Origin of the sequence: Segatella copri, assembly GCF_019127135.1 — a bacterium.
Classification (GTDB): domain Bacteria; phylum Bacteroidota; class Bacteroidia; order Bacteroidales; family Bacteroidaceae; genus Prevotella.
Genome location: NZ_JAHOEA010000018.1, coordinates 1 through 57,671 on the forward strand (window position 1 = coordinate 1; position 57,671 = coordinate 57,671).

At 45.0% G+C, this 57,671-nt stretch carries 44 protein-coding genes and 1 pseudogene (1 of these 45 running past the window's edge); 18 read left to right on the forward strand and 27 right to left on the reverse strand.

The genetic code is table 11. The features are described from left to right. Positions 1-98: 98 nt before the first annotated feature. The 11 genes and pseudogenes from KSW37_RS06500 to KSW37_RS06545 form a co-directional block, all read right to left on the reverse strand. On the reverse strand, positions 99-1,655 hold the full coding sequence (locus KSW37_RS06500) for a hypothetical protein (RefSeq protein WP_217313757.1): 1,557 nt from the start codon (positions 1,653-1,655) through the stop codon (positions 99-101). Between the two features lie 2 nt (positions 1,656-1,657). After that, on the reverse strand, positions 1,658-2,326 hold the full coding sequence (locus tag KSW37_RS06505; RefSeq protein ID WP_217313758.1) for a hypothetical protein: 669 nt from the start codon (positions 2,324-2,326) through the stop codon (positions 1,658-1,660). Positions 2,327-2,756: 430 nt separating this feature from the next. Beyond that, positions 2,757-2,936: a hypothetical protein gene (locus KSW37_RS06510; protein WP_217313759.1), complete on the reverse strand. Its 180-nt coding sequence runs from the start codon at positions 2,934-2,936 to the stop codon at positions 2,757-2,759. A gap of 11 nt (positions 2,937-2,947) precedes the next feature. After that, the gene (locus KSW37_RS06515; RefSeq protein ID WP_217313760.1) at positions 2,948-3,373 is read right to left on the reverse strand and encodes an HTH domain-containing protein; all 426 of its coding nucleotides are present in this window, start codon (positions 3,371-3,373) and stop codon (positions 2,948-2,950) included. Between the two features lie 3 nt (positions 3,374-3,376). Then, positions 3,377-3,649, reverse strand: a complete 273-nt coding sequence (locus KSW37_RS15975; RefSeq protein ID WP_254368572.1) for a hypothetical protein — start codon at positions 3,647-3,649, stop codon at positions 3,377-3,379. Next, positions 3,638-4,104: pseudogene (locus tag KSW37_RS15980) on the reverse strand (AlbA family DNA-binding domain-containing protein); the annotation flags it as partial. The gene KSW37_RS15975 and the pseudogene KSW37_RS15980, both read right to left, overlap by 12 nt. Before the next feature lie 48 nt (positions 4,105-4,152). After that, positions 4,153-5,274, reverse strand: coding sequence for a DNA-processing protein DprA (locus tag KSW37_RS06525; protein ID WP_217313761.1), 1,122 nt, complete (start codon positions 5,272-5,274; stop codon positions 4,153-4,155). Continuing rightward, positions 5,271-7,502, reverse strand: coding sequence for a RecQ family ATP-dependent DNA helicase (locus KSW37_RS06530; RefSeq protein WP_217313762.1), 2,232 nt, complete (start codon positions 7,500-7,502; stop codon positions 5,271-5,273). The genes KSW37_RS06525 and KSW37_RS06530 overlap by 4 nt, the downstream gene beginning before the upstream one ends. Positions 7,503-7,987: 485 nt before the next feature. Next, positions 7,988-9,265 carry an ATP-binding protein gene (locus KSW37_RS06535; protein ID WP_217313763.1) on the reverse strand — a complete coding sequence of 426 codons (1,278 nt, stop codon included), beginning with the start codon at positions 9,263-9,265 and terminating at the stop codon, positions 7,988-7,990. Between the two features lie 261 nt (positions 9,266-9,526). Then, on the reverse strand, positions 9,527-10,795 hold the full coding sequence (locus tag KSW37_RS06540; protein WP_217313764.1) for an ammonium transporter: 1,269 nt from the start codon (positions 10,793-10,795) through the stop codon (positions 9,527-9,529). 112 nt (positions 10,796-10,907) lie between these two features. Beyond that, complete coding sequence (locus KSW37_RS06545) at positions 10,908-11,264, reverse strand: P-II family nitrogen regulator (protein WP_006849503.1); 357 nt, start codon at positions 11,262-11,264, stop codon at positions 10,908-10,910. A gap of 479 nt (positions 11,265-11,743) precedes the next feature. Here KSW37_RS06545 and dapF point away from each other — a divergent pair, with 479 nt between their 5' ends. The 3 genes from dapF (at position 11,744) to KSW37_RS06560 (ending at position 16,112) form a co-directional block, all read left to right on the forward strand. Then, positions 11,744-12,583 (forward strand): diaminopimelate epimerase, encoded by an 840-nt coding sequence (gene dapF / locus KSW37_RS06550; RefSeq protein ID WP_217313765.1) that lies wholly within the window; start codon positions 11,744-11,746, stop codon positions 12,581-12,583. Between the two features lie 62 nt (positions 12,584-12,645). After that, the gene (locus KSW37_RS06555) at positions 12,646-13,878 is read left to right on the forward strand and encodes an LL-diaminopimelate aminotransferase (protein WP_153073375.1); all 1,233 of its coding nucleotides are present in this window, start codon (positions 12,646-12,648) and stop codon (positions 13,876-13,878) included. A 44-nt stretch (positions 13,879-13,922) separates the two neighbouring features. Further along, entirely contained in the window at positions 13,923-16,112 is a 2,190-nt protein-coding gene (locus KSW37_RS06560; RefSeq protein ID WP_203069252.1) for a glutamine synthetase III family protein, read from the forward strand. Between the two features lie 244 nt (positions 16,113-16,356). Here KSW37_RS06560 and KSW37_RS06565 read toward each other — a convergent pair whose 3' ends face one another. From KSW37_RS06565 to KSW37_RS06580, 4 genes are all read right to left on the reverse strand, one after another. Continuing rightward, positions 16,357-17,103: a ZIP family metal transporter gene (locus KSW37_RS06565; RefSeq protein ID WP_217313766.1), complete on the reverse strand. Its 747-nt coding sequence runs from the start codon at positions 17,101-17,103 to the stop codon at positions 16,357-16,359. A 188-nt stretch (positions 17,104-17,291) separates the two neighbouring features. Further along, entirely contained in the window at positions 17,292-18,599 is a 1,308-nt protein-coding gene (eno, locus tag KSW37_RS06570) for a phosphopyruvate hydratase (protein ID WP_217313767.1), read from the reverse strand. Positions 18,600-18,764: 165 nt separating this feature from the next. Continuing rightward, positions 18,765-19,247: a thioredoxin gene (gene trxA, locus KSW37_RS06575; RefSeq protein WP_217313768.1), complete on the reverse strand. Its 483-nt coding sequence runs from the start codon at positions 19,245-19,247 to the stop codon at positions 18,765-18,767. A 106-nt stretch (positions 19,248-19,353) separates the two neighbouring features. Continuing rightward, positions 19,354-20,061, reverse strand: coding sequence for an SIMPL domain-containing protein (locus KSW37_RS06580; RefSeq protein WP_118154522.1), 708 nt, complete (start codon positions 20,059-20,061; stop codon positions 19,354-19,356). A 222-nt stretch (positions 20,062-20,283) separates the two neighbouring features. Between KSW37_RS06580 and KSW37_RS06585 the strand changes: the two genes are divergently transcribed. Beyond that, positions 20,284-21,912 carry a Na+/H+ antiporter NhaC family protein gene (locus KSW37_RS06585; protein WP_217313769.1) on the forward strand — a complete coding sequence of 543 codons (1,629 nt, stop codon included), beginning with the start codon at positions 20,284-20,286 and terminating at the stop codon, positions 21,910-21,912. A 91-nt stretch (positions 21,913-22,003) separates the two neighbouring features. Beyond that, the gene (rbr, locus tag KSW37_RS06590; protein WP_118154528.1) at positions 22,004-22,546 is read left to right on the forward strand and encodes a rubrerythrin; all 543 of its coding nucleotides are present in this window, start codon (positions 22,004-22,006) and stop codon (positions 22,544-22,546) included. Positions 22,547-22,628: 82 nt separating this feature from the next. Here the strand turns inward: rbr and mutY are convergent, their stop codons facing one another. Genes mutY through KSW37_RS06610 form a run of 4 tightly spaced genes read right to left on the reverse strand, consistent with a single transcriptional unit; the run spans position 22,629 to position 26,680 of the window. Continuing rightward, positions 22,629-23,636, reverse strand: coding sequence for an A/G-specific adenine glycosylase (gene mutY / locus KSW37_RS06595; protein WP_217313770.1), 1,008 nt, complete (start codon positions 23,634-23,636; stop codon positions 22,629-22,631). A 35-nt stretch (positions 23,637-23,671) separates the two neighbouring features. Then, complete coding sequence (locus KSW37_RS06600; protein WP_217313771.1) at positions 23,672-24,925, reverse strand: mechanosensitive ion channel family protein; 1,254 nt, start codon at positions 24,923-24,925, stop codon at positions 23,672-23,674. A gap of 39 nt (positions 24,926-24,964) precedes the next feature. Continuing rightward, positions 24,965-26,245, reverse strand: a complete 1,281-nt coding sequence (gene dacB / locus KSW37_RS06605; RefSeq protein ID WP_217313772.1) for a D-alanyl-D-alanine carboxypeptidase/D-alanyl-D-alanine endopeptidase — start codon at positions 26,243-26,245, stop codon at positions 24,965-24,967. A 30-nt stretch (positions 26,246-26,275) separates the two neighbouring features. Next, complete coding sequence (locus KSW37_RS06610) at positions 26,276-26,680, reverse strand: PH domain-containing protein (RefSeq protein ID WP_217313773.1); 405 nt, start codon at positions 26,678-26,680, stop codon at positions 26,276-26,278. A gap of 234 nt (positions 26,681-26,914) precedes the next feature. On the opposite strand from KSW37_RS06610, the gene nadB reads away from it, so the two are divergent. Next, positions 26,915-28,504 (forward strand): L-aspartate oxidase, encoded by a 1,590-nt coding sequence (gene nadB, locus KSW37_RS06615; protein WP_217313774.1) that lies wholly within the window; start codon positions 26,915-26,917, stop codon positions 28,502-28,504. A 123-nt stretch (positions 28,505-28,627) separates the two neighbouring features. Here the strand turns inward: nadB and sprA are convergent, their stop codons facing one another. Both sprA and ruvA read right to left on the reverse strand, forming a co-directional pair. Next, positions 28,628-36,166: a cell surface protein SprA gene (sprA, locus tag KSW37_RS06620; protein ID WP_217313775.1), complete on the reverse strand. Its 7,539-nt coding sequence runs from the start codon at positions 36,164-36,166 to the stop codon at positions 28,628-28,630. An 18-nt stretch (positions 36,167-36,184) separates the two neighbouring features. Then, positions 36,185-36,799 (reverse strand): Holliday junction branch migration protein RuvA, encoded by a 615-nt coding sequence (ruvA, locus tag KSW37_RS06625; RefSeq protein ID WP_118065823.1) that lies wholly within the window; start codon positions 36,797-36,799, stop codon positions 36,185-36,187. A 741-nt stretch (positions 36,800-37,540) separates the two neighbouring features. On the opposite strand from ruvA, the gene KSW37_RS06630 reads away from it, so the two are divergent. The 3 genes from KSW37_RS06630 to KSW37_RS06640 all read left to right on the forward strand — a co-directional run bounded on the left by KSW37_RS06630 (position 37,541) and on the right by KSW37_RS06640 (position 39,715). Next, positions 37,541-38,044 (forward strand): hypothetical protein, encoded by a 504-nt coding sequence (locus KSW37_RS06630; protein WP_147329669.1) that lies wholly within the window; start codon positions 37,541-37,543, stop codon positions 38,042-38,044. A 2-nt stretch (positions 38,045-38,046) separates the two neighbouring features. Beyond that, a complete protein-coding gene (locus KSW37_RS06635) occupies positions 38,047-38,388 on the forward strand; it encodes a HEAT repeat domain-containing protein (protein WP_118154813.1) in 342 nt (113 codons plus the stop codon). 427 nt (positions 38,389-38,815) lie between these two features. After that, positions 38,816-39,715, forward strand: a complete 900-nt coding sequence (locus KSW37_RS06640; RefSeq protein WP_006849374.1) for a diaminopimelate dehydrogenase — start codon at positions 38,816-38,818, stop codon at positions 39,713-39,715. Positions 39,716-39,829: 114 nt separating this feature from the next. Here KSW37_RS06640 and KSW37_RS06645 read toward each other — a convergent pair whose 3' ends face one another. The 3 genes from KSW37_RS06645 to KSW37_RS06655 all read right to left on the reverse strand — a co-directional run bounded on the left by KSW37_RS06645 (position 39,830) and on the right by KSW37_RS06655 (position 44,511). Continuing rightward, positions 39,830-41,182: an ATP-binding protein gene (locus KSW37_RS06645; RefSeq protein WP_217313776.1), complete on the reverse strand. Its 1,353-nt coding sequence runs from the start codon at positions 41,180-41,182 to the stop codon at positions 39,830-39,832. A gap of 513 nt (positions 41,183-41,695) precedes the next feature. Further along, positions 41,696-42,979: an L-cysteine desulfidase family protein gene (locus KSW37_RS06650; protein ID WP_217313777.1), complete on the reverse strand. Its 1,284-nt coding sequence runs from the start codon at positions 42,977-42,979 to the stop codon at positions 41,696-41,698. Between the two features lie 125 nt (positions 42,980-43,104). Further along, on the reverse strand, positions 43,105-44,511 hold the full coding sequence (locus KSW37_RS06655; RefSeq protein ID WP_217313778.1) for an aminopeptidase C: 1,407 nt from the start codon (positions 44,509-44,511) through the stop codon (positions 43,105-43,107). A gap of 178 nt (positions 44,512-44,689) precedes the next feature. Between KSW37_RS06655 and dxs the strand changes: the two genes are divergently transcribed. From dxs to KSW37_RS06675, 4 genes are all read left to right on the forward strand, one after another. Then, entirely contained in the window at positions 44,690-46,582 is a 1,893-nt protein-coding gene (gene dxs / locus KSW37_RS06660; protein WP_217313779.1) for a 1-deoxy-D-xylulose-5-phosphate synthase, read from the forward strand. Then, a complete protein-coding gene (gene trkA, locus KSW37_RS06665; protein ID WP_217313780.1) occupies positions 46,579-47,922 on the forward strand; it encodes a Trk system potassium transporter TrkA in 1,344 nt (447 codons plus the stop codon). Before dxs ends, trkA begins: the two co-directional genes overlap by 4 nt. 30 nt (positions 47,923-47,952) lie before the next feature. Beyond that, on the forward strand, positions 47,953-49,410 hold the full coding sequence (locus KSW37_RS06670; protein ID WP_217313781.1) for a TrkH family potassium uptake protein: 1,458 nt from the start codon (positions 47,953-47,955) through the stop codon (positions 49,408-49,410). Between the two features lie 186 nt (positions 49,411-49,596). Further along, positions 49,597-50,559 (forward strand): type I phosphomannose isomerase catalytic subunit, encoded by a 963-nt coding sequence (locus tag KSW37_RS06675; RefSeq protein WP_217313782.1) that lies wholly within the window; start codon positions 49,597-49,599, stop codon positions 50,557-50,559. A gap of 89 nt (positions 50,560-50,648) precedes the next feature. Here KSW37_RS06675 and KSW37_RS06680 read toward each other — a convergent pair whose 3' ends face one another. Both KSW37_RS06680 and KSW37_RS06685 read right to left on the reverse strand, forming a co-directional pair. Then, positions 50,649-51,647 carry a DUF4435 domain-containing protein gene (locus KSW37_RS06680; RefSeq protein WP_217313783.1) on the reverse strand — a complete coding sequence of 333 codons (999 nt, stop codon included), beginning with the start codon at positions 51,645-51,647 and terminating at the stop codon, positions 50,649-50,651. Between the two features lie 16 nt (positions 51,648-51,663). Continuing rightward, positions 51,664-52,479: an AAA family ATPase gene (locus KSW37_RS06685; protein ID WP_217313784.1), complete on the reverse strand. Its 816-nt coding sequence runs from the start codon at positions 52,477-52,479 to the stop codon at positions 51,664-51,666. Positions 52,480-52,598: 119 nt separating this feature from the next. Between KSW37_RS06685 and KSW37_RS06690 the strand changes: the two genes are divergently transcribed. After that, entirely contained in the window at positions 52,599-53,543 is a 945-nt protein-coding gene (locus KSW37_RS06690) for a DMT family transporter (RefSeq protein WP_217313785.1), read from the forward strand. An 85-nt stretch (positions 53,544-53,628) separates the two neighbouring features. Here the strand turns inward: KSW37_RS06690 and KSW37_RS06695 are convergent, their stop codons facing one another. After that, the gene (locus tag KSW37_RS06695) at positions 53,629-55,209 is read right to left on the reverse strand and encodes an L-lactate permease (protein ID WP_217313786.1); all 1,581 of its coding nucleotides are present in this window, start codon (positions 55,207-55,209) and stop codon (positions 53,629-53,631) included. Between the two features lie 155 nt (positions 55,210-55,364). On the opposite strand from KSW37_RS06695, the gene KSW37_RS06700 reads away from it, so the two are divergent. The 4 genes from KSW37_RS06700 to KSW37_RS06715 form a co-directional block, all read left to right on the forward strand. After that, positions 55,365-55,865, forward strand: a complete 501-nt coding sequence (locus KSW37_RS06700; protein ID WP_217313787.1) for an RNA polymerase sigma factor — start codon at positions 55,365-55,367, stop codon at positions 55,863-55,865. Between the two features lie 16 nt (positions 55,866-55,881). Then, positions 55,882-56,418: a hypothetical protein gene (locus tag KSW37_RS06705; RefSeq protein ID WP_118139645.1), complete on the forward strand. Its 537-nt coding sequence runs from the start codon at positions 55,882-55,884 to the stop codon at positions 56,416-56,418. A gap of 66 nt (positions 56,419-56,484) precedes the next feature. Beyond that, positions 56,485-56,931 carry a DUF6108 family protein gene (locus tag KSW37_RS06710; RefSeq protein ID WP_217313788.1) on the forward strand — a complete coding sequence of 149 codons (447 nt, stop codon included), beginning with the start codon at positions 56,485-56,487 and terminating at the stop codon, positions 56,929-56,931. A gap of 63 nt (positions 56,932-56,994) precedes the next feature. Next, positions 56,995-57,671 carry the 5' portion of a hypothetical protein gene (locus KSW37_RS06715; RefSeq protein ID WP_153089586.1) on the forward strand. It continues 217 nt past the right edge of the window, so only the first 677 of its 894 coding nucleotides appear in the window; the start codon lies at positions 56,995-56,997; its stop codon lies beyond the right edge, outside the window.

The following is a 57,671-nucleotide window of genomic DNA, read 5'->3' on the forward strand; positions in this document are numbered from 1 at the left end:
ACACTATTTCAAAGAACGTGGGTCTATTCCTTACGGACAAGACTCCTTTAAATGATTTGTTTAACAAAGCTGTTCCAACAGAAGAGACGGAGGATTGGCTATATCCTAGCCTTTTCAACCCCGACGATTTCTAAACGGGACAGCAGTGCTCTAAAATCAAATTTTTTACTCAATATTCTTTCCTGGATAAACTCAAATAAAGCATTAGCATAATAGTCTCTTTGTTGGGGAAGTCCTGAGTAAAAATGGTTCACGTCTCTATTTAGAAAATTTAATATTTTTTCGCACTCAAGTTCATTTTCTAATGAACTATTCCAAATTACCTGTTCCGCTTTAGAAAAATACATCATTTGCGAAGTGCATCCATTTGTAAACAAATAAAACAATTCAAAAACAGCAGTATCATTATTTTTAAAATTCCAAGAAGTATAGTTATATTCACTACCTATTTCTATATAGCATAACTGTTTTTTTACGAATTCCATAACATTTGAGAATGCAGGCATATTGTTTAGTAATGTAAACGCCAACAATGTATTTACAAAAGATAGTTCACCAGCATCACTGTTTTTTCTGATATTATAAAGGAGATAATACAACCAAAAACCTGTGGGATATTTTATTGTTGGCTGATTAGGATATTGCACATTTATAAAAAATAAAGCTAGTATCAAAGGGAGTTGGTATTTCTTACCCAGAGCCGTAATAGCGATTTGTTTATTATTAAAAACTTTTTTTCCAACAAGTTTAACAAGATAAAACATTTTTTCATCTTGCATAATAGACATAAAACGATATAGCCCATCAAAGCCATATTCTTTAATTAAATTTGACAGATTTACAACATGCTCAACAATTAAGTATTGCTGTGCAGAAACAGAATATGTTAATTTTTTATATAGTTCTGGATACAAAAATGTACACTCATCTTTTTGTTCGTTATCTAAATGCTCATAGTTATTCTCTACAAAAGAACTAAACCCAAAATATTCCTTTTTATTAATCATTATCCACTTTGATACTTGACTTGAATATTTTTTTAAATCATGAAGGAAGCTGTAAGCTAAAACTATAGTTCTATGATGCTTAAAATTGTTAGACTCAAAAGGCAACGTTATAAGCTCATTACTTTCTAGCGCTTTAAACAATCTATACGTCTTTGTTACACGAGGGCTTCGCAGTAAAAGTACAAAAATCGCCTCATGACTTATAGAAGTATTCATTTCGACACATGCCATTCCCAGAATTTCGCTCTTAGAACACAAAACTCCTCCATCTTTTGTTAATTCCATGCCGCCTACCCCTTCTCCTTCTTCGCTAAAATAGGAATATAATTTTACAAATGAAGATTTTGAATAAAAAGTGTAAACAAAACTACAATTTTTATCTTCAACATAAACATTATAAAACCTAGACGAATATTTCAAATACAAGTGTGGTTGCTGCTCTTTATTGGTCTGTCCGAGCGCAATTATTTTATCCCTTATAAGATAAAACCCACCATTAGAATAAAACATAGGATTAAGCTCCAAAATTTGAGAATAATTTTGGGTCACAAATATAGGATAAGTGAATATCGGATCATTAATGTTACGCTCTTCTAACAAAAAATCGATAGAGCTAATATCAGTATTTAAAAAATCATTATATTCCATAGTTATTCAAAGAATAATTGTTCTAAATTACTATACTTTAAAAACATATATATAGCATCCATTCCTTTCTTTCTATTTTCTTCAGAAAGTTTTTGAAAAGCACTACCTGTAATATTCTTACGGACAATTTTTAGACCAACCTTGCACATCTTTATGAGATAAGGTTCCAATAAAGGATTAGCAGATAAACTTATCGGAATTCTACCATACAAAGCTGTAATTATCTTTCCCATAATAAAATTCGGTTTCTTTTCAATTTCCTCATCATTAAGATTAGAATACTCTGAATCAAACCAAATGAGGAACTTTGTAAAACTATTAACATTCCACGTTTCTCTTTGACTAAATACTTCTTCTATTTTACAAAAGAGTTTGTCCCAATTTTCCGTAGTAGGAGGAACGGAGAAAAAAGGTAAACTGTTTTTACTACAACAGTCGGTTTCAAAATCAAATAATTGATTTGATTCATAAGTAGCTTTAAACAGCAAATAAGATGCATTTCCATAACCAAAATTGCTTTTAATAACAAAGGAAAAACCAGTACCTGCTACATTGATTTTTTCACTTTCCTTAAAACCTTTATCTTCATAGCTATTAAAAAGCACATCTGTAGCTGGGGCACTATTTGCATGATACAACTTACCGCTTTCTTTATTATAACATAACACCATAATCTATCAATTTACTAAAAACGAAGTGATTCCAAGCCTAAGGCTTCTCATCATTTTTATAATATCCAGAAATGACTTTCGACAAATCCGCAGCAAATATACAAAAAAAAATATGAAAACGCCATAACTTTTTCTGAAAAAGATGCTTTTTACAGCAAAGAAATCACTTATTTTTACAAAGAACTAAACTTGGCCAAACCATCACATTGAATCAGAAACTCTAGAGCTAACATTCCCTGCAAGAAAAGATTTATCTAGGCAGTACATACAAAGCTATATTAATAATATTGAAAGGCAATCCGCTTGCACAACCATCAATTTCTCAACGGAACTACAGCTATATCTTTATCATATAATAAGATTTATCACTACAAGGCAGTAATTGCTGTAGGGTAAAACCTATACTCCCGCTTCAGTGGGAGTATAGGTTTTATGTACCTCCCATTTTCTCCAGCAAGTTCTTCCTTGCATGATCAGCAATTCCCTTCGCCTCCTGATAGCACCCATCAATTTCTTCATAGGTGTATGCATTCCGAGCCTCAGCGATGCTTTCGGTTGCAACCTCTTCGAACATATCGAAGACGATTTGTTCATTATTATTCTGCTTCATATCTAACACTATTAAGAATAAGTATTTCCTTGTTCAAGTATCACCCAAACACCGGCATTATCTTTACCTTCGTGCCTTATGAAACCCGCTTTTTGCATTACCGCCAAATCTCTTTCTATCGTTCTCGAAGTCACCGACAAAGTCTCCGACATTTGTTTCGCAGAAACTGTTGGATTAGACCTTATTATTGAAACAATAATTTGCTGTCTATCAGACAGTTTAATCTCCGACACGTCTCCGACATTTACACCGACATCCCCGCCACGCTCTGCGATAACTTCGTCTATCGTCTTGCGCTGAACAATCGCCATCACGCCACCTCCATTTTCTTCTATCGTTGGCAATGGCAAGCTGGCCCGTTCAAACTCCTCGGCAATCTTCTTGAAACCACGTCCCCATGATTCCTTATATTCTATATTTTGACTTTCATTCTGCATATTCTATTCCTCCATGCTTTTGATGATTGAATTGACTCTCTTCTCCCTTCCCAATGTCTCAGGAAATGCATAGTGACCACTACCGATTTCTCGTGGATTAGGCTCCATATGTTCGACATACCATGCACGTTTATATTCCGTGGTAATAATGCCGTAATCCCTGGCGGCGATGATGGATGCGGCGAGAGATTCACCATATAGTTCCTTGATGTCTATCATATACCGACCATCTTTTGTGTAGGCTGTCAGCTTGCTTGATTCACGTAAAGAGATCATTTTTTCTTGCGTCAACTCAACCAAAGAATCCTCAATCCGTTGGCATACCTTCTTATGGACCAAGACGGTGCGGCGTAACAGATGCTTCGGAATATGGATAACCCACACCGTTTTATGGGTGTCATCCGTAACGAATTCTTCTATAGACAGCCCTTCTGACGACAGGTAAGTGCATTGTTCTGTAAGTTTGAACGTAGCCGACTGCGTATTGGAAGGCTGTCCATTGAATGTAAGCCTTGAAATGTCCGTCCCAACTATTTCAAGTGTCTTGTCCTTTACACCAGTCACCAAGTATCCACCCTCCATATTGGCAATGGCAGACACATACGAGATGACATCGTCTTTCTCGTCACGCAGAAAGAGTTCTTCAAGTTCTTAAACTCTTTCCATTCACATCGTGCATTCTCCTGCGGATATTCACGAAGGAGATATTGTTGTAGTTCGTGTTCCAGCATAATGTCCTTGCTCTATATGATATTCATGAAAAAGTCTATTAAGAGCCATCAAAACAGTTCTCGTTGCATATTACCTTTCAATTTGTAATAAATTCTATTTTTTATCTTCTTTTTTTCCACTTGAGACATTTTCTCAAGATAGCGTTTCATTTTGTCATCTCTCCAATCTATGTGTAATCTGCTGATTATTTCTTTTGCGGAAATCATTTCTACATTTTTTAGTACAGAAATTATATTTGAATCCAGTGCGTCTTTTTCTAACTGTTCAGGAGTTTTTTGATCATTATGGCTAAGGGTTAAAACCTTGCCAAATATATCCACAGCAGATGCTCCCCTTTGAATAATGAGCCGATTCGCATTTTTCTCTTTGCCGTCGGGATATCTGACATAGATGGGACGGTTCTTTCTTAGACCATCAAGCACACCAGCCCAAGTACCTCCTTTATCATCACTTTGAGCTACAAAAATCTCTGATGCCATACCATATATAATAGGATTACGTGCCATGGCAAATTCTACCGACCATGGTGCCTTAGGGGCAAAAGTGCTCATTACCAGTATGCGTCCTTGAATAATATATTTTAGATATTGTTTGAACCCAGAGTTAAAAGTCATGATACCCTGTGGAAGTACGATAATACTCTTTCCATTAGCATTAACTGCTGATTCTAAAGCTTGACGATCCACTCCTTTTGCAAAACCGCTAACAACAACCTTGTCCTCATCCACGGCTTTCCTTGCTATATTTTCTGTGAAAGCTAAAGATTTTTCACTGGCACTTCGTGAGCCTACAATAGCAATAGTCTCTTCCTTCAACAACGATTTGTTTCCCTTTGTATAAATGACTGTAGGAGCATTAAACTTTAGATTTTTTTTCAGCAGTTTAGGATACTCCTCGTGAGTTACTGGCAAAATGTCATACCCTTGAGACATCAGGTCTTCCACAAGGAAGGAATTATTTGCCAATTGAAGCCTCGCTTCTTCAAACTGAATTTTCTCAGTTTCATTCAGTCCAACAATGTCCCAATTTGAAGAATCTTCAAACAAATCTATTATAGATATTTGTGGAACGTGTTGAAAACAGTTTACATATATCTCATTTTTACGCTTTGTCCACATCTTAGGAATCAATGCAAGCGTTATCCAATATGTCAATTCTTGTTTGTTCATAATGTACCTCCTACAGTTTTTGCAATAACAATAGGAACAATATATTTTGCTCCTTTTTGTGTTAATATACTTCCTACTTCTTTTAATGTTGCGCCACTATCGTATATATCATCTATCAAAAGTATTGTTTTACCTTTGACTATATCATCTTCTATGTCAAATGCGCCCAATACATTTTCATGTTTGCTATATGAATTTTCAAACATTTTCTGTTCTTGTGTTACACGCACCTTTTTCAGAGCATGACTTATAGGCACATTTATTACACGTGCAAACTTCATTGCAAAGTTTTTTACAAGATCTCCAGATTTTGTTGGGGGCAAGTATAACACTAAATCGAATTTAATATCTCTGAATTTCTTTCCAAACATAGACAAAGTCTTATTTAATAGGAAATCAGGAAAATCTCCTCCATTTTCATATTTACTTCGATGTATAGCTGCTCCTATATTAGAAGTTCCATAATAAGATGCTGCATAACCATTCACCATATGTGATGCTTTTCTTAGATGCTCTTTTATTATTTCTACTTCTTCACTGGTATAATCAGATGTTCTAATACTATTTTTATATTCATTCACATATCGTTTTATAATCCCATTATTTGTGTCCTTTATCGTTTTCTCTATCAATATCTCGTAAGGAGAAGTAATACAGACCCTAAAACCGCATTTTTTCGTAGTCCACGAAGCAAGTTCCAAAATTGGGAAAAATGTATTTCTAAAATCCTCAAGTTTCTTCGTTAGCTCTGGTGACATAACTACGTGAATTTTCTCTAAATTTGTATTGTCGCAATTTTTATAATCCATTTGCTCGTTACTATCCAGAAATTTGCATAGGTATTTCATTCTTGGCATATCAGTGTATATATACTGTTCCATAGAACGAAGTTCCTTCAGCTTTGCTTCTCTTTGCTCCTCAAAGTATTCCGTATTTAGAACGGGGGCATTATATTGGTATTCATATTTCTTTGTTTTGCCATAGACAACCTCCTTGATGATTCCTTGTTCTATCAAATCTGCCTTAATCACTTTTGCTTGAGTTTGCTTGAGATTAGCCATTTTTAAGATTTCTTTCTCAGACAGTGGTTCTTCTTTTAATAATTCTATGACCTTTTGATATTTTTTTATTGACGGACGAGCACCATCTATGAATGAATTAGGAAGAATCATGTCTGTAGGCACATTTCTTCTATTATCTTTACTTTCATTGTAAAACAATATTATACGTGTAGGTTTTCCGTCACGTCCAGCACGCCCTATCTCTTGATAGTAGTGAATAGGTGATATTGGTATTTGAGTATGTATGATAAAACGAATGTCAGGTTTATCTATTCCCATACCTAAAGCATTGGTTGATACCACACACTTCCATTTGTTATGCATTAGACCACTTTCTATGGACTTTCTTGTATCTGCATCAAGACCTGCATTATAATCTATAGCTTTGACTCCGATGAATTGAAGCCATTTTGCATAATTTTCAGTATCTACACGTGTACCTGTATATATCAAACCTGTACCATCTAATTTGTCAATGTTCTGAGCCAGCCATATCATTTTTTCATCTTCAGACAGCACTTTTATTACTTGCAGTGCAAAGTTCGGTCGCACAAGGCTTCCTCTTATTGTTGTCAATTGCCCTCCTATCTGCTGTTCAATGTCATGTTGAACCCTTTCAGTTGCGGCAGCAGTAGTAGCAAGGACCGGCAAATTCTTCGGAAGAACCTGTACCAGGTTAATAATCCTACGGAACGATGGTCTAAAATCATGTCCCCAAACAGAAATAGTGTGTGCCTCATCAATTACAATCATTGAAAGTTTTATGTGGCGAGTTGCTTCTATCCATTCATCATTCTCCTGCCTTTCAGGGGCTATATATAATATCTTTATTTCATTGTTTTTAGCCCGTCGAATAGTTTCTTGATTTTCCTCATGTGACTGTTCAGAATTAATATAAGCTGCTGGAATGCCTTTTTTCACCAATCCTCTGACTTGGTCACGCATTAGAGCTATCAGAGGAGAAAATATAACCGTAACCCCATCAAATACTGTGGCAGGGAACTGGTAACACAAAGATTTACCGAATCCTGTACGTTCTATCATTAGGATTCGTTCTCCTCGAAGAATTCGCTCGACTGCCTTCCACTGTTCATCATAGAAATGCTCTATGTTAAATATTTTCTTCAGTTTTGCTTCTGCATCTTTTCTTGTAATAATCATCTGCATAATTGTTTTATTTTAGATATATTTACATCACAAAAATCCTCTTTTCTCTGACATTATCAGAAAAGGAAGACATTCAAGACTATGTCTATAGGCTGCCCATTATACAATGAAGCATCAGCCGTTATTGGCTGTGTGGTGTTATCTTCCAATGTTATTGTTCAGAGGTTAGATGAATACCAATAGACATTCTTTGGTAAGAACTGTCATATTTTGACCACAAAGATAACGAAACTTACCGAGACAAAAGAAGAAAGCACTGTAAATCTTTGATTTGCGACCGCTTTTTAACATTTGAGAGATGAGCGGTAACTTCTCAGCCCCCCAGAGCATGAGTAGTTACTTCTATAGGGGTGCTGAGTAGTTACAGGAGAAGAATCAGGAGATTACAGTAAAAAAACGGTTTACACCTTATTATATAAAGATAGCACCTCGACCGTACTAAACATACAGTCAAGGTGCTAGAGTACAAAGATTCTGTATTTTGATTAATCTTTCAAACAACCAATTGGCACAACATAGACGCCATCGTCCCTGCGAACTGCATAACGAGATGTACCTGTTAGAACCATAAGGAAAGATGGGTATTTCATTTTCGTATCATCGATTTTAGAAGCCAAGAGCTTTAGATTCTTTGCTCCTTCTTCGATGTTCTTCTCACCACCCAATTTAACTTCTATCAGTCCATAATTTCCATTACGCAAATGAACTACGGCATCACACTCTAAACCATTACCATCACGATAATGATACACTGTTCCATCAATAGCATCGGCATAAACACGCAAGTCTCTGATACACATTGATTCAAAGAACAAGCCCATCGTACTGAGGTCATTCACCAAATCATTTGGACCTATACCTAAAGCCGCAACACCAATAGAAGGATCAGCAAAATATCGGGTATCCGAAGTGCGAATAGCCGTTTTACTTCGCAAATTTGGATTCCATGCCAAGGAATCTTCCAATACGAAAATTTTCTTCAATGCTTCTATATAGGAAGCCACCGTATTGCGATTGGTGGCTACAACATCATTATTCTCCAAATCAGCACAGATAGTATTTACCGTTACCTGAGCACATTGGTTTCTTGCTAGAGAACGCAATATTCTTTTTGCTCTTTCCGGATCACGGCTCACATTATCTACACGAGAAATGTCAGAATGCACCACGGCTTCATAATATCTATATGCCATATCAAGTGCTACCTCCTTACTAACCATCGTTGCCTTTGGCCAACCACCCCGACATATCAACCATGCCAAAGAATCAATATTGAGAGGATTAGTTGCAAAAACATCTGCTACGGGATTGGCAAACAATTCTTCAAGACTGACTTCATTTGTAGAATCGCCAGATTCAGAAAGACTCATTGTTCTCATTGTCAACCATGCAAATCGACCAGTCCCTGAATGGTGAATTTTGCTTGTATCAACAGGGACTGCAGAACCAGTAAAGATGAATTGCCCTAGTTCATCTCTATGATCAACCTCAAAACGAGCAGCATCCCAAAGTTGTGGGGCTAATTGCCATTCATCAATAAGACGAGGCACTTCTCCTGAAAGCAACTTTTTGGGAGAAAGATTTGCAAGTTCCACATTCTGCTCCATGTATTCAGGATCATCCATATATACAACGCTCTTTGCTTGCTGTTCTGCAGTTGTCGTCTTTCCACACCACTTGGGACCTTGTATCAAAACGGCGCCACTCCCCAAAAGTCTCCGACTTAACATTTTATCTGCTATTCTTGCCTTATATTTCTTCATAATCATATTTTTTAAACATCGCTGCAAAGATAACCAAAAGTTACTGAATACTAGCATTTTAAACGTTAAATTATGCAAGTTGAGGCATTTTTATTGTGCAGATTGAGGCATTTTCATTGTGCAAGTTGAGGCATTTTCATTGTGCAAGTTGTGGCTATTTCATTGTGCAAGTTGAGGATTTATCGTAAAAAAAATGGTGTTTCATTCCTCAAAATGAAACACCATTGACCTAAATTTTATGCTGATAATCGAATTTCGCAATTAGTTGCTATAAGCACTCTCACCATGCTCGTAGATGTCGAGACCTTCCTCTTCTACTCGCTTGTCAACACGTACACCTACACTCTTATCTACTACCTTGAAGATAATATAGGTAACTACTACGCTGTAGATGATGCTTACTACGGTGGCTACAACCTGAACCCAGAGCTGATGCCAGTCGCCATAGAGGGCACCCTGTACACCTTCGGATCCTGTTACATACTGAGTGGCGAAGACACCGGTGAGGATAGACCCCAGAATACCACCCATACCATGAACACCAAAGGCATCGAGAGCATCATCATACTTGAACTTCTCCTTCACCACTGCTACCATGAAGAAGCAGACGATGGTGGAAATGATACCGATGCAGAAAGCTCCGAAAATATCGGTACTGCCGGCTGCAGGAGTGATGGCTACCAGTCCGGCAACAGCACCGGTACAAGCACCTACTGTGGTTGGCTTCTTGTTCACAATCCAGTCGATGAGCATCCAGGTGGTGGCTGCTGCAGCTGTGGCTACATGAGTTACCAGGAAGGCATTGGCTGCCAGACCATCAGCAGCCAGACCGCTACCGGCATTGAAACCGAACCATCCCAACCAGAGGAATGACATACCCATAAACACGAAGGTGATGTTGTGAGGTGTGATAGGATGACCCGCACGATAATCATCACGCTTGCCTACACAGAGTGCCATGACCAGAGCGGCTACACCGGCATTGATATGTACCACGGTACCACCCGCAAAGTCGATGGCTCCCATCTCCTGCAGGAAACCGCCACCCCATACCCAGTGGGCCATTGGAAGATAAGCGATGATAACCCAAAGGATGGTGAAAAGTACATAACCGCTGAACTTCACACGCTCGGCAAAGGCACCGAGAATCAAGGCTGGAGTAATCAGGGCGAACATGCACTGGAACATTGCAAAGGTGAGTTCCGGAATGCCTGTAGGCATGATGGCAGCCAAGCCGATGCCGTGGAGGAAACATTTATCGAAACCACCGATGACGCAAGCCAGAGGATTGCCCGAATCGGCATATTCTGTAGAGAATGCCCAGGAATAACCGAAGGCTACCCATATCAGACTGACTACTGCCACGATGAATACCGTCTGCATCAGGATGCTGAGAATATTCTTCTGGCGCACCAAACCACCATAAAAAAGTGCTATACCCGGGATTGACATCAAAAGCACCAAGATGGTTGCCATGATCATCCACGCTGTGTTACCCGTATCAAGTGTCGTCAATAATAAACTGCTCATAAAAATATCTTATAGTAAAATTAGAATACAATATTATAATATAGCCTCTCAAATATAAACTTCAATACTAATCATAAAGTTCAATGTTCAAACCTCAAAATTCAAAGTATCTTTATTCCTCTTTCTCAGCGTTATACAATGCAATGTCACCTCGCTCGCCGGTTCTGATTCTTACCGTATCGAGTACAGGAATCACGAAGATTCGGCCATCTCCTACTTCACCGGTCTGTGCAGCGCCCTGGATGGCAGCGATGGTAGGCTCCACGTTCTTGTCACGAACCACGATGTTCAGGAGCACACGCTCGATGCTGCTGGTATCATACATCACACCACGGTAAATGCGAGCCTGGCGCATTTTTCCCTCTCCTCTTACATTATAATAAGAGAACCACTCGATGTCTGCTGCTAAAAGTGCCTTCTTAACATCCTCGAATCTTGACTTGCGGATAATTGCCTCAATCTTCTTCATAATCCTTTAATAATTAATAATGTGTTAATACTTCTATTGATTGTCTCTTTTCGAAAACGGACTCTCATTGGTTGTTATCCAAACTAAGCATTTCTTTTGCATTATGTTCGTTTTCGGCTGCAAAATTAATACATTTTGTCAGTATTTTAAAGAATAACCAAACATTTCGCTTTTACTTTTTATCGAATATTTTAAATTTATCCGGGCTTATCGCATTCTCCTTACAATTTGTAAGGCAGAAAGCGTTTTTATAACACAAATTGTAAGAAAGTGAAAAATAATCAAGATTTCTGTATTTATTTCCTTGCATATCTCAACAAATCGTCGTACCTTTGCAACCGAAATCAAACAAATAGTCATCGAAATATTCGAAAGACTAGCAAAAAGTCAAATCTCAAAGACTAGCAAAAAGTCAAATCTCAAAAGAGATAAGACATGAGAGATAAAAGAAGAGTATTCAAACATAAAGAACAACGCAGATGAAAGAAACAGTTCATTTTACAAAGATGCAGGGAGCGGGTAACGATTATATATATGTAGATACCCAGATGTACAATATCCCTGACCCAGAGAAGGCGGCCATTGCCTGGAGTGCTTACCATACAGGCATAGGAAGCGATGGACTGGTTCTCATCGGAAAGCCGCAAGACGGCAGAAGAGCAGATTATTCGATGCGCATCTTCAATGCCGATGGTTCAGAAGCGATGATGTGCGGCAATGCAAGCCGATGCATCGGTAAGTATCTTTACGAAAAAGGATTGACCCGAAAGGACACCATCCGACTGGAAACACTTTCGGGTATCAAGATATTGAAACTTCATCTTCAGGATAATAAGAAAGTTGTGGAATCGGTAACAGTAGACATGCTGGAACCCAAACTTGAAAATCCCGAGCAATTCATAGGCCCTTCGGTGCTCGAAGCTGACGGCAGAAAATTTGAAGGCACCTATGTTTGCATGGGTAATCCGCATTTCGTTACCTTCGTGGATGACATCGACACCATCGACATCGCCCACTATGGTAAAATCCTGGAAAGAGACAAGGCATTTCCCCAGAGATGCAACATAGAATTTGCACAAGTAACTGACACAGACGCCATAAGAACACGAGTTTGGGAAAGGGGAAGCGGAATAACAATGGCTTGCGGAACAGGAGCCTGTGCCACAGCCGTAGCCGCAGCCCTTACCAAGCGTACTGGCAGAAAAAGCAGTATCGTGATGGATGGCGGAACGCTACAGATAGAATACAGCGAGGCTGATGATCATGTTTACATGACAGGGCCTGCAGCCTTCTCATTCGAAGGAGAAATTGAATTATAAATAAGAGCAAACTTAAATAACAAATGGTCGATAATGACCGTAAATAAAAGGAGAAACAAAATATGGCATTAGTTAATGAACATTTCCTGAAGTTGGCCAACAACTACTTGTTTGCCGACATCGCAAAGAAGGTGAACGCCTACAAGATTGCACATCCAAAGCAGCGTGTAATCAGTCTGGGCATCGGTGACGTAACCCAGCCTCTCTGCCCTGCCGTCATCAAGGCGATGCACAAGGCTGTAGACGAGATGGCTGAGCAGGCTTCTTTCAGAGGCTATGGTCCGGAGCGAGGCTACGACTTTCTCCGAGAGGCTATCATCAAGAACGACTTCCTGCCACGTGGCATTCATCTTGACGCCAACGAGGTATTCGTAAACGATGGAGCCAAGAGTGATACAGGAAATATCCAGGAGATTTTGAGATGGGATAACAACATCGGCGTTACCGACCCGATTTATCCGGTTTATATAGACTCTAACGTGATGATAGGTAGAGCCGGAGTCTTCGAGAACGGCAAGTGGAGCAATGTAACCTACATGCCTTGCGATGAGAGCGATGACTTCATCCCTCAGATTCCAGACCACCGTGTGGACATGATTTATCTCTGTTATCCAAATAACCCTACGGGTACGGTCATCTCGAAAGAAGAACTCAGAAAATGGGTAAACTATGCTATCAAGAACGAGAGCATCATCCTCTATGATGCAGCCTACGAGGCATATATCACCGACCCATCAATTCCTCATTCTATCTACGAGATTCGTGGAGCCAGAAAGGTAGCGATAGAATTCCACAGTTATTCGAAGACTGCCGGATTCACCGGTGTGCGTTGTGGTTACACCATCGTTCCTAAAGAGTTGAAGGCAAAGACATTGGCAGGTGAGGAAGTGGCATTGAATCCTATCTGGGACCGCCGCCAGTGCACCAAGTTTAATGGTACAAGCTATATCAGCCAGCGTGCTGCCGAAGCCATCTACACCCCTGAGGGTAAGGAACAGGTGAAGGCAACCATCAATTACTATATGGAGAATGCCCACTTCATGAGAGCAGAACTCCAGAAACTCGGCTTGAGAGTATATGGCGGCGAGAATGCACCTTATCTCTGGGTGAAGACGCCAAACAATACACCTAGCTGGAAATTCTTCGAAGAGATGCTTTATGGTGCCAGCGTAGTCTGCACTCCAGGTGTCGGCTTCGGTCCATCGGGCGAAGGCTACATCCGACTCACCGCTTTCGGCGAGCATGAGGACTGCAAGGAAGCCATGGAGAGAATTGCCAAGTGGCTGGGAAAATAATTCAACACTTAACATTGAACATTAAACATTTAAAAATATAAGGTATGAGCAACTTAAGATTTGAAGCTGTTTCAGAGGCTTCCAAGAGAAAGCCTGTTGAGGTAACCGCTCCTAGCGAGCGACCAAGTGAATTCTTCGGAAAGAAGGTATTCAACCGACAGAAGATGTACAAGTATCTCCCTGCAGATGTCTATGAGAAACTGGTAGATGTCATCGACAACGGAGCACGTCTCGACCGTAACATCGCCAACGCCGTAGCCAAAGGCATCAAGCAGTGGGCTGACGAGAATGGCGTAACACACTACACCCACTGGTTCCAGCCACTGACAGAAGGTACTGCCGAGAAGCACGATGCCTTCATCGAGCATGATGGCAAGGGTGGTATGATCGAGGAATTTTCAGGCAAGTTGCTCGTTCAGCAGGAGCCTGATGCATCATCTTTCCCATCTGGCGGTATCCGCTCAACCTTCGAGGCACGCGGTTATTCAGCATGGGATCCAACATCGCCTGTATTCATCATCGATGATACACTCTGTATCCCTACTGTCTTCATCTCTTATACAGGTGAGGCTCTCGACTATAAAGCTCCATTGCTCCGTTCATTGCACGCTGTAAACGTAGCAGCTACAGAGGTTTGCCACTACTTCAACCCTGATGTCAAGAAAGTTATTTCCAATCTCGGTTGGGAGCAGGAGTACTTCCTGGTAGATGAAAGCTTGTATGCTGCACGTCCTGACCTGATGCTGACAGGTCGCACCCTGATGGGTCACGATTCTGCCAAGAACCAGCAGATGGACGACCACTACTTCGGCGCCATCCCAGAGCGTGTTCAGGCTTTCATGAAGGATTTGGAAATCCAGGCTCTCGAACTCGGTATTCCTTGCAAGACACGCCATAACGAGGTAGCACCAAACCAGTTTGAGTTGGCACCTATCTTCGAGGAGACCAACCTTGCCGTTGACCACAACATGCTCCTGATGAGCTTGATGAAGAAGGTGGCTCGCCATCACGGTTTCCGCGTACTTCTCCATGAGAAGCCATTCGCAGGCATCAACGGTTCCGGTAAGCACAACAACTGGAGTCTCGCTACAGATACAGGCATTCTGCTTCATGGTCCTGGCAAGACACCAGAGGATAACCTCCGTTTCGTAGTCTTCATCACAGAGACTTTGATGGGTGTATACAAGCACAATGGTTTGCTCAAGGCATCTATCATGAGTGCAACCAATGCGCATCGTCTGGGCGCCAACGAGGCACCTCCAGCAATCATCTCTTCATTCCTCGGCAAGCAGTTGACCGACCTTCTCGAGCACATTGAGAAAGCCGACAAGAAGGATCTCTTCACCGTGGCTGGCAAGCAGGGCATGAAGTTGGATATCCCTGAGATTCCAGAGTTGATGATTGATAACACCGACCGTAACCGTACTTCTCCATTCGCCTTCACCGGTAACCGTTTCGAGTTCCGTGCCGTAGGTTCTGAGGCTAACTGTGCATCAGCAATGATCGTATTGAACACAGCTGTAGCTGAGGCTTTGACCAACTTCAAGAAGCGTGTGGATGAGTTGATTGCCAAGGGTGAGGACAAGACTTCTGCCATCATCGATATCGTTCGCCAGGATTTGAAGACCTGCAAGCCAATCCGTTTCGATGGTAATGGTTACTCAGATGAATGGGTAGAGGAAGCAGCTAAGCGTGGTCTGGACTGCGAGAAGAGCTGTCCAAAGATTTTCGAGCGTTATCTCGACCCTGCATCTATCAAGATGTTCGAGGATATGGGCGTCATGAAGAAGAACGAGTTGGAAGCCCGTAACGAGGTGAAATGGGAGACCTACACCAAGAAGATTCAGATTGAGGCTCGTGTAATGGGCGATTTGAGCATGAACCACATCATCCCAGTGGCTACTCACTATCAGAGCCAGTTGGCTAAGAATGTGGAGAACATGATTGACATCTTCGGTGACGAGGAAGGCAAGAAGTTGACTGCCCGCAACATCAATATCATCAAGAAGATTGCCGAGCGCACTCAGATTATCGAGACCGGTGTTGAGGAGTTGGTAAATGCCCGCAAGGTAGCCAACAAGATTGAGAACGAACACGATAAGGCAATTGCTTATCATGACACAGTAGCTCCAAAGATGGAGGAAATCCGTTATCAGATTGACAAGTTGGAGTTGACAGTAGCCGATGAGCTCTGGACCTTGCCTAAGTATCGTGAACTCCTGTTCATCCGCTAATCAGCAATGTCTTCAAAATAGATAAGACATATTTTTCTGACAGATAAAAAAAACAAAGCTCTAACAAGAGCTACTCTTCATCAGATATAACAATTGAACGATCAATCTATTTCTTTTATTGGTTGTTTAAGTTTGCGCGGAGTGTGGTTGTGAAATCACGCTCCGCTTTTTTTCACAAAAAAAGCCTACACCTAAGTACACTCTGTATTTAGGAAATACTACCTGCCTCGGTATCAGATTCTGATTACACATATTTCTCCATCAGCACAAAGGTGATGAAACCCAGGAGAAGAGCATAGGTGGCTTGCTTCTGAAAACCATGGGCATGGGTTTCTGGAATCATCTCATCGCTCGTTACATAAAGCATGGCACCACCGGCAAAACCCAGCATCACGGGGAGGAAGGTGGTAGAGGCTGAGCCCAAACCGAAACCCAACAGAATGCCTACCACTTCGAGCAGGGCGATGAAGATGGAAATGAAGAAGGTACGGGCTGCAGAAACACCAGCCATCATCAAAGGAGCGATGATAACCATTCCCTCGGGGATATTCTGCAGGGCGATGCCGAAGGAAACACCCCACTCCGTTGCGCCTTCTGCTGAGCAGACGCTCACTCCTGCTGCCATGCCCTCGGGCAGTTTGTGCAGGGCGATTGCCATCACAAAAAGCATCACATGACTGAGCCTGGCATTGTTGCGATGCTCCTCGGGATCGAGTCCCGTGATATGATGAAGATGGGGAGTTACCAGATCTAGCACATTCAGAAACAAGGCTCCTGCCATCACGCCGATTACTACCAGCCACCAAAGACTGGTCTGTTCGAAGGCTGGCACTATCAGTCCCAACGTGGAAGCTGCCAGCATGATTCCGGCACAATATCCCAATACGGCATCGTTCCATTTATGAGGCAACTCCTTGACGAAGAAACCCAGAATAGCACCAATAATGGTGGCACCACAAAGTCCGGCAGCACTAATCAATACGTTTGTCATAATCAATAAAATATATCGAAGTTATCCAGTTAAATACATGAAGATGCAGATACATCATAGAAGATAAAAAAGCATGGACAACCCTCACGGTCATCCATGCCCATCTATTTCGTATCTGATCTATTCTATTTTTATAAAATGTGTATGTCATGGTGAAATTGGTATTTTCCAATTTCATATCATCATTCCTATTTCAACTTCTTATAACCGTAAACTGCGCTATTGCCCAACTGCTCTTCGATGCGGATAAGCTGGTTGTACTTAGCCATACGGTCGGTACGACTCATAGAACCCGTCTTAATCTGACCGGAGTTAGTTGCTACGGCAATATCAGCAATTGTTGTATCCTCGGTTTCACCAGAACGATGGGAAGTAACGGTGGTGTAACCATGACGGTGAGCCATCTCAATAGCATCCAGTGTCTCAGTGAGAGAACCAATCTGGTTCACCTTGATGAGGATAGAGTTGGCTGCACCCATCTTGATACCCTTCTCCAGGAACTTCACGTTGGTTACAAAGAGGTCGTCACCTACCAACTGGCAACGGTCGCCGATGGCAGCGGTCAACTTCACCCAGTTGTCCCAATCGTTCTCATCAAGACCATCCTCGATAGAATCGATAGGATATTTGGTAATCAGTTTCTCCAGGAACTTAATCTGCTCAGCAGCAGTCAGTTTCTTACCATTAGGATCCTTCTTCTTGCCATCCTTCAACTGGCGGTAATCGTAGAACCACTCACCATTCTCCTGAACGGCAAACTCGCTGGCAGCACAGTCCATGGCAATCTTCACATCCTTTCCTGGCTCATAACCTGCATCCTTGATAGCCTGGCAAATGCTCTCAAGCGCATCCTCGATACCATCGAGTGCAGGAGCAAAACCACCCTCATCACCTACGGCAGTAGAAAGACCACGGCTCTTCAAGAGCTTAGCCAAGGCATGGAACACCTCTGCACCCATACGGATAGCCTCCTTCTCGGAAGGAGCACCCACAGGACGAATCATGAACTCCTGGAAGGCGATAGGCGCGTCAGAGTGAGCACCACCATTGATGATGTTCATCATAGGAACAGGAAGGGTATAAGTATTGCAACCGCCAATGTAGCGATACAATGGGATGTGGAGGTACTCAGCAGCAGCATGAGCCACAGCCAGAGAAACACCGAGGATGGCATTGGCACCCAGATTAGACTTGGTCTTGGTACCGTCGAGTTCCAACATCTTATAATCGATGGCACGCTGCTCCAAGGCAGAAAAACCTACCAAAGCCGGAGCAATCACCTGATTCACATTCTCCACGGCCTTCAAGACACCCTTGCCGCCATAGCGGTTCTTGTCGCCATCACGAAGTTCCAAAGCCTCGTTCTCGCCAGTTGATGCACCAGAAGGAACCGATGCACGACCTACGACACCTGACTTCAATGAAACTTCAACCTCTACTGTAGGATTGCCACGAGAATCCAAGATTTCTCTTGCATGAACATTTTCAATAATCATAATACTATAATACTTTTAATTAAATAAAACATTTTTTCCGAGTGCAAATTTAGGTATTATCTGACAAATCTCCAAATTTCGGGCATCATCAAAAGTAGGTATTCGCCCGAAAATACCTACATATAGGTAAGGAGAGGCATGGAAATTTGAGATGCTACCAAATTGTCATTTTGTTTTAATTTTACCAATCAGTTCTTCGAAATCCTCCTTTTGCATAGCACCCATCTGCACTGATGGTTTGCCTTTCACGGGGATGAAGAGGAAGGTAGGGATGCTGCTGATACCGAAAACAGAAGCAAGTTCGGACTCCTGGTCGATATCAACCTTATAGAAATCTATCTTGCCGGCATATTTCTCGGCGAGAGATTCTACTACAGGAGCCATCATCTTGCAAGGACCACACCAGGTGGTATAGAAATCGATGACGGCAGGACGGGAACCGGCGAATACCCATTCATCCGGATGAGCCTCGTAATCCATAATCTTTTTTCTGAAATCAGATGTGGTAAGATATTGCACCTTGGCAGTTTCAGTTTTCTCAGACTTCTCTTCAGCCGTTTGAGAAGAAACAGCAGGTGCTTTCCTGTTCTGAGAACAAGAAACAAGAAATGGTAGAAATAAAACAACTGCTAATATAATTTTCTTCATAGTTTTTTCGTTGCTTTAATATGATAGAGTGTGCCATTAGTCTATAACACGCCCTCTTATTACAATTAATCACTAATAAATAATCATTACTCACTAATCACTACTCCTAATCCTTCAAAGAATAAGTAACGGTAGTAACAACCCTTACCTTTTTAATATATGGAGTGTTGGAATCGCGGTCTTCGATAGAGAACTGACCCTGGTCGGCATTCATGATTTTATCAATCTTGCTCTTGCTGTTCTCAGCAAACTGGGTAGCAGTCTGCTCAGCATTTTCTATCGCTTCCTGCATCATTTTAGGTTTCATCTGCCGGAAGGCAACATACTCATACTTCACCGGATTCTCGTAACCACCATCCACAATGGCAACACCTTTCTGAAGCAGATCACCCTGACGGGCAATGATACTGCGGACCAGTTTCACATTCTTCGATGTAACCGTGATGATGGAAGTAATGTTATAACGATACCCCTGGCGGTTTTCGCCATATCGTTCAGCATTGAGGTCGATGACCACAGGCGCATTCACATTGATTTCATTAGCCTTAACGCCATTCTCCACCAGGAAGTTTCTGATGGTTCTCGTGGTGGCATTGATTTTTTGATAGAGTTCAGGCAGGTCATTGCCTATTTCCTTGGAAACGATAGGCCACGTCACCTTATCAGCCTCCACCTCCTTTTCGGCAAGGCCTTTCACTACAACCTTTCGGTCTTTACTAATCACACTTTCAAGTCCCGACTTGATACAAAATCCAAGCATGATGATGCCGATGGTTAAAATCACGGCTTGCTTAATACCAGAATTGATGTTCATAATTAGTCCTCCATTATTAAGTTGTTAAAATTGAGTTACCTTTCTATCTCAGATTGAGTTGCAATTTGAGTTTTCAAAGATACAATAAAAATATAGAAAAACGACACTTTATAATGATAAAATATGCTAAAATAGCCCATATCAACCCATAAGCACCATTTTTTCTGCCCAAAAGCTTGCATATATTACCGAAAAAAACTACCTTTGCCAAAAAACAATAAAATGGATTACAACATGATTGGGACCGCATGGTCGTTACTGCCTCCTATCGTCGCCATCGCTCTGGCGCTGAAGACGAAAGAGGTCTATTCTTCTCTTTTTATCGGTATCATACTGGGTGCCGTTCAATATTGCATTTCGATGGGAACAGGTTTCGACGGATTCCTCGTTCACCTGACAAACCACACTGTAGGTGAAGGCGATGATGCCAAGGCATACGGTTTGATACATTGCCTTTCCGACCCATGGAACGTGGGCATTCTAGTATTCCTGGTGGTATTAGGCAGCATCGTTTCATTGATGAACAAGGCGGGTGGTTCGGCAGCTTTCGGCCGTTGGGCTTCCAAGCACGTACACTCGAAGGTTGGCGTACAGATTGCTACCATCCTGCTCGGCATTCTGATATTCATCGACGATTACTTCAACTGCCTTACGGTGGGTTCGGTAATGCGTCCTATCGCTGTGCGCAATGGTGTCACCAAGGAGAAGCTGGCTTATCTCATCGATTCTACAGCCGCTCCGGTCTGCATCATCTCCCCTATCTCGAGTTGGGCAGCTGCGGTATCGGGCTTCGTATCGGGCGGAGAGAACGGACTGGCGCTTTTCTGCAAGGCGATACCTTTTAATTTCTACGCTTTCTTTACCATCCTCTTTATGTTTGGCATCGTGATACTGGGCTTCGACTTCAAGGCGATGAGCAAGTATGATGCAAGACTGAAGGAATGGTACGAGCGAACCAATGGCGGAAAACTCGATGAAGTGAGCGATACCAAACTGCAGATTGTTGAGCACGGTGTGGGAGCCAAACAGGAAGAGGATTCCAAGAACAAGGGAACCGTGAGCGACCTGGTGATTCCAATCATCATGCTGATTATCTTCTGCATGGCGGGCATGGTATATTCGGGCGGATTCTTCGATGCCGATAATACCAACTATCTCAACTTTGTAGATTCCTTTGCAGCGAGCAATGCCTCTGTGGGTCTGGTAATCGGTTCTTTGGCAGCCCTGATTCTTACCATCATGATGTTTACCATTCGCAAGACCTTGCCTTTCGATGAAGCGATGAGTAGTCTCATCAAGGGGTTTGAGGCGATGGTACCAGCCATTCTGATTCTTACTTTGGCATGGACTCTGAAGAGTATGACCGACTCGCTGGGTGCGGCAGAATATGTATCATCGGTTGTAGCGAGCAGTGCATCAGAACTTCAGATGCTTCTTCCGGGCATCATCTTCCTGGTAGCAGGCTTCCTAGCATTTGCAACAGGCACCTCATGGGGAACCTTCGGTATTCTGATTCCTATCTGCATCGCCGTATTCCCTGGTGCAGATCCTTTGCGCATCATCTCTATCTCGGCATGTATGGCAGGAGCGGTATGTGGCGACCATATCTCTCCTATCAGCGATACTACCATCATGGCGAGTGCGGGAGCGGAATGCAAGCATGTGCATCATGTATCATCACAGTTGCCTTACGCCCTGACTGTAGCCTTTGTGAGTTTCCTCACCTTCGTTGTAGCGGGATTCACTCATACGCTGGGTATGGTAACGAGTGCCATTATCTCGTGGATCTTCGGTGTTGCCATGCTCGGTTTTGCTTTATTTTATTTAAATAAGCGCCAAAAAGTTAAATAGTTCTTAATTTATTTGTATATTTGAAATATTTTCAATATCTTTGTAAAAGAATTTAATAAAGAACATTTTAACATTATAAAAAGAATACATTATGAAGGAATTAAAAGGAACAAAGACAGAGAAGAACCTCCAGGAGGCTTTCGCTGGTGAGTCACAGGCTCGTAACAAATATACCTATTTTGCAAGCAAGGCAAAGAAGGACGGTTTTGTACAGATAGCCAACATCTTTGAGGAGACAGCTGCCAACGAGAAGGAGCATGCTAAGTTGTGGTTCAAGTATCTGGAGGGCGGTGCTATCCAGGATACCGAGAAGAACCTGGAGGCTGCTGCCAATGGTGAGCACGATGAATGGACTGACATGTATCCACGCATGGCAAAGGAGGCTCACGAAGAAGGTTTCGAAGAGATTGCAGCTAAGTTTGAGATGGTTGCTGAAATCGAGAAGCACCATGAGGAGCGTTATCGCAAGCTCTTGAAGAACGTACAGGACAAGCTCGTCTTCTCTCGTGACGGCGACTGCATCTGGCAGTGCTCTAACTGCGGACATATCGTAGTAGGCAAGAAGGCTCCTGAGGTTTGCCCAGTCTGCAACCACCCACAGAGCTACTTCCAGATTGAAGCACAGAATTACTAATTCTTGCTTGAGACGAAATATCTAACAGAAGATATATAAATAAGAGAGGGTGTGTCATGGCCTTATGACACACCCTCTTTTTTTATGATTTAGCTTGAACCATTTCCAACAAGATTTCTATCAATCTAGGAACACCATACTGTCCTATCTCGTCCTCTTTCACCCAGATATAATCATCAGGGAGCAGGGGGCGGGTTTCTGTTTCCTGCAGATAGAAGTCGGCAAGGAGGATGCGATGGGTAAGTACATGCTTCACATCCTTAGCCAGGAGAAGAGGATTATGGACAAAGGCAGGCAGTTGCGGAACATCTGATGCGTTATATGGTTCCCACAATCCTTGCCAGATATCACCCTCACCGCGACGGTGGATAGCCACATCACCTTTACACCTTATATATATATAGGAGAGATGGCGCGTTTTCACCTTCAGTGTCTTGTTCTTCACCGGCAACTCCTCTACCCTTCCTGTTCTCAAAGCCTCACAGGTTTCAGCAAGCGGACAGACAAGACACTTCGGAGATTGAGGAGTGCACTGAATAGCTCCGAAATCCATCATGCCCTGATTATAAGATGCAGCATCAGAAGCAGGCAAAAGTGATTGCGCCAACACAGCAAACTCCTTTTTCCCCTGCGTTGAGTTGATAGGAGTATCTATTCCGAAGTAACGTGAAAGAACCCGATACACATTGCCATCTACTACTGCCGCCGGAATATCGAAAGCGAAAGAACCGATGGCTGCTGCAGTATAATCGCCCACCCCCTTCAGGGCTTTGATACCTTCAAGTGTATCTGGGAAATGACCGAGCTCCACTATCTGTCTGGCAGCAGTATGAAGGTTGCGGGCTCGCGAGTAATACCCCAAGCCCTGCCAGAGTTTCAAGACATCATCCTCGCTGGCAGCAGCCAAGTCTTCAACCTTGGGATAGGTCTTCATGAACCGCTCCCAATATTCCCACCCCTGTGCGATGCGGGTTTGCTGAAGGATGATTTCGCTCAGCCAGATGGCATAAGGATCCTTGGTTTCGCGCCAAGGCAAATCCCTACCATACTCACGAAACCAACGGATAATGACAGCCGAAAAACTATTCATAAAATTCAATGTTCAAATCTCAATGTTCAAAGTAATTACTGTTCCGGATATTGCTCGTAAATCTTCAGACCGAACTCATTCGCCAAGGCATAGGCATGCTCCATGATATCGGCGAGGATATGCTCGTAATTTACCCATACCTTATCCTTGATGAAGAAATAGAACTCGATAGGAAGACCGCATTGCGTGGCTTCCATGTGGCGCACCATCAACGTAAGATCGGTATTGACCTCCGGACGCTGGCGCAGATACTTCTCCATGAATTTACGGTAAAGCTGAAGATTGGTAGGAGCAAGGGCTGCAGGATTCTTTAAATCCTCAATATCCTTCCCTTCTTGTATATCTTTATCTATCGCCTTCTGCAACGACTCCTTCAGCTTAAACGAATCTTCGGTGGCGAAATGCTTGGTAAGCAGAGTGCATTTTAATGTCTCATCTACCAGACGGACACTGCGGAAATCGAAGTAAACCACGCGCTTCACTCTTCGTCCACCACTCTTCTGCATACCAATCCAGTTCTGGAACGAACCATTCACTAGGGTAATAGGCGAAATGGTAACGATGGTGTTATCAAAGTTGCGCACCTTAACGGTCGTGAGTGACATATCCTCAACGATACCATTGGCATCCACCGACTTCACCGTAATCCAGTCGCCCTTATGCAACATATCATTGCTGGTAAGACGCACACCTGCCGCCAATCCCGTGATGGTATCCTTAAAGACCAGCATTAGGACTGCCGAGGTAGCACCCAAACCGGCAAAGAGGGTCATCGGGTTCTTGCCCAACAGGATGGCAACCACCACCACAGCAGCCACGAAGAGCATCAATACCCTGAGAACACCGCAGAAAGTATGAAAATACTGCTGAGTCGACGAGCGTCGCTCCTGAGAATCCTCCAATCCTTTGAAAGACCCGATGAAAACCAGAGCCGTACGCACCGACATCACCACGATATAAATGCCCGTAGCCCGTTCCAATATCTCCTTGAATATCGGATACTCCAGATAAATCAGTGGCATGAGCGACCATATCACCACAGCCGGCACAATATGGCAAGCCGAGGTGAGCACCTTCTTGTTCAGCAGCACATCATCCCAAGTGACGTCCGTCTTATCAGTAATCTTACTGATGAGCGGAACCAGTATCTTGCGACAAAGAAAATCGCTCAGTATCGCCAAGAGAATGGCAGTAATGGTGAGCAAGATATGGCGCAGCATGGGCACAAAATCACCGGTGACTCCTGCCCATGTAATCATTTCATCTACAAACTTACGAATTTCCTCCATAAAACTACTAACTATCAACTATAAACTATCAACTAACGCTCACGGTTGGCAGAGCAAAGTACATACTTTATCTGCAAAGTGTCTGGCATTATTGCCATGCATGATACCATTGTTGATGATGGCGAAACAGAGCTCATGACCATTGGCTGCAGTACAGTAACCCGCCAATGAGATGATGCCCGTCAGCGTACCCGTCTTCGCTTTCACATTGCCATGCACAAAACTGTTCTTCATACGCTTCTTCAATGTACCATCTACCCCACCGATAGGCAGCGAATGCTTCAGATGGTCCATGATATTACCGTTGAGATAAGCATAACGCAGCAGTTTCACCTCCAGTTCTGCACTGAGATAATTATAGAGTGAAAGTCCCGAGCCGTCAGCCAGTTTATATCTTGCCGGATCGAGTCCTATCTTACGGATAAGCTGTCTTTCCACATTTCTGGCACTCTTGGCACTCGCCCATTTATTGCCCGTAGAAGCTGCAATCTGATAATACATGCTCTCGGCATAGAGATTATCACTCTCCTTCATCATCTTATGCAGAATCTGATCCATCGTATGGAATCGGGTACAGACAGTAAAGGCACTCGCAGGACAGACCTTCTCTGAAGCCCCGAAGCAGGAATATTCGATGCCCTCCTCACGAAGCTTGGCAAGAAATTTATCCATAAAGATGTCCTTGCGCTGGAATACCAGTGGCGAAAGCACCGGATTGTCATCATCCCAGCACCAGCCTTCACCCAACAAATCAGCATCCTTCAAAGAGCGGTCGGCATAGATGCTGCCACGGATGGTATCCACCCCCATTTCCTTCAGACTATTGACAAATGCCGACATATCATCGCTGTTGAAACGGGGATCCATACCGCCTATACAATAGACATTACCCGTCAACACCCCATTCTCAATGGTACCGGTATATTTCAGAGTGGTTTTAAACTGGTAAGAACCGCCCAACTTATCGAGCGCTGTAATGGCAGTCAAGAGTTTCATCGTACTTGCCGGGCGCATCAGCTGTCGTTCATTTCTCTGATAGATACAAGAGTCAGCAGACAGGTCCCAGACCATCAGTCCTACCTGTGATGTTTCGAACATCTTGCTCTCAAGGAGTTTATCAATACCCACCTTCACCGATTCGGGCCAAGGCAATTTCTGCGTCAGCGTATCCGCTGCCAGGGAGTCAACGAGTGCTGAGTCGGAAACATCCTCCTCATCAATCGTTTCTATTCCCTCATCTTCAATCACATTCTGGGCCTGCACCGGTACGGATATCCATACCATCATCAGCCCTAACATCATATATATTATCTTTTTCATCACAATCAGTTCACCTGAACTTAAAAGAAATTATTTATTCTTGATTCTCTCCATAAACGCTTCTTCATTATCCGGCTGAACGGTCACAATATTCTTATGCCCGTATTCGATGACCACACAATGATCCAAACCGAAGAAAGTTTTGACGATGTGTACATCAGTGACATCACAAAGCGGCACATTTCTGTTGGAAGAGAACCTGCCCTCATTGATAATGAGATATTCCATTTCCTCATCCAGGTCTATCGGTTTTACCATCTTGAAGGTATAGGTTGTATTCAGTATGCGCTCTATCATGCCCACGATGATGATAGCCACAAAGATGCCAATGATGGCCAGCTTGACCCAGAAGAAGTAGAGAGCCAGAATTGCGAACACCGCCACACCGATACGTGCCGTCAGCGTAAAGCGCTTATGAAAAGTTCTATCTGTCATAACTTTGATTTATTACCTTATAATAAAGTCGTTTTTGCGACCATTTGATAGTCTAAAAGACTATATAACCTTAAATTTCGCTGCAAAATTACAAAAAATCCCTCTCTTATTACTCATTTTAAAGATTAATTATTACTTTTGCAACGAATTAAGAATTAATTCTGAGAGAATGGGGCTGTTTTATAGATAAAAACACCTGTTCTTAAAATTGAAATTAGATAAGAATAAACTCAAATGGTTTATAAGTATGATTTTCTGATTATCGGCTCAGGAGTTGCCGGTATGAGTTACGCCCTGAAAGTAGCCAGAGCGCATAAAGGTAAAGTGTGCATGATTTGCAAAACCTCTCTCGACGAGGCGAACACGTCATTTGCACAGGGTGGTGTTGCGTCAGTTACCAACTTGGAAGTGGATAACTTCGACAAGCACATTCAAGACACGATGATTGCTGGTGATTACATCAGCGATTATAAAGCAGTGAAGCAGGTTGTCACCATGGCACCGGAGCAGATTCAAGAGCTCGTGCAGTGGGGCGTCAACTTCGATAAGCAGCAGGACGGCAAGTTCGACCTCCACCGTGAGGGCGGTCACAGCGAGTTCCGCATCCTTCATCATGCAGATGATACGGGTGCAGAAATCCAGCGCGGTCTGATGGAGGCTGTGCGCAACTGTCCGGATATCGATATCAAGGAAAATCATTTCGCCGTGGAGATTATCACTCAGCACCACTTGGGTGCCCGTGTTACTCGCCGCACTCCTTATATCAACTGTTATGGTGCATACGTATTGAATCCTGATACCCAGAAGGTGGATACCTATCTGAGCAAAGTAACCGTGATGTGTACCGGCGGATGTGGTGCCGTTTATCAGACTACCACCAACCCTGTCATCGCTACGGGTGATGGCGAGGCGATGGTTTACCGTGCCAAGGGTACCGTGGCCGACATGGAGTTTGTCCAGTTCCACCCAACCGCTCTTTATCATCCGGGCGAGACTCATCCTGCCTTCCTCATCACCGAGGCGATGCGTGGATACGGTGGCATCTTGCGTCTGCCTAACGGCGAAAGTTTCATGGAGAAATATGATAAGCGATTGAGTCTGGCTCCTCGTGACATCGTGGCTCGTGCCATCGATAAGGAGATGAAGATTCACGGATTGGATCATGTCTGTCTCGATGTAACCCATAAGAATCCAGAGGAGACCAAGCGTCACTTCCCTAATATCTACGCCAAGTGTCTGAGCATCGGCATCGACATCACCAAGGAGTATATCCCTGTTCGTCCTGCCGCTCACTATATGTGTGGTGGTATCAAGGTAGATTTGAACGGCTGCTCCAGCATCAATCGTCTCTATGCTCTCGGCGAGTGTTCATGCACCGGTCTGCATGGCGGTAACCGTCTTGCCAGCAACTCGCTCATCGAGGCTGTGGTTTATGCCGAGACTGCTGCCAAGCATAGTATTGAACATGTAGATGAGTACGACTTCAATGAGAAGGTACCAGCATGGAACGATGAAGGTACTTTGACCAATGAAGAGAAGGTGCTGATTACACAGAGCGTGAAAGAGGTTGGCGAATGCATGAGCAACTATGTAGGTATCGTGCGCAGTGACCTCCGTCTAAAGCGAGCATGGGACCGTCTCGACCTTCTCTACGAAGAGACCGAGAATCTCTTCAAGCGTGTAAAGGTAAGCAAGGAACTCTGCGAGCTCCGCAACATGATTAACGTGGGTTATCTCATCACCCGCATGGCGATAGAGCGAAAGGAGAGCCGTGGTCTCCACTATACCATCGACTACCCTGTTCATGCTTACGACAAGAAGTAATCAAGAATTATCAGAATATTAAAAAGCTCGGATGCTTGTGATGCATCCGAGCTTTTTTTATTTTCAAGAATTTGAGAATTAGAGAATTTACTTCCTACCTATTGGTTCTAGTGAATTTTCTTTTTATCTCGTCAGCGAGAACTTGATGCTCAGGCCGAAATCCTGCGTTGTGGTAGGATAACTGCTGCTCGACAGGAGCGGGGTGTTGGTCTGACGGTCATAATAGAAACTCATGGTAAGGAGTTTGCTGAAGGTATAATCGGCAGAGAAACTCAGTTTCAGAGCATTGTTGCCGCTGCTGGCACTGCTTACCATTGAGGCTATATCACGAACGATGGCTGCCTGCTTGCGGAAACTGAAGTCAAGACGAAGATTCAGGTCATGGTTGGTTCCATTCTGAACCGTCTTGGTGCTCGACGCATTCTTGTTGGCTGCATTCTTGTTGCCGCCCTTCGACTTGGAACGGGAGGCTTTGGCGCCCCAGCCGAAAACATCGAAGTTGTTGATGCGGTAACCCATACCTATTACCCAGTCCTTACTCAATGCCTCGTTCAGCTGCACACTCGTCATACTGAGGTTCAATACACGGGTCTGGCGATATTCAGCCTTCACCGTCATATTATTGTTGAATGTGACATCCATACCCAATAATGGCGAGAACGACTCGTTGATACTTACCTGCGAGATATTGAACATGCTGCTTGGCGACGGATTGCCCGTAGTGGCATCACTCACGAATCCGAGACCGTTCATATACTCCTGGAAGGTGCTGTAACTGTTGTAGCTGCCAACCGCAAAGACGCTCTTGTAAGAGTGGTTGATGTTGACACTCTTGAAGTGCTCGTTGAACCAAGGCAGACGTCCCAGTCCACTATAACGGATAGTCCAGTTTGGCAACATCCGGCTCAATGCCGGGAATACCGAGAGCGAATTGCCACCCATCGAGGTATAAGCCTTGAGGAAGGCAGGAATCATGACATCGCTGCTATACTGGTTAACCGGTGTGCGGGAAGCATCAAACTTGCCGCCAGCCAGAGCCGAACCAGACGGATAAACAGTTCCGGCATACTGCGCCTCTACCCTATCTCTGAAACCTGCCAGCGAGTTGACAAACTTCTCGAAGGTCTTGCTGCGATAACCCGAATTGGCATTGCCCATTCCCTCGAAAGCCGAACCCAGCGAGATGGTAGTCATCTGGAAGGCTCCACTCTGGGTGGTTGGCGTTCCTTCATACATATACTGTATGCTCTTCTGCGTGGTCTTGGTACGTGTGGCAGAGAGATCAATCTTGAAATCCTTGACAGGCTCCAGGGTGGCACGCAGCGTAAGATTATCCGTTCTGCTGGTAGTAGCAGGTGTTGCGATACTGTCGTTGCAGAGCAGCCAGTCGTTGTTTCTTGCCTTCTCGATATAATCGTCGCCAACCATACCGAAGGCAAAGTCAAGACCCGGTGCCATCTGTCCCACCTTCTTCTGTCCGAAGGCATCACCCACACTAGGCAAGAAGCCCGGCAGGGTGAGCTGATAGCTGCTGCGATAGTTGATGCTTACGTTGCGCACCATCATTGCCAGGCGACTAGCCAACTGCAATCCCTTATACCATTTCTTATCATCAAGCGGTTCCTTAGCCAGTACGGAGAGTTTCACCTTCATGGCGGTATCTACCTTTGAGATGATTCTGATCTGGTTATTATCCACCTTTTTATATTTAAGCGAGAACACTTTGCCGTCTTCCGTCTTGGCATTCACAATCAGTCGCTTGGTATTCTTGCCGTGGCGTATCTTGAATGTAGTATCAGGCAGGAGGGTGATTTCCCGTTCGAAGGCACGCTTGTTCTTAGGCAGCGCCTTCTTCGGATCAGCCGCCTGTTCCTTTGCTTCCTGCTTCTTTTTCTTTTTTTCCTGCTTCTTGCGCTGCATCTGTGCCCTACTCTGGGTACGGTCAAACTTATCGTTTACCTTCTTCAGGAAAGGCACATGGTTGTAGAGTTTCACCAAGTTAAAGTTACCGTTCAATGTCAGTTCGCGCTGGGTATTGATGGTATTTCCATACGAGTTGCCCTCCTCATCCTCTGTACCGCGCTCCCAAGAATAGTTGGCATTGTAAGAGGCATCGCTGTTCACCCAGTCGAAGACAGGCAGCAGATTGAGAGGCAACCTGTAGGATGCCTGGAAATTCTGACTATAGTCGAGCGGTGCACCCCAGTGGCGGATGCTGGTCCATACGGAGTCCTTCCAGGCATGATACTGGTCGGCATAAAGATCCTTGTTGACCGGTGTATAAGGTTCCTCTATCTGTGCATGGGTAGCACTCTGGAAGTTCATATGCAGGTTCTTGGTCAGATCCCAGTTGATGGAGAACTCACGGTTCCAGAGGAACTGCTCACTGAAGGTGAGCGGCAACTTGGAGTCTACTCCGGCAGCTCCACTCATCAGGGTTTCCATATCGCGCTCCTGCAACTCGTAGTAATCGCGCGTCATCTCGGTATTGAAGGCTATGTTCTGCGGTAGCCAGTTCAGTCCGAAACGTTTCAGAATGTCGAGCCACTTGCTCTTGTTCTTCAGTCCCTTGAATGGTTCCCAAGCCTTATAAACCGGGCTCCACGAATAATCCAAGGCTCCGCGCCAGTTATCCTTTCGCTCATACATCGTCGTTTCACCCGTAGTATACTGATGCTGATGACTGTAGGTGAATGAGAAGTTGGCAGGATCGTATGGCATCGGATGACGCTTGGTAGCGATACCCACCCGGGCATTCGAGATAGAGAAGTTGGTCTGCGTAATCTTGGTGGCAGCGATATTCTCGATAGAATCGCGCTCGTGCTTGGAGCCGGCAGCATCGAGGGCATCCTTCAACTCCATATCGGTATCCAGCGGATTATACTTAGGAGTGGTCTTCTCCTTGGTTACACTATAATATAAAGGTATGCTCACCTTCGCCTTGTCTGGGAAGAACTTACCCATTTCGAGCGATGTGGTCACACTGTAGGTACCATAATTATCGGTGGTGCGACTTGCCACGCCATCTTCCAGACCGCCGAATCCCTCGCTGATGTATCTGCCGGTGGCATTCACGCTACCCAGATCGGAGAGTTGTACGTTCAGGTTGGCATTGGCAGCCCAACCACCCGAATTATTGTGTTCCTTGAGTCGGAGTTCGTTTATCCATACCTCACCGCTCTTGATGTCGGCAGAATTGTTTCTCACACCCAGCATCATGGTCTTCACCTCACCGAGACTCGGATTACCCACGATGGTAATCTTGTTCTGCGGATGTTCTGCATCCATCATGGAATAAGGAGCGAGATAAGAAGCCACACCCTGTGCCTTCGCCTTGTTGCGGTTTTTCTTCAATGCCGTGAAGACACTCAACGGCACATCGAGCATATTCTCCTCAGGCCATACCGCCTTACAGTCGGCAAGCACATAGCGGTTGTAGTTGGAGCGTGGTTCGGTGAGTTTCAGCGGGATTTCATACTCGTAGTAATTGTTCTTGTAATCGCTACCCAGACGGATGAAGACTGAGAGATCACCATCCTGCAGACGGGTGGTATTCTGCTCCAATGCATTGGCATGGGCAAACATCTGAATGCGCTTGTACTGGCGCAGATCAAGGGTAGAATTCTTATAAACCGCCTTCGCCTCACCTGTGCTCATATTCTTGACCACCAGACTCAACGCTTGCTCGTTCGCCTCAACCAACTGAGGCTGACTAGGATCCTGTTCGCGCTTGATACCCGGAGGCAAGACATAGTTGACCGGTGTCTTCTCGCCGTTCTCTTCCAGACTCACGCTGCTTGCGTCGAGGGTTCCGCCACTGGCTGCACTAAGCGGCTGATCATAAGTACGCCACTTGCCCATCACGAGGTCGAAGGTACCGAAACGCAGCACGATAGGTTTCTTGAAACCGGTGAGGAACATACGCATGAAGCGAATGCTGGAGAAATCGTTGATGTTACCCTGACGGCTCTCAAACTCATCGATAGGTATGCGGAACTGATACCAGGTAACGGTAGACTTGGTATTATCACGCCAGGTCTGGCTGTATTCACGCTTATCTACAATATGATTGTTACCCACCACGAGATCTTCCGGACGGATGCTGACACGATACTGGAAGTATTTCTCATATTCGTTGAGGGTATAATCCTGGTTGATATCCTCGACATCCGGCGTTGACTTATAAGAAGTATCATAGCTCTCAGAACGGCTGTCGCTGTCAGGCGAGTTGCCCTGAGGATTGTTGATATATTTATATCGCAGCAAGATAGGAGCGTGCATCTCATCCCAGTCGGAACCGCGGAAATAGTGATAGTCATCACGTGCCGGATCGGCAAAGATGCTGTCGAATACCGCCTGGTTCACCTTGCCCTGAATCTGGTCGAGATAAGCACTCTTGTAGAATTCCTGCTCCTCGGCATCGGTCAGTCCGTTGAAACCCACATCCTGCAAGGCTCTGCTGCCACTGGTAGTAGCAAAGGCATAGGTCACGGTGCTCTGGGTAGGAATCTTACCCCACTGGGTATAGGTGTAGCTCTTGCTGCCATCTACCGGCATACCACTCTCATAGAATTTCTTGCCATCACGCAGGATATCCTCGCTCACCTCGCCCAGATTGATGTAGAAATCGCCACCGTAATCGGCAGCATCAGCCTGCTCACGGGAGTAGATGAACGGATCGAGCATCCAGAACTCGATATATTCGATGTTTGCCTGCTCGAAATCGTTGGTATCCAGCTTACGCATCATTCCGCCCCAGTTGCGCTGTGGATTCTGCAGGGTTCCGTCAGCCTGCAAATCTGTTACATTGAAGTTGTATGGTCCCGGCTCGCTTGGATAGTAAGCCAGATTGAGTATATTCAGGGTATTGGTAGCTCCCTGATAACTGCTCTGGTCGCGCAATGGGAAGAGTTCCTTGGTATAGACCTCGCGGACATAATGGTTACTCAACTGCTTGAGGTCGCCCTTGATATGTCCCGGAGTGAGCGAACTTCCACGGCGGGTGAACAGCGGATCAATGGTATACCAGGCAAGACGCGAACGGTGGAAGCCGCTGCTCAGACCGGTCTTATCGCTGTAATCGTCCTTGAAATTGAGCGAAGGCACACTGGATATGAACCAGGAGGTAGGAGTCATCACATCGATGGTGGTCTTCGTACCCTCGAAATCGTCGATATAAGATGCATTGTCCTGTGTGCCGCCTGCCTCACCGGCAATAAGCTGGGCAAATTCTCCAGTAAAGGATATCTGCGATGGCTGGGTAAGATGCAGGAATGGTATCTTGTCAAGCACATTGGTGAGCCACTGACTCTCCTTGCGCCAGTTGAGATTGATGCCCCAAAGGGTGTTCTTCAGCGGTTCGGAGCCCAAGGATACCTTGGTGGTAAGCGCCTGTTCGGAGAGGTGCTGGATAGTACCGCTCAACTGGAAGTTCTTGGTAAAATCATACTCCCAGTTCAGTCCGAACATCGTTTTTCGGGTTTGTCCGAAATCGGTATTACTCTCCAGAGAAACGTTGACAGCCGTACCGGCATCGATAATGCTCTGGTTCAGGATGGTCACCTCGCCGGCACTGTAATCTACCGAATAGTCGGTGCCCTCTTTCAGGGTGATACCGCCTGCCGTAACTAAGACCGAACCCTGTGGCACATTGTAGGCATCGAGCGAGATGACATTGGCTGCAGAGCCCTTGAACTGTCCCACAATCTGATACTTGTTCTTCTCGGCTATCTGCTTGGCTACGGTCTTCGTACTGTCATAGAGTTCGGTAAAGGCATACTTTTCTGCCTTGTCGGCAGCCACGCCCCGCTTGACCAGATAATCACGCATATAACTGCCGAAAGGCTCTACCTTCGGAATGAACACGCGTCCGTTAGAGATGGTATAGCCTTCTACATAATCGAAATATCCATTGCTGTGTGCCTTGTTGTTGTTATCCAGACGGTCGGCGCCCAGCACACGGATGATTGGCTGCTCCTTCACCTGCTGCTCAGGGATATAACTGAGATATACGCCGGTGGTATCGCTCTGGTATTTTACATCCAGGCGGAACTTCTCCTTCTCTACGGTAGAAGCCAGATAATAAACGTTCTTCATCATTAGCCCCCAGTTGCCCTGTCGCGGATTGTTACTGGTATTCTTGAGCGATTTCACGAAGAGTGCCTGCTTGGTATCGCTGAGATCGGATGCAAACTCGCCCACCTGATAGGTTACGCCTCCCGATGTATACTCATAGGCTACAGCAAGCACTTGGTCGGTCTGCAGACTGGTTTTCAATGAGATATAACCCAATGCAGTATTTACCGTATACTCTGAAGAATTGAGCAGACGGGCACTCTCCAGCTTCTCATAATCGGCTCCGCCAACCAGTCCGCCTCCATCGAGAGTGGTTGCAGCCTGGTCGATGTCACGGGCAGCAGCATATTGGCTGTTCATCGCAGCATACTCAGTATTCGCCTGGTTAGAAGGCACCTGTCCGCTCGCTGCCCACATCGGGTTGCTCAGTTTCTGGTTCTCGCCCAGGTCGGTCAGGGCTACGATGTTTCGGGTATTGGTGGTATTGCCGGTTTTGTTGGTAACCCACACCTCCACACGGTTAATGGTGATGCCCGTGGTGAGATTAGGAAGTTTCTGCATCCAGGCATCATAATGGTTTCTGAAATACTGGGAGAGGAAGAAGTGGCGGTTCTCCTCATAATCGGCTACATTCAACTCAAAAGGAGTGAGCTGTACACCGCCCCTGGTAGATACGCTCTTCGATGAGCTCTTCTTCTGCGAAGCTACCATCTGCAGCTTGAGCTTGCCAAACTGCATATCGGTTCTAACACCAAACAGACTGCTGGCGCCTTTGATGAGCGAAGAGTTGGAAGGGAAGGAGACATTGCCCGCCTCAACGAGTTTGATGATTTCATCTTCCTTGCCGTCGTACTTCAGTTTCATGTTCTGTGCATCGAAATCGAAGGTGGCATCGGTGTTGTAATTCAGGTTCATGTTCACCTTATCGCCCACCTTTCCGTTGACGTTGAGGTTGATTTTCTCATCAAAATCCATCATCGTCGTCTTTCGGTTGCGGATAGGCAACGAAGGATTGTCGATGTTTTTCTTGTTGATACCGAACTTGAGTTCGGCAGAACCCTGTGTCTTCACTCTGATGCCACCAGGACCGAAGATTTTCTCGGCAGGTCCCAAGTCGAAGTGCATATCCGAGAAATCGAACTTCTCCTTGCCTTTTGCCTGGAAGATTTCATCGTTCTGCTTGCGGAAGTAGCTGTTGCGCTGCTGCTGTTCGGTCCATGCAAGATACTCTTTCGGAGTGAGCATGATAGGAGCCGAAAGCCAGGTTGAGCCCATGCGGTTGCCGATGATATAGCGGTCGATGGTATCGTTGTAGACTACCTGATATTGCAGATTATCAGGACGTTTCAGGTCGAGCGGACTCTGATAGAGGTCGCTCAGGGAGTAAGGTTGGGTGCGCTGAATCTGCCAGCGGGTATGCAGCAGCGAATCGGGAATGGTATCTTCATCGAGCTGCACGGGCTGGGCTGTGCTGGTATGGGTTTTCTTTTTATCGTCCTGAAGTTGAGGCAAAGCTATCGCATAGCCGAAGGTTGCCACCATCAGCCAAGCCAATAGAAAAGATATGAATCTTTGCTTCTGTTTCATCGATAAAAAACTCCTAACTTATTTGATTTGCTTCAATGCCAGTTTCACAACCTGTTCTACCGGGAGATCAGGCTGTGCCTTGAGGATATCTACTACTACCTTGGCAGATGGTGCCGGCGAGAAGCCGAGCATGGTGAGGGCGCTTACCGCCTCATCCTTTACGTCATTGTTTACCATCACCACATTGCCTCCGCTGGCTGGCAGTTCGTCAGCAATGCCGAGGCTCACGATTTTATCTTTCAGGTCGATGATGATTCGCTGTGCTGTCTTCAGTCCGATACCCTTCACGGTTTTCAGCACCTTGTCGTTACCAGTAGAGATGATTTCGCAGAGTTCGCGTGGCGAGAGTGAAGAGAGAATCATGCGGGCTGTATTTCCGCCTACTCCTGAAACGGTAATGAGGAGGCGGTAGAGTTCACGTTCCTGTTTGGTAGCAAAGCCGAAAAGGGTGAAAGAGTCATCTCTTCCACCAGCCACCAGCACTTCGTGAACATAGAGTTTCACTTCCTGTTTGCCCTGAATGGCAGTATATGTATTGAGCGATATATTGAGTCCGTAGCCCACCCCCGCAGTCTCAACAATAGCCAGCGCAGGTGTCAGCTCTGTCAGATCGCCATGAATATATTCTATCATTTTCTTTTTCTCCTAATTAAATTAATATATTAATAACGTGCGAAGGGCAGGATTATTGTAACAGACTTCCAGAAATTACGTCCCGACATAGTGCAAAGCGCATCGGGAGGTATTGGAAAGAGGATGAATGATGTTTCGCAACAAAATAGCGAAACTGTAAGGTTCTTGCTACGAATACTTTACAAATCTCTGCTTATTCATATCTAAAAAACTATGATTTTACTACTTTAATAAAAAGTGAAGAATTCACTGTTCACTGTAACTCTAACATCGATAAAAAGCTCGCAAATTCAAGTCTGCGATTTTTTTCTTTTAAAAAGTTTGTCGATTACAAAAAAAAATCCTTATATTTGCAGCCAAATTACAATTTAACTTCTAATATTAAAGCGTGTGATGTGGGGCACATATAAAAGATTTTTTTTTTAAGGAGCTCAAACTTCATTATGGATACGTCATTAAAAAATTTAAATATGAAAATAAATAGCATAATATTGGGAGCATACTATAGCTGCCAGGCAAATAATTATGCAGATATGAAAGTCTGCATAAACACCTATTTCGTGAATACGAACAGAAATATTTCATTAAAATAAAAAAATACTCGATATGTATAACAAAATTATCTTCATTATGATGTTATTACTTATGATTTCGTGCAATTCGAAGCAGAAACGAAATCATAAAAACTCAATAGAGATTAAAGAACAATTAGGACAATCGTCTTATCCTTTTATAAAAAGTATGGAGTATCATGCCTATATACAAGATAATGAGGCTATCCCTGTTATAGATATCCAAATCACTGAAAAAGGAAACTTCTCTATCTTTGTAAAATACCAAACTAATAAAAAATATTCGAAACTTAGTTATAAAGAGACTTTGGATTTTTTGTCCACCGTCATAGAAAAACAAAATAAAGAAAATATTCCCCTCTCTAGGCTTCAACAAATATTTATAAGAACAGAAATGTGGAATGAAAATTCCATCTATACTTCTATGGAGGAATACAGGAACATAAACATTCCACACGGCGAATATTTTAACAAAAAAGCGAAGGAAAGCCGTATAGTTTCAGACATCACAAAAATACTATCCAGATATAACTTAAAGATTGGAAGTCTCTCATACGAAGGTCTGCTACCGCTAGACGGAAAAGTCATTAAAGAAATAAATAAAAATATAGAATTAAATACGTCAGAAGCTTACCTTACAGGGAATTTAGTTTTAGATATTGCAAACCAATAGTTATGAAAATCAAGAATTTAGAAGAAGCATTAATCTGTTTTAAAGAAAATGCAATCATTCATGGGGAATGTACGCAAAATGGTGACAACAAACGTGGTAACAAAAGCCACAAAAATATAATAAATGCCATCAAGTACATTTCTGCAGAACATAAATATGAGATTTTAGAACCTCTTTTGGAAGATAACAATCTTTCTGTAAGAATATGGGCAGCTTATGCACTATTGCACGTTAATACTCCAAAAGCAGTAAAAGCATTGAAAGAAATTGTTAAGAATGACAGTGGAATTATGGGGTTCAATGCAGAAATGACATTAGATGAATTCAAGAAAGGCAACATTTAACCTGCATATTTCATTCTCACCTAATTATACAAGTGCAAAGATTTGCCAGAAATTACATCCCGACGTAGCATGTAATACGTCCCGACGCAGAGCCAGAGACGTCGGGACGCAGCAAAAGCTACGTCCCGACGTAATTCAAAGCACATCTGGAGGAATCGGAAAGAGGATGTATGATGTTTCGCAACAAAATAACGAAACTGTAAGGCTCTTGCAGCAGATTCCTTACAAATCTCCGCTTATTCATACCTAAAAACTATGATTTTACTACTTTTTGCAACTTTTATGAGTTAAAATTCTATTAAAACGTCACGTATTTCAAGAAAAAGCTATACTTTTGCAACCGGAAATAGAATGAAAAGCGGAAAACATATCCGTTGGATGACTAAACCGCAAGAAATAAAAACAACAAAATAAAAGAAATAAGACAATGAAGAAATTTAGAGCAGCCGTAGTAGGATACGGCAACATCGGTAAGTTTACTGTTGAGGCACTCGAAGCAGCTCCTGACTTTGAGATTGCAGGTATTGTACGTCGTCAGGGTGCCAAGGACAAACCAGCTGAGTTGGCAAACTATGAAGTAGTAGACGACATCACCAAGTTGAAGGATGTAGATGTTGCTATCCTCGCAACCCCTACCCGCTCTTGCCCTGAGTATGCAGAGAAGATCGTTGCCCTCGGTATCAACACCGTAGACAGCTTCGATATCCACACCAGCATCCTCGACTACCGTACCAAGCAGATGGAAAACTGCAAGAAGGCTGGCAAGGTAAGCGTTATCTCTGCAGGTTGGGACCCAGGTTCTGATTCTATCGTACGTGTTCTGATGGAGAGCCTTGCTCCTAAAGGCTTGACATATACCAACTTCGGTCCTGGTATGAGTATGGGTCACTCAGTTTGTGTTCGTGGCAAGAAGGGCGTAAAGGAAGCGCTCTCTGTAACCATCCCATTGGGTGAGGGTATCCACCGCCGTATGGTATACGTAGAGTTGGAAGAAGGTGCCAAGCTTGAGGATGTAACAGCCGAAATCAAGGCCGATCCATACTTCGCTCATGATGAGACCCACGTATTCGCCGTAGCATCAGTAGATGATGTAAAGGATATGGGTCATGGTGTGAACCTCGTTCGCAAGGGTGTATCAGGCAAGACTCAGAACCAGCGTTTCGAGTTCAATATGAGCATCAACAACCCAGCCCTCACCGCTCAGGTATTGGTTAACGTGGCTCGTGCTTCATTCCGTCTGCAGCCAGGTTGCTACACCATGCCAGAGATTCCTGTTATCGATATGTTGCCAGGAACCCGTGAGGAAATCGTTGCAACACTCGTATAATTGGGAGTGAAGAAAGAAGAGTGAAGAGTGAAGAATTCACTTGCATCACAATAATAAAACGGCTCGCAAGAAGTTTCGATTTCTTGCGAGCCGTTTCCATTCAACTAAAACCACTTATAATAACCCTGTCATATACAATGGCAAATAAGTAATTCCCTCCTCTACTTTCAAATCAGCAGTATGCAAAACATACGGTTCTGCCAGATAGCTACCATATTTAGCGATGCACTTTTTGAGAGAAGTGAGCGTGTATCTGTTAGTTGACTTCACTTCTATCGGTGAAATATTATGCTTTGACGTTATTGTATCTTTGGCTATCAGGAAATCCAGTTCCATCCTTTCCCGGGCATCATCCTTACTATATTTAGAAAAGAAATACAGCTTATGTCCTGCCGAACGTAACATCTGAGCAACAATATTCTCAACTATCATTCCACCATTAAACTCCAGCTTATCTATCAGAAGCTTGTTATATAAGTTTTCCGATACTATCGTATTTTCATTGAAAGCATGACTGATGAGCAACCCCGTATCAGCCATATAGCATTTCAATGTCGTATCATCGGTATTCATGCCAAGACCGATGCTTGGCTCTGTCGTATTATAGGCCATATTGACTATCATTGCATCTGACAGCCAAAAGAATGCCGTTTCATAATCTCGCATTCTCGCCCCTTCGGTGAGTGCCTTCAACATAAATTTCTTCTCATGTTTTTGAAGCTGAGAAGGAATAGTATCAAAAATCTGAGTAACTTTAAATACATAAGTTGACGCATACTTCTGGATATCATTACGATATAAAGTAAGAATTTGGCGTTTCACACGATCCACCTTATTGAAATCTCTGGTTTCTACAAATTTAGCTACAGCCTGCGGCATTCCTCCAACAATGAGATACTGTCTGAAATAGTCCATTGCCATGCGATGCATCATTTGTCCCATCTCATGCCTTTTCTGAAAGTTCATTCGTATAAGCGGCATCAGGGTTTCATTGTTCAGTGCCCACAAGAATTCCTCGAAATCCATAGGATACATCAATATTTCTTCCTCCTCAGAAGGAATCATGATATTCTCTACGTTTTTTTTGATAGAAACAAGCGAACCAGTCTCGATATAATCGTAACGACCATCTTCAACCAGATACTTGATAGCTGTACGAGCCCGGGGATACAATTGCACCTCATCAAAGATTATAACTGATTTTCTTGGATATAGAGGTGTATTGGTGAAACTGCTTAAATACATAAAGAATGTATCCAAGTCATCCAGATAGGTTTCGAACAAGGATTTTATGTTCTTTCCTATCTTATTGAAATCAAGTAAAATATAACTCTTGTATTCTTTTTGAGCGAATTCCTTTACGATATAGCTCTTTCCTACACGACGGGCACCATTGATGAGAACAGCACTTTCTCCGTTCTGTTCTTCTTTCCATTTCTTTAGCTGCTCATATACTTTTCTTCTCATAATTTACACCTATCCTAGATTAATTTTATCGGAAAAATACACCTATCCGCGATTAACATTTCTCAGTTTTTACACCTATCCGCGATTATCAGATAATACAAGTACACACCTATCCGCGATTATCAGATGATGCAAATATACACATATCCGCGATTATCTCCAAGAAAAAGCCATTTTTTTAATATCTTTTAATTTTAGGAATAAGATGATAACGATACGCAAGATACATAATATTGGTATAGTATAAACATCATGCTTTAAGTCCATTGTAGCTTTGTTTTATAATCCATTGCAAGCATGTGAATTAGCTACAGAAGCCGTATCTATCGGCATGAAGAAGTAGATCTATTTAATAGTCGGCAGCCGCCAGCAAGGTTGCTGGCATATGGCAGCGACATTGTCGGCATATGGCAGCAAGGTTGCCGGCAGCTGCCGGCAACCATACGAAACTATATTTAAAAGGTAAATAATACAGGTTTCTAAGACTATTTAAATAACTTATCAAAAGCTATATTATTTATGCGTCATGATATCAAGCACCATATCATCGGTAGCTCTCATCGCATCGGCACCGATGCTCGTGAGGTTGTGGATGCACTTATCCACATCATCATCTACGATACCCTCGGCAGAGGTGACACACTTGCCTTCCATAGAAAGAAGGGCGGAAAGAAGAGCGGTGCTGACACCTGATGAAATCTTCAGGGCACAACTTGGTTTCGCTCCGTCACAAATCATACCGGTGAGATTGGCTATCATATTCTTGACAGAATTGCAGATGCGGTTATAATCGCCACCCATCAGATAGGTAATGCCGCAACTGCTGCCCGTACTGGCTACCACACAACCGCAAAGAGCTGAAAGCTTGCCTAAACTCTGCTTGATATAGATGGCAGTCAGATGACTGAGCATCAGGGCACGGATCATTTCCTCCTCGGTATTCTCGTTCTCCAGCGCATAAACCACCACAGGATTCGTTGCACAGATGCCCTGGTTGCCGCTGCCGCTGTTGCTCATCACCGGAATCATGGCACCACCCATACGGGCATCACAGGCTGAAGCGGTGCGGGAGATGATATGCGAGAAAATATTATCGCCGAAGATACCATGACTCAACGGACGGTCCATCGTCTTGCCCAAACAGTGGCCATAGTTGCCTTTGATACTCAACTCGGCAGCCTTCATATTATAGTCCCTGGTCTTGAGAATGAAAGAAATCTCATCGAGCGGAGCTGTTGTTGCAAACTCGTAAACCATCGGGAAATTGAGCTGGATGTCGTCATCAGCCTCATCACCCACAGTACCGCCACGCTTATCGAGCACTACCTCACCATTACGCTCAACATACACAAAATGGGTATGAGAACCGGAGATAATTGCCGTAGCCTGGTCTTCACCGGCATGACAGATGATTTCGATATAGAGTTTATCCACATCACCCTGCTTCAGTTTGATGTTGATATCCGCATCCTTGATATATTGTTTGCCCTGCTCCAGACTGTCGGGAGTGAGGTCTTTCAACACTTCCAGCTGATATTCAGGCTTTCCGATGAGCGCACCCAGCGATACGGCGATAGGCAAACCAATCATACCCGTGCCAGGAATGCCGACACCCATCGCATTCTTGAGCATATTAGGACTCAGAAGAACTTCAATACGTTCAGGGCGCTTGCCCAATGTTGTAGCAGCCTTGGCTGTACATAGTGCCACAGCCATCGGTTCGGTACAGCCGATGGCAGGAACCACCTCTTTATTAACGAGCGCAATGATGCGCTCACGCTTACTTTTCTCTAACATAATCTATATAGCTTTTATATAAATAACGTTCTTACCATTATTTCGGGTACAAAAATACAAAAAATAAACCGTATTCTTCTCTTTTCTCGAGAAAAATACGGTTTAAATCTATATTTCTTGATGAATTAGTCTTCCAACTGGAACAGAGGATCATCTGGAGTCAGCATGGTAGGCTTCTGGTCGAATTCCTTCAAGAGCTGCTCAGAAGCATACTTCTTGTCAACCACCAGGCGGAACATGTACTCGTTGAACCAATCGTTGGTCATGATGAAGCAACCGGCAAAACCATTGTCAGCACCCCAACTGTTCTCCACCTTCCACTTTACAGGCTTGCCATTGGCATCGAGATCTACAGCTGTCAGCGTCATGGCATGAGTAGAACCGCTATCAAAAGTAGCGATGCGGTCAGCCTTGTTCATTGGGAATGAGGTATTGAAGAGGCCGGCGTAATCGAAGTTGTCGAGTGCCAGATAGCCGCGCTTTCTATCAAGCTGCTTGCCAACATCATAACTTGAATACATCTTATGACCATCCTTTAGAGAGGCGATGGCGAGCTGGGCAATCTCCTCCATAGGCAGGTTCAGATACTTCCAGTTATGACCATCATAAGTATGGCGGTCGTATTCTACCTCGTATGTCTTGTGGTAAGGACGGCGTGGATCGTTCATCACCATCAGGAAGGTACCGTTCAGATCCTTGCCTACGGTTTCCTCATAGAAACTCTTAGGAGTATACTTTTTAGCCTCGCCAACCTGCTTGCCATCCTTATCGCGGAAAGCATAGGTAAATTCCTTTACCGGTTCACCGAGAGTAAGACTCAGCATGTGATAAACCTGACCGAGCATCTCGTTCTTGCGAGCCTGGATAGCTGCAGATTTCTTGCCCTGAGCCACCATCTTGCGGAGTTCCAGACCATACTCGCGGAGCTTGCTGCTTACGAGACGGCTCATCTTGGAAGTATTGTTGCTTGAGAAGGTCTCAGGCTGGGCACTCATTGGTACGAGACCATACTTGCTTGCCAAATCGGCAACACCACAGAAAGTACCGCCATCATTGAGCGGATTCTTGAAGAAGAATTGCACCTGAGGATCCTCGATACTCTTCTTGCCGAGGTCGATAACCCCCTGGAGCATCAGGTTAGCCTTCTCCAGCTGGTCATAGAAGAAGAGATAATCCTGAGAATACTCCACCACTCTGCCCTGCTTGTCGTTGACAGCAAAGTTGGAACGGAGCACGTTGAAACCGCTGAACATCCAGCAACGGCCCGAACTCTTCTGGTTGTGAATGCTCTGCGAAGGAGTCTCGATGCTGAAATGAGTATCAACCGGGGCCTCGTTGGCATGATTCTTCACAAGGTCATCAATGCTGTTGTTGGCAATCGCATTGAAGAGTGCCTTGTTGGCTACACCTGACTGCTGGCTTTTCTCCATCTGCTGGAGAGCAGACTGACTGATGCCGCCACCCTTGGTCTGCGCCATCAGAGACATGGAAGCCATCAGCATGGCTCCCAAAAGTAATACATTTTTTCTCATCACGATAAAGGTATTTATTTGCTTATTTTTATATAACTAATTCCGAATTTCATTCCTTTTTCAGAAATTTCCTTTGCAAAAATACAAAGAATAATCGGAAAAAGCGAAAATATTGCCTCAAAAGTGCTTTATATAGGAAAAAAGCATTATCTTTGCACAAGATTTTCACGAAGAAAACATGGACAAGAACAAGTTTAGTCTATTAAATAGTATAAAATACCCGGAAGATTTGAGACGGCTGAGCATTGACCAGCTGCCACAAGTCTGCAAAGAGTTAAGAGAAGACATCATCGACGAGGTTGCCGTCAACCCCGGTCATTTTGCCTCCTCTCTTGGCGTGGTGGAAATAACCGTAGCCCTACATTATATCTACAACACCCCATACGACCGTATTGTATGGGATGTGGGACACCAGGCCTACGGACATAAGATATTAACAGGACGCCGCGACAACTTCTGTACCAACCGCAAGTTGCACGGCATCCGTCCATTCCCTACACCTTTAGAAAGCGAATATGATACCTTCGCCTGCGGACATGCGAGCAATTCCATCTCCGCAGCACTCGGTATGGCCGTTGCCGCACGCGAAAACGGAGAAACCAACAGGCACGTAGTGGCCGTCATTGGCGATGGAGCCATGAGCGGCGGACTGGCTTTCGAGGGACTGAACAACGTATCAAGTACACCTAACGACATGCTCATCATCCTGAACGACAACGATATGAGCATCGACCGGGCTGTGGGCGGTATGGAGAAATATCTCCTGAACCTCGATACCAACGAGACCTACAACCGCCTCCGCTTCAAGGCTTCACAGTGGCTGCACTCCAAAGGTTATCTCAACGAAGACCGCAAGAAGGGCATCCTGCGCCTGAACAATGCACTGAAGTCGGCACTGAGTCATCAGCAGAACATCTTCGAGGGTATGAATATCCGCTACTTCGGACCTTTCGACGGTCATGACGTGAAGGAAGTGGCGAGAGTGCTCAAACAGCTTAAGAACATGAAGGGGCCTAAGCTGCTGCATCTGCATACCACCAAGGGAAAGGGTTACGAACCAGCCGAGAAGTGTGCCACCATCTGGCACGCACCAGGAAAATTCGATCCGGAAACGGGTGAGAGACTCATTGCCGATACCAGCAACCAGCCTCCTAAATATCAGGATGTTTTCGGTGAGACGCTACTTGAACTGGCTCAGAAAAATCCGAAGATTGTAGGTGTGACACCAGCCATGCCTACAGGATGCTCCATGAACATCATGATGAAGGCGATGCCAAACCGTACCTTCGATGTAGGTATTGCCGAGGGGCATGCCGTCACCTTCTCAGGAGGTATGGCGAAAGACGGACTCATCCCATTCTGCAATATCTACAGTTCGTTTGCACAGCGTGCCTACGATAACATCATCCACGACATGGCACTGCTCAACCTGCCGGTTATCATGTGTCTGGACCGTGCCGGACTGGTAGGCGAAGACGGACCAACCCATCATGGTGCCTTCGATATGGCGGCTCTCCGTCCGATTCCGCATCTCACCATCGCATCTCCGATGAACGAGCATGAGTTGCGCAACCTGATGTATTCAGCCCAGTTGCCAGGTCATGGCAGCTATGTAATCCGTTATCCGAGAGGCAAGGGTGTGCTCGTAGACTGGCGCAACCCAATGGAGGAAATCAAGACCGGTACCGGCAGAAAGCTGAAAGACGGAACCGATGTGGCTGTTCTCACCATCGGTCCTATCGGAAACGATGCCGCTCAGGCTATCGCTGAGGTTGAAGCCGAAACCGGAATGAGCATCGCCCACTACGATATGCGATTCCTCAAGCCACTCGATGAAAACATTCTGAAAGAGGTGGGCGAAAAGTTCAGCCGCATCATCACCATCGAAGACGGCGTTCGTATGGGCGGTATGGGCTCAGCCGTACTGGAATGGATGAACGACCATGACTATCAGCCAAAGATGACCCGAATGGGATTGCCAGATGAGTTTGTGGAACACGGAACCGTGGCACAGCTCAGGGAAATCGTGCATCTCGATAAAGAATCAATCAAAGAAGCAATTAAGAAATGAAAATAATCATAGCTGGCGCACATGCCATAGGTACTCACCTGGCGAGACTCCTGTCACGCAGCAATGAAGAGATTACGCTCATCGATGAAAGCGAAGAGCGCCTGGCCAGCATTGGCTCCGACTGCGACCTGCTCACCATGCTGGGCAAGCCTACCAGTCTTCACATCTTACGCGATGCAGGGGTTGCAGATGCCGACCTCTTCATCGCCGTTACTCCGGTAGAAAGTACCAACATCACAGCTAGCATCCTTGCCAAGAACCTGGGTGCCAAAAGAACGGTGGCCCGTGTGGATAACCCGGAGTATATGGATCCGCAGGCTCAGGAATTCTTCAAAGGATTAGGTATCAACAAACTGATTTATCCGGAGATGCTCGCAGCCGTAGATATCAATAACGGATTGAAAATGAGTTGGGTACGTCAGCGTTGGGATGTGCACGACGGCGCACTCGTCATGCTCGGCATCAAACTGCGCGAAGGATGCGAGATACTGAACGAACCGCTCAAGAACATCAGCGGTCCTAACGACCCTTATCACGTGGTAGCCATCAAGCGAGGCAGTGATACCATCATCCCTGGCGGTAACGACGAGCTGAAACTCTACGACCTCGCCTACTTCATGACCACCCGCAACTATATCCCATATATCCGCAAGATTGTGGGTAAGGAGCACTATGTGGATGTGAAGAACGTGATGATTATGGGTGGCGGACGCACAGCCGTAAGAGCCGTGAAGAAGATGCCGGAATATATGGAATGCAAGATTATCGAGATGAGCGAGGAGCGCTGCGAATATCTCAACGATATTCTCGATGAGAACAAGACGCTCATCATTCATGGAGACGGACGCGACATTCCGCTGCTCGTAGAAGAAGGTATCCGCAGCACGCAAGCCTTCGTGGCACTGACCGGTAACGCCGAAACCAATATTCTGGCCTGTCTTACCGCCAAGAGAATGGGTGTGCGCAAGACGGTGGCTGCCGTAGAAAACGTAGACTACGTGAGCATGGCAGAGAGTCTGGATATCGGTACCATCATCAACAAGAAGATGATTGCCGCCAGCTACATCTACCAGATGATGCTCGATGCCGACGTGATGAATGTGAGATTCCTGATGAGCGCCAACGCCGATGTGGCAGAGTTTATAGCCAAAGAAGGTTCGAAGGTAACCCAGAAACCGGTGAAGGAACTCGGCATGCCTATCGGTGTAACCATCGGTGGACTGGTTCGCGGTGAAGAAGGAATGCTCGTTTCGGGTAATACCCAGATAGAACCGGGCGACTCGGTGATGGTTTTCTGCCACAACATCAACATGAAGAAAATTGAGAAATACTTCATCTAAGCATGAAGGAGATAGAGACATACTTCATATATGATAAACAGCAAATTAATATATAAGATTTTAGGGCAACTGCTTTTCATCGAGGCTTTCCTGCTCTTCGTCAGTCTACTGGTAGCTTTCTATTACCAGCAGGATGACATCTTTGCCTTCATTGTGGCAACACTTACCACCATCGGAGGCGGACTGGTGCTGAAATGGCGAGGACACGGAGCCGATAACTCAATGTCGCGCCGTGATGCCTATCTCGTGGTAACGCTCTCATGGATTGTATTCAGTTTCTTCGGAACCCTCCCCTTCATGGTGAGTGGATACATCAACAACTTTACCGATGCCTACTTCGAAACCATGTCGGGATTTACGACAACGGGAGCCACGATATTAGACGATGTAGAATGTTTCCCCCACGGACTACTCTTCTGGCGTTCGCTCACCCAATGGATAGGCGGTCTGGGAATCGTGTTCTTCACCATCGCCCTGCTGCCTTCGCTTGTAGGAGGACAGACCAAGGTGTTTGCTGCCGAGGCAACAGGACCTATCAAGACTAAATTGCATCCCCGGCTTTCCACTTCGGCTAAATGGATATGGAGTATCTATCTGATGCTCACCATCGCCTGCATCGCATCCTACTATGTGGCAGGAATGAATCTCTTCGACAGTTTCAACTATGCGATGACCACTACGGCTACGGGAGGTTTCTCTACCCATAACAGCAGTACCTCGTTTTTCCATTCGCCGGCGCTGGAATACATCTGTGCCTTCTTCTGCTTCCTGTCGGGTGTTAATTTCACCCTACTCTATGCAGCCGTCATCAAGTTCAAGATCAAGGATCTGTTCAAGAATTCAGAGTTTAAGTTCTATATGCTCCTCGTTACAGCCTTCACGGCTTTCATCATGGTAGAGCTGATAGCGATGCGCAACTACGATGTGGAGCATGCCTTCAGAAGTGCTATCTTCCAGGTGGTATCATTCATCACCACCACGGGATTATTTAACGACGATGCTGCTGTGTGGCCTCACGTTACCTGGGTGGTATTGGCAGCCTGCATGTTCTTCGGAGCCTGCTCAGGCAGTACGAGTGGAGGTTTGAAATGTATCCGTGGCGTGATGCTGGTAAGAATGGTGAAGAATGAATTCCGCCAGATTCTGCATCCTAACGCCGTGCTGCCATTGAAGATTGATGGTGTGAACGTGCCGATGCAGAAGCGGGTTACGCTGCTCGCCTTCCTCACCACCTATCTCATCATCTGTCTGGTGATATCGTTCACGATGATAGCCATGGGCATTGACAATACCAATGCCATCACCATCACCCTGAGTTGTGTGGGTAATGTGGGACCTACGCTGGGTACGGAAATCGGACCAACCATGTCGTGGAGCGAACTGCCGGATGTGGCAAAATGGTTCTGTTCGCTGATGATGCTCATCGGCCGTCTGGAGATATTCAGTGTACTGGTTATCTTTACGCCAGCGTTCTGGAGAGAAAACTAACCTTCCCAGAGAGGAGTTAGGAACCAAGAGAGAAAAATGATATTTGGAGTAAGAAATACGCTTACTAGACTAAGTATATTTCGCCCCCAAAAGCGTTATATATAATAAGGTATAGGCTCAAAAGGCCTTAACTGGAGAGTAAGAAACGGTGCTATCGAGCACAATTATAAACTAAATATAAGTAAAATGAAACCATTAAAATTTCAACCGCTATTAAAATCCACCATCTGGGGTGGCAGTAAGATTATCGCTTTCAAACATCTCGACGTAAAGCAGGAGAATGTGGGAGAAAGCTGGGAAATCTCTGGAGTACCAGGAAATGAAAGCTTCGTAGCCGATGGCGAGATGCAGGGCAAGAGCCTCAACGAGGTTGTTGCAGAACTGAAGGGGAGTTTCCTCGGAGAAGAGAACTACAAGCGTTTCGGCAATGAGTTTCCACTGCTCATCAAGTTTATCGATGCCAACCGCGACCTCTCTATCCAGGTGCATCCTAATGATGAAATTGCCAAGAAGCAGGGTAAGGAGCGCGGCAAGACCGAGATGTGGTATGCATTGCCATGTGAGCCGGATGCCAAACTCTACAACGGCTTGAAGATGCAGATTACCCCTGAGCAGTACAAGGAGATGGTAGAGAATGATACCATTACCGATGCCCTGGCTCAGTATGAGGTAAAGGAAGGTGACTGTTTCTTTATTCCTGCCGGCAGAATCCACGCCATCGGAACAGGCTGTTTCGTTGCCGAGATTCAGCAGACCAGCGATGTTACCTATCGCATCTACGACTTCAAGCGCAAGGACAAGGATGGCAACTATCGCCAGCTCCACACCAAGGAGGCATCTGAGTGCATCGACTACACCGTATTGGCAGACTATCGCCAGCACTACACTCCAGCCAAGAATCAGGGTGTAAGCATAGTACAGTGCCCTTACTTCACCACAGCCGTTTATGATCTCAATGATCCAATGACTTTGGATTATTCAGAGTTGGATAGCTTCGTGATTCTGATTGGCTTGAAGGGTGAGGCTAAGATTACCGACAACGAGGGTAACGAAATTACGCTCCAGGGCGGCGAGAGCATCGTAGTTCCAGCCGCTACCCAGACATTGAAGGTAGAAGGAACCTTGAAGTTCCTGGAGACATACGTATAAATTTAAAGGTAAAAAAGTAAAAAGGTAAAAAGGTAAAAAGAGCCTGGCGGGATATCATCTGCCTGCTTTCTTTTTACCTTTTTACTTTTTTACCTTTCCAAATACTTTTCCACATCCGCCTGAATCTTCTGGAATTCCGGTGAGAACTGGTAGAAGGTGTTTTTCTTCATCATCATTTTTACCTTGCCCAAACTATTCTCATAGCATGCCATTTCGGTGCGGGCCTGCTCGGAATGGATGGCACGGTCGCGGATTTCGTTCTCCCTATCATTGCGCAAAGCATCGCAAACACTCTGGACGATGGGACTTACTACCAGGTCGAAGAGATGATGACCCTGTATATATAAATAGGTATTGCTCTCGTTTACACCCAGATTGTTGAGGTAAAGAGCCATTTCATCCAACTCATCCTTAAACTTCTTGAAGCGGCGCTCCAGCTGGAACAGCTTTGCCCGCACCTTCTTTCCCAAATAATCTATCGCCCATTTAGGATCCTGGATACGGACAGAAGGCAGCATGATGACCTTATCAAACTCTGCCATATCAAAATGCATCGACATCTTGCGATGACGCACATAAAACAGCATGTGCCATAAGAAAAGAGGCCAGATGGTACGGGAATAGGACTCAAGGAAACGCTCGAAATCGAAGATGCGACGGTCGTTGAGCGTCACCATTACACAGGTTTCATGCAATCCTCTGGCATAACATTGGAAGTTTTCAATGGCATAAGCATAGGTATGGAAGATGAAAGGATTCTCCAACATCTGCTGGGATGACTCGGTTGAGCCCTGACGCAAATAATCGTAATCGGCATCTACACAGGCTATCATATCTCTACCGACACCCTTCAGCATGCTGGAAATAGCAGCCTTCTTGCCTCTGTCTAAATGCTGGTTACGGGTAGGAAGCATGATATCAAAATAGCGTTTTTCATTCTCAAACTTTCCCAGTACAGAACGCCAGAAGAAGACATCATCGTAGCTCTCGACGTAAGCCACAATCTTGCGCCGAGCCTTCTTCGAAGTCATCTTATTGGCTGCCTCGAAGAACTGGGAATTGATATTATCAGTTAACCGTTTAGCCATAATACTTCTTTTTCACTTATATCGTAATGTCGCTCACATCCGTCACCCTATCGGTCCATCCATCCATGACCACAGCAGGACTGTGGGTGGTCATGATGATCTGGATATTCGGATTAAGCTGCAGCACCAGACCGATGAGCTGCTTCTGCCATTCGAAATGAAGGCTGATTTCCGGCTCATCCATAAAGAGGACGTATGACTGGTTGTCCTCCACCAGCACGGTGAGGAGGATGGCGAGAATCTGCTTCTCACCAGCCGAGAGCTGATAAGGCAAAAGCTGCTCGCCTATCTGATTGAAGCGGATTTCGTTGGCAGTACGGATGATGGTCTTGCCGGTATCCTTGAAAAGACCATCTACCATATCCTGGAACAGTTTCTTCGGTTCACTCAGTTTCTGAGCCTTGAAGGCGGCATCCGGTTCGCCGCTCTGAAGCACGGCGATGATGCGGTTGCCGATGTTCACCTGATAATCCAGATACTTGCGCTGCAGCTGGAAGAGCTGCCAGTCGAGTTCGGTAACCAGGGTAAGGTCTATCTTGTTGATCATCTCGGCATTCATCAATGGTCTATCTACCGAGCGGATTACATCATATCTAATCCACTTTGCCTCCTCCGGCTCCACCTTCAGATGCACGCCCTTAATCATGTGGCTAGGGAATTCGCCGCCAGCCGCCAGACCCTTTATCACCTTATTTAATATAGTACTCTTGCCCACGCCGTTTACACCACTCAGGATATTGACACGGCGGTCGAGGTTCCAAAGAATATGTTTGGTACCGCTCCAGAGAGATTCAATCTCTATCTGTTTGATATAATCAGCATATTTCTGCATAAGAATTATCTCCTATTCTAAAAAATATACCGCAAATATAGTAAAATTCCTCGAATTTTTGTACCTTTGCACTCGATTTTATTCAAAAATAGGAAGATTTAAATAGAAATAAGGAAAAAATGGATAACAAACGACCTCTTATCGCCCACCTGTGCCTCTTCTGTTCCGGTGCATTCTGGGGACTGATGGCTCCTATAGGCAAGGCAGCAATGCAAAACGGCATCGACGGCATCGACCTGGTGAGTTTCCGTGTATTGGGTGGCGCCATCCTCTTCTGGATTGCATCATTCTTCACTAAAAGAGAACATATCCCAACCAAGGACATCATCAAGATGGCAGGTGCCGGCATCTTCGGACTGGTATGCAACCAGTGCTGCTATACCATCGGTCTGAGTCTCACCTCGCCAAGCAACTCCAGCATCATGACTACCTCGATGCCTATCTTTGCGATGATTCTCTCGTTCCTGATTCTGAAGGAACCTATCACCAGGAAGAAGGCTATCGGTGTGCTGATGGGATGCAGCGGAGCCTGCATCATCATCCTGACAAGTGCTACGGCTGGCAATGCCAAGGTGGGAAACATCTGGGGCGACCTGCTCTGCATCTCGGCACAGCTTTCGTTCGCTCTCTATCTGGCGCTCTTCAAGCCGCTGGTTCAGAAGTATTCGCTCTTCACGGTTAACAAGTGGATGTTTACCTGGGCAACCCTCTTCATCTGGCCTTTCACGATAGGACATGTATCGGACATTCCTTTCGCCCAGGTTCCGATGAGCACCTGGTGGGAAACGGGCTACGTCATCTTCTTCGGCACCTTCCTGGGTTACATCTGCATGATGATTGGTCAGAAGACGTTGCGCCCTACCGTGGTGAGTGTATATAATTATGTGCAGCCGCTGGTATCGGTTACCGTGAGTGTTATCGTGGGTCTCGCCGTATTCAAAGGCATACAGGCAATAGCCGCCGCCCTCATCTTCTCCGGTGTATGGCTCGTGGTAAAGAGCAAATCAAAAAATGATATCGACAAGCACGACCACAGTCTGGCTTACGAGAAAAGACATGCTTAAAAGATATAATGTCGATTGATAAAACTGAAACTGTCCCCATCTGAAATAACAGATGAGGACAGTTTTTGTTTTATAAGAAAAGATATCAGCAACCGAAATAAACCATCAATCCGCCCAATACGATATACAGCAGGGCGTATGGGATGGCCGAACGGAGAATCTCTCCATCCTTTCCCTCCATATCGCAGGCTGCAGTAGCGATGGCGATGCTCTGCGGACTGATCATCTTGCCACCCGTAGCTCCCGTGGTATTGGCGGCAACCAGCCAGTTCTCCTGACCACCCTCCATACCAAAGAATGTGCTCTGTCCCGTCATGCCCAACTGATTGGCTACATGAGCCTGAAGCTTGGCAAAGAGGATATTCGAAGAGGTATCAGAACCCGTTACGAAGGTTCCGATGGCACCAATCATCGGTGCTACCAAAGGATAGAAATCACCCGTCACAGCCACCAGACCAGAGGCGATGGAAGTAATCATTCCCGAATAGTTCATCACACTCGCCAGGGCTATCAGCGAACAGATGGTCACCACCGTCTTTCGCAGATTCACCATGGTACGGGCAAGAATCACCATCAGTCGCTTAAGGCTCAATCCCTGTATCAGTCCACCAATCGTAGCACCCAGGAAGAGCATCAAGCCCGCATTGGAAATCCAGCCAAACTTAAAGGTGCTGTCGAGCACTAGCAGATGAACCGCACTCACCAAATGGCTCTTGAGGAAAGCATTGACCGGAGGACAGAGTGCGCCGGAAACCAGGATGAATATCAATATAAAGAGGTAAACGCTCCATGCCTTCAGACTCTCGGCGAAAGTAAAGGTTTCCTTATCCTGCACCTTGCTCTTGCTAGCAAACACCTTGGCGTATGCGATGATGGCGATAATGGCAGCCAGCGAACCGATGATGGCTGGAGTCTCCGAACCGAGATAATAGCCGCAGACAAACTGCACTACCACGGAAATCACTCCCACCCAGAGAGCGATGATGAGATTCTTGATAAGATTGTGCTTATCGGTAAGCGTCAGGATGATGAAAGGCAGGATGATAAAGAGAGGTGCCAGCTGGATAATGGCGAAGGCCGAAGTCTCGCAAATCTGTGCCGCCGAAGCCGATCCGCTTTCAGCCACCTCATTACAGAGCGTAGTAACCGGCACACCCACGGCACCAAATCCCGTAGCCACGGTATTACCGATTAAGGAAACCAGAGCCGAGAACATCGGTTTGAATCCGAGTCCGATGAGGATGGCAGCAGGTATCGCCACCGCCGTTCCGAAGCCCGCCATACCTTCGAGCAGTCCGCCGAATCCCCATACGAGGAGCAGCACGAGCAGCCCCTTATCATCGGTAATCGATGTAAACTGCCTCTTGATTACCTCAATCTGCTTGCTTTCCACGAGGATATTATAGCTGTAGATAGCCATCAGGATGATGATGAGAATCGGGAACACCGCCTTCAGGATGCCTTCCACCACCGCCCATCCTGTCAGGGCGATTACGCTATCCTCCGCATGTTCCGGGGCTATCATGCCTAGCGGCGAAGCTGCGAAGAGAGCGAGCAACACGGTAACTACGAGCGTCAGCAAGGCGCTCTTATGACCTGCCATCTTGAAGCCGAGCATCAGGATGAACAGCAACACGATGGGAATAATAGAAACTATTGATGCCATAAGCCATTCAGTTTTTAAATGTTTTCGATTGCTAAATTTTATGTTTATGACTGCAAAAATAACATTTTTCTTTGAAAAAAGAAAGCATTTTTTGAAAAAATCTTTTATAAGATGTCCGATTTTTCAATTTCATACGTCTATAGAATGTAAAGGTTATGAGAACAGAAGAATTCAACCATATCGTCCTACCGATGCGCAGCAACTTGAAAGCGTATGCGCTAAGGTTGACTGAGAGTGACGACAATGCCGAAGACCTCGTGCAGGAAGTCATGCTCAGGCTGTGGGACATGCGCCAGAATATCCAGGCAGAAGATAACCTCAAGGCTCTAGCCATCACCATCATGCGCAACAAGTTTTATGACCAGTGCCGACATGAGGAGCGAAACTTCACCACCGACAAGGTGATGGAAGTGCCCATAGAAGACCGGCGGGCAGAGCAACGGGACGAGGTAAACCTCATCAAGCAGATAGTGGCACAGCTTCCGCCCTTGCAACAGCAGATATTCCGCATGAAGGAGATAGAAGGCTATACTGCCGATGAAATCATGCAGATAACGGGATGTACTGCCGATAATCTCCGAAAGAATCTCTCCCGAGCCCGGCTCAAAATCAGAGAGACCTATATGAATATCGTGAAACAGAACAGAACAAAATAAAGTAGGAGGAAAGAAGATGAACGATAAAATAAAAAGAATCGATGAATTCAAGGGTATCAATGAATTCAAGACGATACAGGACTTGCTCGACAAGTATATGGATGGTGCCACATCCAATGAGGAAGAGGCAACGCTCAGAAAATATTTCGAAGAGCATGCCAATGATATTCCGGAAGAATGGGAATCCTATCGCGCCCTCTTCAGCTATATCGGATTCGAACAGATGAATCTTTCTCAAATTCTAAAAGAAGAAGAGAAGGAGGAAGATTTCGAAAAGAAAGATATCGAGAAGGAAGAAATTCCAAAGAAGGAAGCTTCTCGCAGCAGATGGCTCAAATATTTCGGCACTTCTGTGGCAGCCGCCGCTATCATCGCATTCCTGATTGTGGGCATCCAGAAGATAGCCCAGCCTCAGCCTGAATGTTATGCGGTTATCGATGGAAAGGTTTATACCGACCAGGAGTTCGTTCATAACGAAGCCCTGGATGCCCTGGAAGATGTTTCGGCAGATTCCGAAGATCCATTCAGTGCCCTGGATATGATGAAACAATAAATTCATCTTTTAGATGAAACAATCAATCAAACTATAAAGTATAATATATATAATAAGGTATAGAATATGAAACGATGCAACTTGATAAAACGCTTCTTCATCGGACTGCTTCTTATCGTGGTAGCCTCGATTTCGGCTAATGCCCAGGAGGGACTATACGTAAAAAGTATATTCCAACGCTTCGGGCATGCCAAGGGATGCAAGATGGTTACGATGCAGAATACGCAACTCAAAGGTTACAGGCTCAAGATATACAAGAGCCTGGTATATAAGAACCATGCCACGGAAATAGCCCACTATCTGAAGTCCGACCGCAAGGCTGCGAAAAAGATCAGAGAGGTGGTGGAGAATGGCAAGATGGTGAGCGGCTATTACATGATGGCACCCTTAAGCAATGGCAACAACCGCTTTATCCTCTTCAGTAATCCGAGTAAAAGCAAGGGAACCGTGATTTATATCGAAGGCGACCTGTCGCCCGAAGATATCATGCAACTCTGCTATTCCAGAAGATAGAAACAACATTTTTCTTCTGGAATCTTCTCAATAAGAATAAAAAACAACATAAAATATAGTATTATGAATATCAAAAACGTAATGATGATGGCTGCTATGATGCCAGCCTTCGCCCTTGCTGAAACCAACAGCAACAGTGCACCAGCCTCGGTAGAGGCTAACGACACCACAATCAGAGTGAACGACCAGAACATCGTCATCAAGCAGGATGGTGAACAGACTTCTGTGAAGATATATAAGATGAACGGCAACGAGATGACCAAGATTTCCGAAACCCAATTCGTAGATGGTCAGGAAGTAGAAAAGGTATTTGTCACCTCGCCTTTCATCCCTCAGACCTTGAGCAAGCGCAAGCGCAGTCTGGAGAGTCATTATCCAACCTTCTTCTTCGGCTGCAGCCAGTTGCCAGGCAGCAGGGGAAGCATGGGAGGCAACAACGAGATGCACAGTCGCGACTCCAAGTCGTGGGAATGGGGCATCACCCTCACCAGTCTCTGCTTCCGCCTTTCCAACGAAATGGCGCTCACCTCCTCTCTCTCCATCGGACAGGTACACCACCATTTCAAGGACAATTATGTATTAAGTACCGAAAACGGGGTATCAGCAATGACTCCAATAGAAGGCGAAACGCTAAAGAAAAGCTATATCAGCTACAATGTGCTCCGCCTGCCTATCATGCTGGAGTGGCAGAAGCGCATAGGATGCCATGATGCATTCCTGGCGTTAGGTCCATCGGTAGA

Excerpts from the sequence above, each read along its gene's own strand:
- trkA (WP_217313780.1), top strand. The coding sequence starts at position 46,579 with ATGAAAATAATCATAGCTGGCGCACATGCCATAGGTACTCACCTGGCG.
- mutY (WP_217313770.1), bottom strand. The coding sequence starts at position 23,636 with ATGAATAGTTTTTCGGCTGTCATTATCCGTTGGTTTCGTGAGTATGGT.
- eno (WP_217313767.1), bottom strand. The coding sequence starts at position 18,599 with ATGATTATTGAAAATGTTCATGCAAGAGAAATCTTGGATTCTCGTGGC.
- KSW37_RS06585 (WP_217313769.1), top strand. The coding sequence starts at position 20,284 with ATGGATTACAACATGATTGGGACCGCATGGTCGTTACTGCCTCCTATC.
- nadB (WP_217313774.1), top strand. The coding sequence starts at position 26,915 with ATGGTTTATAAGTATGATTTTCTGATTATCGGCTCAGGAGTTGCCGGT.
- KSW37_RS06670 (WP_217313781.1), top strand. The coding sequence starts at position 47,953 with ATGATAAACAGCAAATTAATATATAAGATTTTAGGGCAACTGCTTTTC.
- KSW37_RS06555 (WP_153073375.1), top strand. The coding sequence starts at position 12,646 with ATGGCATTAGTTAATGAACATTTCCTGAAGTTGGCCAACAACTACTTG.
- KSW37_RS06500 (WP_217313757.1), bottom strand. The coding sequence starts at position 1,655 with ATGGAATATAATGATTTTTTAAATACTGATATTAGCTCTATCGATTTT.
- KSW37_RS06535 (WP_217313763.1), bottom strand. The coding sequence starts at position 9,265 with ATGAAGAAATATAAGGCAAGAATAGCAGATAAAATGTTAAGTCGGAGA.
- KSW37_RS06675 (WP_217313782.1), top strand. The coding sequence starts at position 49,597 with ATGAAACCATTAAAATTTCAACCGCTATTAAAATCCACCATCTGGGGT.
- KSW37_RS06515 (WP_217313760.1), bottom strand. The coding sequence starts at position 3,373 with ATGCAGAATGAAAGTCAAAATATAGAATATAAGGAATCATGGGGACGT.
- KSW37_RS06565 (WP_217313766.1), bottom strand. The coding sequence starts at position 17,103 with ATGACAAACGTATTGATTAGTGCTGCCGGACTTTGTGGTGCCACCATT.
- trxA (WP_217313768.1), bottom strand. The coding sequence starts at position 19,247 with ATGAAGAAAATTATATTAGCAGTTGTTTTATTTCTACCATTTCTTGTT.
- KSW37_RS06530 (WP_217313762.1), bottom strand. The coding sequence starts at position 7,502 with ATGCAGATGATTATTACAAGAAAAGATGCAGAAGCAAAACTGAAGAAA.
- KSW37_RS06630 (WP_147329669.1), top strand. The coding sequence starts at position 37,541 with ATGGAGTATCATGCCTATATACAAGATAATGAGGCTATCCCTGTTATA.
- KSW37_RS06505 (WP_217313758.1), bottom strand. The coding sequence starts at position 2,326 with ATGGTGTTATGTTATAATAAAGAAAGCGGTAAGTTGTATCATGCAAAT.
- KSW37_RS06685 (WP_217313784.1), bottom strand. The coding sequence starts at position 52,479 with ATGCAGAAATATGCTGATTATATCAAACAGATAGAGATTGAATCTCTC.
- KSW37_RS06690 (WP_217313785.1), top strand. The coding sequence starts at position 52,599 with ATGGATAACAAACGACCTCTTATCGCCCACCTGTGCCTCTTCTGTTCC.
- KSW37_RS06580 (WP_118154522.1), bottom strand. The coding sequence starts at position 20,061 with ATGAACATCAATTCTGGTATTAAGCAAGCCGTGATTTTAACCATCGGC.
- KSW37_RS15975 (WP_254368572.1), bottom strand. The coding sequence starts at position 3,649 with ATGATCTCTTTACGTGAATCAAGCAAGCTGACAGCCTACACAAAAGAT.
- dacB (WP_217313772.1), bottom strand. The coding sequence starts at position 26,245 with ATGAAAAAGATAATATATATGATGTTAGGGCTGATGATGGTATGGATA.
- dapF (WP_217313765.1), top strand. The coding sequence starts at position 11,744 with ATGAAAGAAACAGTTCATTTTACAAAGATGCAGGGAGCGGGTAACGAT.
- KSW37_RS06525 (WP_217313761.1), bottom strand. The coding sequence starts at position 5,274 with ATGAACAAACAAGAATTGACATATTGGATAACGCTTGCATTGATTCCT.
- KSW37_RS06680 (WP_217313783.1), bottom strand. The coding sequence starts at position 51,647 with ATGGCTAAACGGTTAACTGATAATATCAATTCCCAGTTCTTCGAGGCA.
- KSW37_RS06545 (WP_006849503.1), bottom strand. The coding sequence starts at position 11,264 with ATGAAGAAGATTGAGGCAATTATCCGCAAGTCAAGATTCGAGGATGTT.
- KSW37_RS06655 (WP_217313778.1), bottom strand. The coding sequence starts at position 44,511 with ATGAGAAAAAATGTATTACTTTTGGGAGCCATGCTGATGGCTTCCATG.
- dxs (WP_217313779.1), top strand. The coding sequence starts at position 44,690 with ATGGACAAGAACAAGTTTAGTCTATTAAATAGTATAAAATACCCGGAA.
- KSW37_RS06600 (WP_217313771.1), bottom strand. The coding sequence starts at position 24,925 with ATGGAGGAAATTCGTAAGTTTGTAGATGAAATGATTACATGGGCAGGA.
- KSW37_RS06640 (WP_006849374.1), top strand. The coding sequence starts at position 38,816 with ATGAAGAAATTTAGAGCAGCCGTAGTAGGATACGGCAACATCGGTAAG.
- KSW37_RS06695 (WP_217313786.1), bottom strand. The coding sequence starts at position 55,209 with ATGGCATCAATAGTTTCTATTATTCCCATCGTGTTGCTGTTCATCCTG.
- KSW37_RS06700 (WP_217313787.1), top strand. The coding sequence starts at position 55,365 with ATGAGAACAGAAGAATTCAACCATATCGTCCTACCGATGCGCAGCAAC.
- rbr (WP_118154528.1), top strand. The coding sequence starts at position 22,004 with ATGAAGGAATTAAAAGGAACAAAGACAGAGAAGAACCTCCAGGAGGCT.
- ruvA (WP_118065823.1), bottom strand. The coding sequence starts at position 36,799 with ATGATAGAATATATTCATGGCGATCTGACAGAGCTGACACCTGCGCTG.
- KSW37_RS06710 (WP_217313788.1), top strand. The coding sequence starts at position 56,485 with ATGAAACGATGCAACTTGATAAAACGCTTCTTCATCGGACTGCTTCTT.
- sprA (WP_217313775.1), bottom strand. The coding sequence starts at position 36,166 with ATGAAACAGAAGCAAAGATTCATATCTTTTCTATTGGCTTGGCTGATG.
- KSW37_RS06650 (WP_217313777.1), bottom strand. The coding sequence starts at position 42,979 with ATGTTAGAGAAAAGTAAGCGTGAGCGCATCATTGCGCTCGTTAATAAA.
- KSW37_RS06705 (WP_118139645.1), top strand. The coding sequence starts at position 55,882 with ATGAACGATAAAATAAAAAGAATCGATGAATTCAAGGGTATCAATGAA.
- KSW37_RS06645 (WP_217313776.1), bottom strand. The coding sequence starts at position 41,182 with ATGAGAAGAAAAGTATATGAGCAGCTAAAGAAATGGAAAGAAGAACAG.
- KSW37_RS06540 (WP_217313764.1), bottom strand. The coding sequence starts at position 10,795 with ATGAGCAGTTTATTATTGACGACACTTGATACGGGTAACACAGCGTGG.
- KSW37_RS06560 (WP_203069252.1), top strand. The coding sequence starts at position 13,923 with ATGAGCAACTTAAGATTTGAAGCTGTTTCAGAGGCTTCCAAGAGAAAG.
- KSW37_RS06635 (WP_118154813.1), top strand. The coding sequence starts at position 38,047 with ATGAAAATCAAGAATTTAGAAGAAGCATTAATCTGTTTTAAAGAAAAT.
- KSW37_RS06610 (WP_217313773.1), bottom strand. The coding sequence starts at position 26,680 with ATGACAGATAGAACTTTTCATAAGCGCTTTACGCTGACGGCACGTATC.
- KSW37_RS06510 (WP_217313759.1), bottom strand. The coding sequence starts at position 2,936 with ATGAAGCAGAATAATAATGAACAAATCGTCTTCGATATGTTCGAAGAG.